Origin of the sequence: Xanthomonas sp. XNM01 (genome assembly GCF_014851915.1) — a bacterium.
In the GTDB taxonomy this organism is placed as follows: domain Bacteria; phylum Pseudomonadota; class Gammaproteobacteria; order Xanthomonadales; family Xanthomonadaceae; genus Pseudoxanthomonas.
On sequence record NZ_JACVAP010000005.1, the window covers coordinates 57,672 to 113,815 of the forward strand.

The 56,144-nt window shown below is 69.3% G+C and carries 52 protein-coding genes and 1 pseudogene; 31 read left to right on the top strand and 22 right to left on the bottom strand.

Features of this window, described 5'->3' with window-relative positions; genetic code table 11:
• The first annotated feature begins 13 nt into the window (after positions 1 to 13).
• The 5 genes from IB242_RS16935 to IB242_RS16955 all read left to right on the top strand — a co-directional run bounded on the left by IB242_RS16935 (position 14) and on the right by IB242_RS16955 (position 6,719).
• Positions 14 to 3,637: an exodeoxyribonuclease V subunit beta gene (locus IB242_RS16935; RefSeq protein WP_192282350.1), complete on the top strand. Its 3,624-nt coding sequence runs from the start codon at positions 14 to 16 to the stop codon at positions 3,635 to 3,637.
• A gap of 143 nt (positions 3,638 to 3,780) precedes the next feature.
• On the top strand, positions 3,781 to 4,047 hold the full coding sequence (locus IB242_RS16940; protein ID WP_192282352.1) for a hypothetical protein: 267 nt from the start codon (positions 3,781 to 3,783) through the stop codon (positions 4,045 to 4,047).
• The gene (gene recD / locus IB242_RS16945; protein ID WP_192282354.1) at positions 4,044 to 6,026 is read left to right on the top strand and encodes an exodeoxyribonuclease V subunit alpha; all 1,983 of its coding nucleotides are present in this window, start codon (positions 4,044 to 4,046) and stop codon (positions 6,024 to 6,026) included. The genes IB242_RS16940 and recD overlap by 4 nt, the downstream gene beginning before the upstream one ends.
• Before the next feature lie 103 nt (positions 6,027 to 6,129).
• On the top strand, positions 6,130 to 6,411 hold the full coding sequence (locus IB242_RS16950; RefSeq protein ID WP_192282356.1) for a type II toxin-antitoxin system RelE/ParE family toxin: 282 nt from the start codon (positions 6,130 to 6,132) through the stop codon (positions 6,409 to 6,411).
• Positions 6,412 to 6,428: 17 nt separating this feature from the next.
• Complete coding sequence (locus tag IB242_RS16955) at positions 6,429 to 6,719, top strand: HigA family addiction module antitoxin (RefSeq protein ID WP_192282358.1); 291 nt, start codon at positions 6,429 to 6,431, stop codon at positions 6,717 to 6,719.
• 144 nt (positions 6,720 to 6,863) lie between these two features.
• On the opposite strand, the gene IB242_RS16960 is transcribed toward IB242_RS16955, so the two are convergent.
• Complete coding sequence (locus tag IB242_RS16960) at positions 6,864 to 7,106, bottom strand: hypothetical protein (RefSeq protein ID WP_192282360.1); 243 nt, start codon at positions 7,104 to 7,106, stop codon at positions 6,864 to 6,866.
• A 141-nt stretch (positions 7,107 to 7,247) separates the two neighbouring features.
• Positions 7,248 to 7,445 carry a hypothetical protein gene (locus IB242_RS20870; protein ID WP_343237166.1) on the bottom strand — a complete coding sequence of 66 codons (198 nt, stop codon included), beginning with the start codon at positions 7,443 to 7,445 and terminating at the stop codon, positions 7,248 to 7,250.
• A gap of 306 nt (positions 7,446 to 7,751) precedes the next feature.
• Between IB242_RS20870 and IB242_RS16965 the strand changes: the two genes are divergently transcribed.
• A complete protein-coding gene (locus tag IB242_RS16965; RefSeq protein ID WP_192282362.1) occupies positions 7,752 to 8,183 on the top strand; it encodes a hypothetical protein in 432 nt (143 codons plus the stop codon).
• A 267-nt stretch (positions 8,184 to 8,450) separates the two neighbouring features.
• Here the strand turns inward: IB242_RS16965 and IB242_RS16970 are convergent, their stop codons facing one another.
• Positions 8,451 to 8,999 (bottom strand): hypothetical protein, encoded by a 549-nt coding sequence (locus IB242_RS16970; RefSeq protein WP_192282364.1) that lies wholly within the window; start codon positions 8,997 to 8,999, stop codon positions 8,451 to 8,453.
• Positions 9,000 to 9,156: 157 nt separating this feature from the next.
• Between IB242_RS16970 and IB242_RS16975 the strand changes: the two genes are divergently transcribed.
• Positions 9,157 to 9,375, top strand: coding sequence for a polyprenyl synthetase (locus tag IB242_RS16975; protein WP_192282366.1), 219 nt, complete (start codon positions 9,157 to 9,159; stop codon positions 9,373 to 9,375).
• A gap of 57 nt (positions 9,376 to 9,432) precedes the next feature.
• Here IB242_RS16975 and IB242_RS16980 read toward each other — a convergent pair whose 3' ends face one another.
• The 3 genes from IB242_RS16980 to IB242_RS16990 form a co-directional block, all read right to left on the bottom strand.
• Positions 9,433 to 9,930 (bottom strand): DUF1801 domain-containing protein, encoded by a 498-nt coding sequence (locus IB242_RS16980; RefSeq protein ID WP_192282368.1) that lies wholly within the window; start codon positions 9,928 to 9,930, stop codon positions 9,433 to 9,435.
• Positions 9,927 to 10,160: a hypothetical protein gene (locus IB242_RS16985; protein ID WP_192282370.1), complete on the bottom strand. Its 234-nt coding sequence runs from the start codon at positions 10,158 to 10,160 to the stop codon at positions 9,927 to 9,929. Before IB242_RS16985 ends, IB242_RS16980 begins: the two co-directional genes overlap by 4 nt.
• Positions 10,161 to 10,264: 104 nt before the next feature.
• Positions 10,265 to 11,578 carry an alpha/beta hydrolase gene (locus tag IB242_RS16990; protein WP_225540801.1) on the bottom strand — a complete coding sequence of 438 codons (1,314 nt, stop codon included), beginning with the start codon at positions 11,576 to 11,578 and terminating at the stop codon, positions 10,265 to 10,267.
• A gap of 80 nt (positions 11,579 to 11,658) precedes the next feature.
• Between IB242_RS16990 and IB242_RS16995 the strand changes: the two genes are divergently transcribed.
• The 3 genes from IB242_RS16995 (at position 11,659) to IB242_RS17005 (ending at position 14,216) form a co-directional block, all read left to right on the top strand.
• A complete protein-coding gene (locus IB242_RS16995) occupies positions 11,659 to 12,150 on the top strand; it encodes a MarR family winged helix-turn-helix transcriptional regulator (RefSeq protein WP_192282371.1) in 492 nt (163 codons plus the stop codon).
• Positions 12,151 to 12,241: 91 nt separating this feature from the next.
• On the top strand, positions 12,242 to 13,195 hold the full coding sequence (locus tag IB242_RS17000; protein ID WP_192282373.1) for an RluA family pseudouridine synthase: 954 nt from the start codon (positions 12,242 to 12,244) through the stop codon (positions 13,193 to 13,195).
• Positions 13,196 to 13,208: 13 nt separating this feature from the next.
• Positions 13,209 to 14,216, top strand: coding sequence for a sel1 repeat family protein (locus IB242_RS17005; protein ID WP_192282375.1), 1,008 nt, complete (start codon positions 13,209 to 13,211; stop codon positions 14,214 to 14,216).
• A gap of 153 nt (positions 14,217 to 14,369) precedes the next feature.
• On the opposite strand, the gene egtD is transcribed toward IB242_RS17005, so the two are convergent.
• The 3 genes from egtD to IB242_RS17015 form a co-directional block, all read right to left on the bottom strand.
• Positions 14,370 to 15,335, bottom strand: a complete 966-nt coding sequence (egtD, locus tag IB242_RS17010; protein WP_225540802.1) for an L-histidine N(alpha)-methyltransferase — start codon at positions 15,333 to 15,335, stop codon at positions 14,370 to 14,372.
• Positions 15,332 to 16,615: an ergothioneine biosynthesis protein EgtB gene (egtB, locus tag IB242_RS20540; RefSeq protein WP_225540803.1), complete on the bottom strand. Its 1,284-nt coding sequence runs from the start codon at positions 16,613 to 16,615 to the stop codon at positions 15,332 to 15,334. The genes egtD and egtB overlap by 4 nt, the downstream gene beginning before the upstream one ends.
• Before the next feature lie 141 nt (positions 16,616 to 16,756).
• Positions 16,757 to 17,146 carry a nuclear transport factor 2 family protein gene (locus tag IB242_RS17015; RefSeq protein ID WP_192282379.1) on the bottom strand — a complete coding sequence of 130 codons (390 nt, stop codon included), beginning with the start codon at positions 17,144 to 17,146 and terminating at the stop codon, positions 16,757 to 16,759.
• Between the two features lie 247 nt (positions 17,147 to 17,393).
• On the opposite strand from IB242_RS17015, the gene IB242_RS17020 reads away from it, so the two are divergent.
• Entirely contained in the window at positions 17,394 to 18,218 is an 825-nt protein-coding gene (locus IB242_RS17020; protein ID WP_343237167.1) for an aminoglycoside adenylyltransferase family protein, read from the top strand.
• A 194-nt stretch (positions 18,219 to 18,412) separates the two neighbouring features.
• Here the strand turns inward: IB242_RS17020 and IB242_RS17025 are convergent, their stop codons facing one another.
• Positions 18,413 to 19,417 carry a type VI immunity family protein gene (locus IB242_RS17025; protein WP_192282383.1) on the bottom strand — a complete coding sequence of 335 codons (1,005 nt, stop codon included), beginning with the start codon at positions 19,415 to 19,417 and terminating at the stop codon, positions 18,413 to 18,415.
• A gap of 431 nt (positions 19,418 to 19,848) precedes the next feature.
• On the opposite strand from IB242_RS17025, the gene IB242_RS17030 reads away from it, so the two are divergent.
• The 3 genes from IB242_RS17030 to IB242_RS17040 all read left to right on the top strand — a co-directional run bounded on the left by IB242_RS17030 (position 19,849) and on the right by IB242_RS17040 (position 21,566).
• Positions 19,849 to 20,493 (top strand): DUF5671 domain-containing protein, encoded by a 645-nt coding sequence (locus IB242_RS17030; protein WP_192282385.1) that lies wholly within the window; start codon positions 19,849 to 19,851, stop codon positions 20,491 to 20,493.
• Positions 20,490 to 20,936: a hypothetical protein gene (locus IB242_RS17035; protein WP_192282387.1), complete on the top strand. Its 447-nt coding sequence runs from the start codon at positions 20,490 to 20,492 to the stop codon at positions 20,934 to 20,936. The genes IB242_RS17030 and IB242_RS17035 overlap by 4 nt, the downstream gene beginning before the upstream one ends.
• Positions 20,937 to 21,116: 180 nt before the next feature.
• Positions 21,117 to 21,566, top strand: coding sequence for a hypothetical protein (locus IB242_RS17040; RefSeq protein ID WP_192282389.1), 450 nt, complete (start codon positions 21,117 to 21,119; stop codon positions 21,564 to 21,566).
• 360 nt (positions 21,567 to 21,926) lie between these two features.
• Here the strand turns inward: IB242_RS17040 and IB242_RS17045 are convergent, their stop codons facing one another.
• Positions 21,927 to 22,793 carry a type II toxin-antitoxin system RelE/ParE family toxin gene (locus IB242_RS17045; RefSeq protein WP_192282391.1) on the bottom strand — a complete coding sequence of 289 codons (867 nt, stop codon included), beginning with the start codon at positions 22,791 to 22,793 and terminating at the stop codon, positions 21,927 to 21,929.
• Positions 22,794 to 22,998: 205 nt separating this feature from the next.
• On the opposite strand from IB242_RS17045, the gene IB242_RS17050 reads away from it, so the two are divergent.
• Complete coding sequence (locus tag IB242_RS17050; protein WP_192282393.1) at positions 22,999 to 23,517, top strand: hypothetical protein; 519 nt, start codon at positions 22,999 to 23,001, stop codon at positions 23,515 to 23,517.
• A 403-nt stretch (positions 23,518 to 23,920) separates the two neighbouring features.
• Here IB242_RS17050 and IB242_RS17055 read toward each other — a convergent pair whose 3' ends face one another.
• The 4 genes from IB242_RS17055 to IB242_RS17070 all read right to left on the bottom strand — a co-directional run bounded on the left by IB242_RS17055 (position 23,921) and on the right by IB242_RS17070 (position 28,937).
• Entirely contained in the window at positions 23,921 to 25,186 is a 1,266-nt protein-coding gene (locus tag IB242_RS17055) for a phospholipase D-like domain-containing protein (protein ID WP_192282395.1), read from the bottom strand.
• A 1,362-nt stretch (positions 25,187 to 26,548) separates the two neighbouring features.
• The gene (locus IB242_RS17060) at positions 26,549 to 27,040 is read right to left on the bottom strand and encodes a nuclear transport factor 2 family protein (RefSeq protein ID WP_192282397.1); all 492 of its coding nucleotides are present in this window, start codon (positions 27,038 to 27,040) and stop codon (positions 26,549 to 26,551) included.
• 388 nt (positions 27,041 to 27,428) lie between these two features.
• The gene (locus IB242_RS17065; RefSeq protein ID WP_192282399.1) at positions 27,429 to 28,163 is read right to left on the bottom strand and encodes an SDR family oxidoreductase; all 735 of its coding nucleotides are present in this window, start codon (positions 28,161 to 28,163) and stop codon (positions 27,429 to 27,431) included.
• Between the two features lie 402 nt (positions 28,164 to 28,565).
• Positions 28,566 to 28,937 (bottom strand): Atu4866 domain-containing protein, encoded by a 372-nt coding sequence (locus tag IB242_RS17070; RefSeq protein ID WP_192282401.1) that lies wholly within the window; start codon positions 28,935 to 28,937, stop codon positions 28,566 to 28,568.
• A 121-nt stretch (positions 28,938 to 29,058) separates the two neighbouring features.
• On the opposite strand from IB242_RS17070, the gene IB242_RS17075 reads away from it, so the two are divergent.
• The 3 genes from IB242_RS17075 (at position 29,059) to IB242_RS17085 (ending at position 33,841) form a co-directional block, all read left to right on the top strand.
• Positions 29,059 to 29,964, top strand: coding sequence for a LysR family transcriptional regulator (locus IB242_RS17075; protein WP_192282403.1), 906 nt, complete (start codon positions 29,059 to 29,061; stop codon positions 29,962 to 29,964).
• Positions 29,965 to 30,380: 416 nt separating this feature from the next.
• Positions 30,381 to 32,495 (top strand): M13-type metalloendopeptidase, encoded by a 2,115-nt coding sequence (locus IB242_RS17080; protein ID WP_225540804.1) that lies wholly within the window; start codon positions 30,381 to 30,383, stop codon positions 32,493 to 32,495.
• An 86-nt stretch (positions 32,496 to 32,581) separates the two neighbouring features.
• Positions 32,582 to 33,841, top strand: coding sequence for an amidohydrolase family protein (locus IB242_RS17085; protein WP_225540805.1), 1,260 nt, complete (start codon positions 32,582 to 32,584; stop codon positions 33,839 to 33,841).
• A 211-nt stretch (positions 33,842 to 34,052) separates the two neighbouring features.
• Here IB242_RS17085 and IB242_RS17090 read toward each other — a convergent pair.
• Both IB242_RS17090 and IB242_RS17095 read right to left on the bottom strand, forming a co-directional pair.
• Positions 34,053 to 36,350 (bottom strand): annotated as a pseudogene (locus IB242_RS17090) (AAA family ATPase).
• A 73-nt stretch (positions 36,351 to 36,423) separates the two neighbouring features.
• Positions 36,424 to 37,266: a restriction endonuclease gene (locus IB242_RS17095; RefSeq protein ID WP_192282407.1), complete on the bottom strand. Its 843-nt coding sequence runs from the start codon at positions 37,264 to 37,266 to the stop codon at positions 36,424 to 36,426.
• A 424-nt stretch (positions 37,267 to 37,690) separates the two neighbouring features.
• Between IB242_RS17095 and IB242_RS17100 the strand changes: the two genes are divergently transcribed.
• Positions 37,691 to 38,656 (top strand): hypothetical protein, encoded by a 966-nt coding sequence (locus IB242_RS17100; protein ID WP_192282409.1) that lies wholly within the window; start codon positions 37,691 to 37,693, stop codon positions 38,654 to 38,656.
• A gap of 199 nt (positions 38,657 to 38,855) precedes the next feature.
• Positions 38,856 to 39,281 (top strand): lysozyme inhibitor LprI family protein, encoded by a 426-nt coding sequence (locus IB242_RS17105; RefSeq protein ID WP_192282411.1) that lies wholly within the window; start codon positions 38,856 to 38,858, stop codon positions 39,279 to 39,281.
• A gap of 153 nt (positions 39,282 to 39,434) precedes the next feature.
• On the opposite strand, the gene IB242_RS17110 is transcribed toward IB242_RS17105, so the two are convergent.
• Entirely contained in the window at positions 39,435 to 40,577 is a 1,143-nt protein-coding gene (locus tag IB242_RS17110; protein WP_225540806.1) for a serine hydrolase domain-containing protein, read from the bottom strand.
• 35 nt (positions 40,578 to 40,612) lie between these two features.
• Here IB242_RS17110 and IB242_RS17115 point away from each other — a divergent pair, with 35 nt between their 5' ends.
• Complete coding sequence (locus IB242_RS17115; protein ID WP_225540807.1) at positions 40,613 to 41,221, top strand: carboxypeptidase-like regulatory domain-containing protein; 609 nt, start codon at positions 40,613 to 40,615, stop codon at positions 41,219 to 41,221.
• A 78-nt stretch (positions 41,222 to 41,299) separates the two neighbouring features.
• Positions 41,300 to 41,653, top strand: a complete 354-nt coding sequence (locus IB242_RS17120) for a ribonuclease E inhibitor RraB (RefSeq protein WP_192282421.1) — start codon at positions 41,300 to 41,302, stop codon at positions 41,651 to 41,653.
• Positions 41,654 to 41,702: 49 nt separating this feature from the next.
• Here IB242_RS17120 and IB242_RS17125 read toward each other — a convergent pair whose 3' ends face one another.
• Both IB242_RS17125 and IB242_RS17130 read right to left on the bottom strand, forming a co-directional pair.
• Entirely contained in the window at positions 41,703 to 42,224 is a 522-nt protein-coding gene (locus IB242_RS17125) for a hypothetical protein (protein WP_192282423.1), read from the bottom strand.
• A gap of 80 nt (positions 42,225 to 42,304) precedes the next feature.
• Complete coding sequence (locus IB242_RS17130; RefSeq protein ID WP_192282431.1) at positions 42,305 to 43,759, bottom strand: amidohydrolase family protein; 1,455 nt, start codon at positions 43,757 to 43,759, stop codon at positions 42,305 to 42,307.
• A 156-nt stretch (positions 43,760 to 43,915) separates the two neighbouring features.
• Here IB242_RS17130 and IB242_RS17135 point away from each other — a divergent pair, with 156 nt between their 5' ends.
• The 3 genes from IB242_RS17135 (at position 43,916) to IB242_RS17145 (ending at position 45,528) form a co-directional block, all read left to right on the top strand.
• Positions 43,916 to 44,404 carry an RNA polymerase sigma factor gene (locus IB242_RS17135; protein ID WP_192282433.1) on the top strand — a complete coding sequence of 163 codons (489 nt, stop codon included), beginning with the start codon at positions 43,916 to 43,918 and terminating at the stop codon, positions 44,402 to 44,404.
• On the top strand, positions 44,401 to 44,961 hold the full coding sequence (locus IB242_RS17140) for a hypothetical protein (protein ID WP_192282435.1): 561 nt from the start codon (positions 44,401 to 44,403) through the stop codon (positions 44,959 to 44,961). Before IB242_RS17135 ends, IB242_RS17140 begins: the two co-directional genes overlap by 4 nt.
• Positions 44,962 to 45,051: 90 nt before the next feature.
• Entirely contained in the window at positions 45,052 to 45,528 is a 477-nt protein-coding gene (locus IB242_RS17145; protein WP_192282438.1) for a hypothetical protein, read from the top strand.
• 42 nt (positions 45,529 to 45,570) lie between these two features.
• On the opposite strand, the gene IB242_RS17150 is transcribed toward IB242_RS17145, so the two are convergent.
• Positions 45,571 to 46,041 carry a GNAT family N-acetyltransferase gene (locus IB242_RS17150; RefSeq protein WP_192282440.1) on the bottom strand — a complete coding sequence of 157 codons (471 nt, stop codon included), beginning with the start codon at positions 46,039 to 46,041 and terminating at the stop codon, positions 45,571 to 45,573.
• 636 nt (positions 46,042 to 46,677) lie between these two features.
• Here IB242_RS17150 and IB242_RS17155 point away from each other — a divergent pair.
• Positions 46,678 to 47,226 carry a YdeI/OmpD-associated family protein gene (locus tag IB242_RS17155; protein ID WP_192282442.1) on the top strand — a complete coding sequence of 183 codons (549 nt, stop codon included), beginning with the start codon at positions 46,678 to 46,680 and terminating at the stop codon, positions 47,224 to 47,226.
• 129 nt (positions 47,227 to 47,355) lie between these two features.
• Complete coding sequence (locus IB242_RS17160) at positions 47,356 to 48,252, top strand: hypothetical protein (protein ID WP_192282443.1); 897 nt, start codon at positions 47,356 to 47,358, stop codon at positions 48,250 to 48,252.
• Positions 48,253 to 48,407: 155 nt separating this feature from the next.
• Here the strand turns inward: IB242_RS17160 and IB242_RS17165 are convergent, their stop codons facing one another.
• Entirely contained in the window at positions 48,408 to 48,794 is a 387-nt protein-coding gene (locus IB242_RS17165) for a hypothetical protein (protein ID WP_192282445.1), read from the bottom strand.
• A 329-nt stretch (positions 48,795 to 49,123) separates the two neighbouring features.
• On the opposite strand from IB242_RS17165, the gene IB242_RS17170 reads away from it, so the two are divergent.
• The 4 genes from IB242_RS17170 (at position 49,124) to IB242_RS17185 (ending at position 56,113) form a co-directional block, all read left to right on the top strand.
• Entirely contained in the window at positions 49,124 to 51,181 is a 2,058-nt protein-coding gene (locus IB242_RS17170; protein ID WP_192282447.1) for a LysM domain-containing protein, read from the top strand.
• Positions 51,182 to 51,294: 113 nt separating this feature from the next.
• Complete coding sequence (locus IB242_RS17175) at positions 51,295 to 52,209, top strand: hypothetical protein (protein ID WP_192282449.1); 915 nt, start codon at positions 51,295 to 51,297, stop codon at positions 52,207 to 52,209.
• 162 nt (positions 52,210 to 52,371) lie between these two features.
• Entirely contained in the window at positions 52,372 to 53,388 is a 1,017-nt protein-coding gene (locus tag IB242_RS17180; RefSeq protein ID WP_192282451.1) for a PTS sugar transporter subunit IIC, read from the top strand.
• A gap of 382 nt (positions 53,389 to 53,770) precedes the next feature.
• Positions 53,771 to 56,113 carry a TonB-dependent receptor gene (locus tag IB242_RS17185; protein WP_192282453.1) on the top strand — a complete coding sequence of 781 codons (2,343 nt, stop codon included), beginning with the start codon at positions 53,771 to 53,773 and terminating at the stop codon, positions 56,111 to 56,113.
• Positions 56,114 to 56,144: the final 31 nt, after the last annotated feature.

Genomic DNA, 56,144 nt, shown 5'->3' on the forward strand with positions numbered 1-56,144 from the left:
CCGGAAGGGCCGCATGACCGTCGCCGATCCCTTCCTCACCCTGCCGCTCACCGGCACGCAGCTGATCGAAGCCAGTGCCGGCACCGGCAAGACCTTCACCCTGGCCACGCTCGTCACCCGGCTGGTGGTCGAGCAGCGCCTGCGCATCGGCCAGGTCCTCGCGGTCACCTTCACCGAAGCGGCGACGCAGGAACTGCGCAAGCGCATCCGCGAGCGCCTCGCGCTGGCCGCGCGTCTGGTCGACACGCCGCCGGCCGACGGCGAAGCGCCCGACACCATCCTCAGCCGGGCGCTGATCGCCGCGCACCTCGATGCCAGTGGCGAATCCCCGGCGCAGCTGCGGCAGCGCCTGCAGCTGGCCGCCGACGAGATCGACCTGGCCGCCATCTTCACCATCCACGGTTTCTGCGCGCGCGTGCTGCGCGAACATGCGCTGGAAAGCGGCCAGGCCTTCGCGGCTCCTGAACTGCTGGCCAGCGACCGCGCGCTGCGCGACGAACTCGCCTCCGACCTGTGGCGCGTGCAGGCGGCCGATGCCGAGACCGCGCCACTGCTCGCCACGCTGTGGAAGGGCGGCCCGGACGCGCTGGCCGCCGATCTGGTCGAGCTGATCCGCCAGCCGGTGCTGCTGCCGGAACCGGGCGAACTGCCGGCCGATCCACGCCCCGCGCTGGCCGCCGCCGCGCAGGCGCTCGCCCAGGCCGTCGGCGCGCATCTGCCGGTCGCGCGCGATGCCATCGTCGCCGCGTTCGACAACAAGGTCTTCGACGGCCGCCGCGCGCGCCGTCCCAGTTTCGAGAAGGCGTTCCAGACCCTGCAGGCCGGGCGCGTGTCGTCGGCGTGGGTGTTCGACGACAAGAACCACCTCGACAAGCTGCTGCCCGCGCGCCTGCTGGAGTTCTGCAAGGACGGCGAGCAGGGCAAGGTGCCGTGCTCGCCGGTGTTCGATGCGCTGCAGGCCTGGGCCGATGCGGCGCAGGCGATGGAGGCCTGGCAGGAGCAGGCGAAGACCGCCCTGCTGCACCGCATCCGCGATGACGCCCGCGTGCGCCTGGCGCTGCGCAAGCAGCAGCTGCGCGTGCAGACCTACGACGACCTGATCGACGGCGTCGCCGATGCGCTGGCCGGCCCGCAGGCCGAGGCGCTGGTGCAGCGCCTGCGCGCGCAGTACGCCATCGCCCTGGTCGACGAATTCCAGGACACCGACGCGCGCCAGTGGAGCATCTTCCACACCGTGTTCGGCGACTCGCCGCAGGTGCGCGAGGCCGGGCTGACGCCCGCACTGTTCCTGATCGGCGACCCCAAGCAGGCGATCTACGGCTTCCGCGGCGGCGACGTGCAGACCTATCTGCTGGCCGCCGATGTCGCCGCGCGCGCGCCCACGCTGGACCACAACTTCCGCTCGCGTCCGTCGCTGCTGGCCGCGATCGAAGCGCTGTACACCCAGGCGGGCGCGCGCGCCTTCGTCGACCCGCGCATCCGCTTCCACCCGGTGTCGCCCGGCACGAAGCGGCACGATGCCGACTACGCGCGCGATGGCGGTGCCGCGCCCGCACTGACGCTGTGGCAGGCGCCAGCGCCGCCCGTGGACGACAAGGGCAAACGCAGACCGCACAGCGCCGGCCGCGCGCGCGAACTGGCCACCGAGGCCTGCGTTGCCGCGATCCACGCCGTGCTCAGCGATGCACGCGCCGGCACCGCCACGCTCGACGGCAGGCCGGTCCAGCCCGGCGACATCGCGGTGCTGGTGCGCAAGCACGGCGAGGCCACGCGCATCCAGCAGGCGCTGGCGGCGGTCGGCATTCCCGCGGTCGCCGCAGGCAAGCAGAGCCTGTTCGCCACGCCCGAGGCGCACGAGCTGCTGACCCTGCTGCTGGCCCTGCTGCACACCGCCGACGACGGCCGCCTGCGCGCGGCGCTGGCCACCGTGCTGCTGGGCGTGGATGCCACCGGCATCGCCGCGCTGGAAGACGACGGCGCCGGCCACCGTGCCTGGCAGCTGAAGGCGCTGGCCTGGCGCGAGCGCTGGCAGCGCGGCGGCCCGCTGGCGCTGGTCGGCGACCTGTGCGCGGACAACGCCGAGCGCCTGCTCGGCCTGCTCGACGGCGAGCGCCGCCTCACCAACTACCTGCAGCTGGGCGAGCTGCTGCAGCAGGCCGATGCGCGCGCGCTGGGCCTGCAGGGCCTGGTTGACTGGCTGGGCCAGCAGATCGCCGGCGCCGACCCCAACGACGAGGCCCAGCTGCTGCGGCTGGAATCCGATGCCCGCCGCGTGCAGATCGTCACCCTGCACAAGAGCAAGGGCCTGGAGTACCCGCTGGTGTTCCTGCCCTTCGTCGGCATCGGCGGCAAGGCGCCGGACCCGGGCAATGCCTGTGTCGTGCCGACCGACGACGGCCGCCGCGCGCTGCACTGGAAACTGCAGGCCGACACCTCCGGCTGGGGCGCCGCCCGTGCGGCGTGGATCGAGGCCCAGCGTGCCGAGGACGCGCGCCTGCTGTACGTCGGCCTGACCCGCGCCGAGCATGCGCTGTGGATCGCCACCGGCGACTTCTACAACGCCGGCCAGACCGCGCTGGCGCCCATGCTCGACGGCCTGCCCGACGCGCCCGGCATCGTTCGCGATGCCAGCCTGCCGCCGGCGACGCTGCCGTGGTTGCCGCCTGTCGATGAAGGCGTGCCGCCGGCCGCGCGTCCGGTGCGGCGCCACATCGCGCCGGACTGGTGGGTCTACAGTTTCACCCAGCTGGCCAATGCCGACAGTGGCCAGCAGGACGCATCCACCCGCGCCACCGTCGCCACCGCCGGCGGCAACGACGAGCCCGATGCCGACCCCGCACAGGACGCGCCGCAGCCGGTCGACACCTACGATCCGCGCTTCGCCGGCAACCGCTTCGGCGTGGTCCTGCACGAGGCGCTGGAGAACGGCGACTTCGCCGCCTGGCAGGGCTGGCGCAGCGGCGATTCCGCGCCCACCGGCGAGGTCGAGGTGATCGAGAAGGCGCTGCGCAGTGGTGGCTACTCGGCCGAGGACATCGCCGACGGTGTCGCCGTGCTGACCGACCTGATCGGCCGCACCCTCACCGTGCCCCTGCCCGAAGGCCTGCGCCTGTGCGCGCTGCCGGCGCAGGCGCGGCGCGCCGAGATCGAGTTCCAGTTCGCGCTGCAGCCAACCGCGGTCGAGGCGCTGCTCACCCTGTTGCACCGCCACGGCGTGGTCGCCGACCGCCAGGCGTTCGGCCTGCGCCGCACCCTGGAAGGCCTGATGACCGGCCTGATCGACCTCACCTACACCCACGATGGCCGCTGGTACGTGCTCGACTACAAATCCAACCGGCTGCCCGGCTACGACGCCAGCGCGCTGCAGCGGGCGATGGCCCACAGCGAGTACGACCTGCAGGCGTTGATCTATACCCTGGCGCTGCACCGCTGGCTGCGTTTCCGCCTCGGCGACGCCTACGACTACGCGCGCGATTTCGGCGGCATCCGTTACCTGTTCTGCCGCGGGCTGGAGCCCGATGCCGACCCTGCGCCCGATGCCAGCGCCCCCGGCGTGTTCGCGCATCGCCATGCGCCCGAACTGATCGACGCGCTGGACGCGCTGTTCGCCGGCGCCACGCTGGAGGCTGCCGCATGATGCCGCCCCGCATGCACCGCCCAGTCGCACCAGTACATGCCTCCGTTCGCAGGTGCGGCCGGCATCCGGTGCGAAAGCAGGGTCGCGTAGGCGGCTGCCCGACGATTGCAGCCGGCATGCGTCCCCGCTTTCCAGCCCGACCGATGGCTGCCGATGCCGGCATCGGCAGAAGGCAGGGGCCCCATCGCATCGCCTGGTGTGACCGCCTCGACACCATTCGTTCTCCATGCAGCGAGCCGCGGTTCGCTGCACGCTCACCGATGTCGCGTGCGATCGCCGGCCATCGTCTGGTCGAAGCGGATGCGTATCGCGGCAGCAAGCCCGGTGCTTCTGCCCATCGCGACATTGCGTGGTTGAGCGAACCGGTTCACGCGCCGTCCGCCGGCGTCACGCAGGAGGCTGGCGCATGAGCCTGCTCGCCGATCTGCAGCGCCAGGGCGCGCTGCGCACCCTGGACCACGCCTTCGCCCAGAGCCTGCGCCGGTTGCAGCCGGACACGCCCGATGCCGTGCTCGCCGCCGCCGCGCTGGCATCGCTCGCCGTCGCCAATGGCCACGCCGGCTTCGACCCCGCGCGCCCGCGCCTGCTGGTCGATGCCGACCTGGCCTGGCCCGATGCCGACAGCTGGGTGCAGCAGCTGCGCGCTTCGCCCTGGGTGGCGAGGCCCGACGATGCGCTCGCCGCATCGGCCGAGGACGCGCCCCTGGTGTTCGAATCCGTCGCTGGCGACGCCGGCCTGCTGTACCTGCGGCGCTACCGCGAGTACGAAGCGCGCCTGGCGCACGGCCTCAAGCGCATCGCGGCGCACCCGCTGAGCAGCGGCGACATCGCTGCCGTCGGCGATGTGTTCGCGATGCTCTTTCCGGGTGACGCCTTCCCGATTTCGGGTGAGGAGGCGGGTGCCCGAAGGGCGGAAGACGGGGGACTGGGCGAAGACCGCCAGGCCCGCGCCGCCGCGCTCGCCCTGCGCCGCGCGCTGCTGCTGGTCACCGGCGGCCCGGGCACCGGCAAGACCACCACCATCACCCGCCTGCTGGTACTGCGCATCGCGCAGGCGCTGCGTGCCGGTCTTCCACCGCCGCGCATCGCCCTGGCCGCACCGACCGGCCGCGCTGCCGAGCGCATGGCCGAAAGCCTGCGCCGCGCGGTGCAGGCCATGGTCGCCAGCGGTGTCGAACCGGCGCTGTGCGCCGCGCTGCCGGACACCGCCAGCACCGTGCACCGCCTGCTCGGCACGATTCCTGATTCACCGACGTTCCGTCACCACGCCTACAACCCGCTGCCGCTGGACGTGCTGGTGGTCGACGAAGCCTCGATGGTCGACCTGCCGCTGATGTGCAAGCTGGTCGACGCCGTCGCCGATGGCACCCAGCTGATCCTGCTCGGCGATGCCGACCAGTTGCCCTCGGTGGAAGCCGGTGACGTGCTGGCCGCCATCCTCGGCGCCGCCGGCCCCGGTCACGCCCTGCAGGCCGATGACGCCCACGCGTTGCAGCCGCTGCTTGGCGCTGCCATACCGGTCGATGCCGATACAAGCGGCCTGCGCGGCCACCGCGTGCAGCTGCTGCGCGGCTACCGCCAGGACGCCGACTTCGATCTCGCCCCGCTGGCCGAAGCCGCCCGCGAAGGCGATGCGGACACCGCGCTGTCCCTGCTGCGCGGCGGCCGGCTGCGCGGCGTGACATTCCACGAAGACGTGCTGGATCCGTTCGAGGTCCGCCGCGATGCCCTGCTCGCGCATTGGCGCAGCCTGGCCGACGCGCCGGATCCCGCCACCGCCCTGGGCATGGCCCAGCGCCTGCGCCTGCTCACCGCCGTGCGCGCGGGACCACAGGGTGCGCGCGGGCTCAACGCCCGCATCGAGGAACTGCTGTCCGGTCGCCGCACCGGCCCGGCGCCGGCGTACTTCCACGGCCGCCTGCTGCTCATCACCGAGAACAGCTACCGTCACCGCCTGTTCAACGGCGACATCGGCATCTGCCTCACCGACGCGCATGGCGTGCTGATGGCCTGGTTCCCCGGCGACACCCCGGGGGAGGTCCGCGCCTTCCACCCGGCCGCGCTGCCGCAGCACGAAAGCGCCTTTGCGATGACCGTGCACAAGGCCCAGGGCAGCGAGTTCGACGAGGTCTGGCTGCAGCTGCCGCGCACCCCCAGCCGCGTGCTCTCCCGCGAACTGGTCTACACCGCCATCACCCGCGCCCGCACCCGCCTGCACGTGGCCGGCAGCGCCCAGGTGCTGCGCGAGGCGCTGGCCCGGCACGCGGTGCGGATGTCGGGGCTGGGCTGGCGGCTGGGAAGGGACGAAGAGCCTGCCGTCCTCGCACCAGCTGCGGAGTCCTTGCGTGGCGAAGGCACGGGCCAGCCGCTGCAAGGTGCCTTGTTCTGACCAACGGCCCTTCGTCCGGGAATTGCCACCCCAAGACACATTGCAGCTGAATGGCTGCCCATGACGGGTTGCGTCATATAACGAATCCCGTTATGGTTCGTGCGTGATCAGGAACTTCATCGACAAGGAAGCCGAGAAGATCTGGTTGGGCGAGCGCTCCCGCCGGTTGCCGGCCGACATCCAGCCGGTCGCGCGCCGCAAGCTGCGCATGCTCAATGCCGCGGCTCATCTGGACGATCTGCGCATCCCGCCCGCGAACCGGCTGGAAGCGCTGAGAGGCAACCGCCGCGGCCAGTACAGCATCCGGATCAACGACCAGTGGCGCATCTGCTTCCGATGGACGGAAGGCGACGTCACCGATCTCGAAATCGTCGATTACCACTGAGCATGAGGCATCCGTCGATGGCACCCCTGCCCAACATCCATCCCGGCGAAGTGCTGCTCGAGGAATTCCTCGAGCCGATGGGCATCAGCCAGAACGCGCTGGCCCGCGCCACCAGCGTGCCGCCGCGCCGCATCAACGAAATCGTACTGGGCAAGCGCGGCATCACCGCCGACACCGCCGTACGCCTGGCCGCGGCGCTCGGCACGACCGAACGCTTCTGGCTCGGCCTGCAGGCCGACTACGAACTGGAAGAAGCGCATCGGGCGTTGGGCGATCTACCTGCACGCATCGAGCGGCTGGTGGCGTGATGGCCGCGCTCCGTGCGGGACGGCCTTTCGCCGGCTGATGCGGAGAGGGGGCGACCCTGAACCCACCATTCGGAAACTCCGAGCAGTTCAAATCGTGCTGCGACCCACCCGGACCATTCTGCCGACGCCGGGAGAATGGTGGGCTCAGCTCCTGGCCGTCGCCTTCTCCGCCAGCTCCTTCAGCTTGAGCACGCGCGCATGCTCGGCCTTGCGCAGGCCTTCGCGCGCTTCCTTGATCACTTCCTGGGCGAGGCTGTGGCTGGTGTGGTGTCGCTTCATGTCGATCGCCGCATCCAGGCGCTGGCGTGCCGATGCCACGCCCTTGTCGACGCGGAACAGCGGGTCGTGCGGGTTGGTGGCCAGCGGTGGATCGTAGGTCTTCTTCATCGGAGGCCTTCATGAGCAGGGCGGAACGATAGCCGGACCGCGCCGGTGGCGCACCTGCGCCTGCCCCGGTGGCAGCCCCGGACCGGAACTCACCGCATCGGCCGGGACACACGCCCCGGCCCTTGCGGCAGGCCGGGCCGCTTACCTGTTGGCCTTCTTCTCCTGCTTGGCCGCGCGCTTCTCCTTCAGCGTCCTGGCAGGTTCCTTCTTCTGGTTCTTCTTCTGGTCCATCCCCTTGCTCATGACACCCTCGCAGTTGGCTCGATCGCGCCGGAAGCGCCACGGATGTGGCGTGCGTGACCACTCTACGCCTGGCTCGGGAGCGGCGTCAGCGGCCATCCATTCGGCGGATCGCGTGACGGGCGGTCCGCGGCCCCGGAAGTCCGCGATGCCGGTGCGATGACCACGCCGGCTCCCCGCGCACCGGCGGCTCCTGGCGGGAGATCCCTCCGGTCGCGTGCCGATCGGGCGTCCTCGAATGTGCGCCGCATCACATGAATTCGCATGGCGAGGCGGCAGGAAATCTCCAGACCGCCGCGGCCGCAAAAGGCGGTGATAGCCTTCCCGCCGCGAGCTCACCGTGGGGTGATCGCCAAGGGTGCGCCGTCACCGGCGCAGGTGCCATTTCTGCTCAGGGAACAATCGATGAACTTCCGTACCATGACCGCCGCCGTGGCCGTCGCCATTGCGTCCGTCGCCGCCATCAACACCGCTGCTGCCGCCACCTGCGAAGAGAACTTCGTCGTCGAAGGCTCGTTCTTCAAGGGCAAGCAGTTCAAGACCTGGGCCGAGCACACCGGCAGCAACTACGACACCGCGTTCCGCAAGGTCGCCCAGGAAGTGGCGGCCGGCGGTTTCGGCGCGGTCAACAGCAGCAAGGACACCGGCGTGATCACCGCCGGCCAGGCCGTGACCATGGGCAACGGCTCGGTGGCGCCGGTCACCGCGATCGTCAGCGAGCGCGATGGCGGCGTGATCCGCGTGGAAACCAGCTTCAGCATCGCCGGCATGCAGACCACGTCGCAGGACACGGTCAAGACCGGCCTGTGCAAGATCGCCAACGCACCGGGCAACTGAGGGACAGGCGGCTGCGGCCCAGGCTGCAGCCGCCTCACGGCACAGGTCTTTCCTGGCTTGACCCGCTGCATTGCCGGGCGGGTCATCGTGGCGGCCGCGCACAGACACGTGGCCGCTTGCTCCGCCGCCGCCGCATCCACATCCGCCCGCGACAGGCGCGCCATGCATCGAAGTCCGGCAGCCCGATGGCGATGCCGCGGCACACGTGCCCTGAATCAGCGGGCGAACCGGTCGCCGCCGCCCGCGGCGGACACACCCCACGGCGCATCAGCGTCCGGCGGGCCGCGCATCGATCCCTAGCGCCGGGGCGAGTACGCGCACGGCTTCGTTGTCGCTGGTCAGCGTCATCCAGCCGGCGAACGCGTCGCTGCCGGTCTCCCAGGTCCACAGCGTGTAGCCGTCCAGGCGCAGCTGGTCGTAGGCCGTTTCGAGCAGTTCGCTGGCCGTCGTGCCGGCGAGGAAGGCTTCGTCGGTCGGGTCTTCCACGTCCCAGTCGATGTCCAGGTTGAAGCGGGCGGCGAGCTGGGTGAGGCAGTCGATCAGCGTGCCGGTCTCGGTTTCCTCGACATGGAAGCCCGACTTCCAGTCGGTCACGTCCCGCAGCAGCGCCACCACGTCTGCTTCCTCGGGGTCACCACCGCCCAGCGCCTCCTGAAACGCGCCGAACTGCTGCAGCGCCGCGTCCTCGTCGCCCGGATTGATCGCCAGCAGCAGCTGCCAGACCAGCACCTCCACCCCGGCATCGTTGTCGACTTCGGCGGCTTCGGCATCGTCGGTGTAGTTGTCGTCGGGGTCGAACTCGTCGGGGAAGGTCATTGCGTGCGTCTCTGCAGGGGGGCGTGTGGGGAAAGTGTGCCGCAAGCACGGGGCAGCGGCACGGCGGCGATCATGCGCCGACCGGCTGAGGCGACGAAAGTGAACCTGCGCCCCGAGCAGTGCACAATGCGACGCCCCAAAGAGATCTGGATGCGTCATGGATATCGAAGCCATTCTGGATGCCGCGCTGCGTGAAGCGGGCTATGACGCGGACACCATCGGCTCGGCGATGCCGCGAATCCTGCGCATTCTTGAAGCCGAGGACGTGCGCATCGAAATCGGCCGCCGCCTGTCGCGCAAGGAACGCGAGTACGTCCGCCTCCAGCTCGAGCTGGGCCTGAGCGTGTCGGAAGTGGTGGCCGGCTTGAGGAAGTGACCCAGCCCATCGCGACAGCGGCACAAAAGAAAACTGTCCCCGGCACCTTTCTGTTTGTCACATTCTTTCGCCAGGCAGTCTGCTGGCTTGTATCACCCAGTCGACGAACCTGCCCTCGTCCAACGTATCGCCTTCATGGATGTCGAGATAGCGCACATCATTCTGCGTGGAGCTACCGGGCGGCTCAGGATCGAGTGCCATGCCGCGAAAGAAGGCGACCTTTACGTAGCGCGTGAGGCAGTGGAACCCAAGAAACCAGATGCCCTTCTCCAAGCCATACAGCGGAGAGTTCCATTTCACGGCTTTCTCTACGTCCGGAACAGCCTTCACGATCAGCCGGTCGAGTCGCTTCCCGACCTCGCTTTTCCATCCGGGCATCGCGGCGATGTACTTCTGGACGTGGCCATCCCCATACCCCTTCGCGATGCGAGGATTGCCGCCCGACAACAGGACGACACCCTCTTCCGGGACGGACCGTACGCCGGCCTCAGGCTTGAGCATGTTTGACGGCTCTTTCCTGCGTCGACCAGAAGGCCTGTCCTTACGTCCGGTCATGGCCCGGCTCCGTCGCGTCCGGGTTCTTGTGCGGACCTCTTTCGCAGCCAAGGCTGGAAGAACATGTAGAGCCCGCTTGGGACCAGCAGCGACAACGGAACGAGCGGCAGCATGTAAAGCCACTCCACCTGCCGGCCACTGGCTACGGCGATGATGTTCGCGACCACCGTTACTGTGAACGCCATCGACAACCAGCGATGGGCCCACCTGACGAACTCGCTCCAGCGCATCGATCGATCCTCCCGCATGTGTTTGAACGTCATCCCGGTAAAGGGCCCTTCGAGCCTGGTGTCGCTCGGTGCATGGCCGCATGGCATCCGTCGTGCCGCAGGAATCAGTTCGGAGTGCCGTCTTCATCGGTGTTCTTGATGAACTCCACCATCGCCTGCAGATATCCCTCGGGTTGACGGGTCGACACCCGCTCACCATCCGCATCGGCTTCGAACTCGTACATGCCATGGTCCGCCAGCGGAAACACGAGGGTGGCGACAGGACGCCCGGCATGCTCGAGCGCCTCCAGCCTGCGCAGCGTTTCAAAGGGGGGCGCGTCGCGATCCTGTCCACCGAGGATCCACAACTGCGGCACGTCGAGGCTGGAAAGCACCGGCATCGGATCGTAGTGCGCGGGCACGCCTTCAAGCAGCGCGGGAAAGTCCCTGCGGGCTACTTCCTCCGGAGTGGACAGCAGGTACGAAGTGAAGTTGCCGCGCACGAACCGGAACCACGGTTCCTTCCCGTACCGTTCCTTCACCGCATCGAGCCGGTCGAACCCGTCGGTGAAGTCGCTTTCGATGATGGCGGCCGTGGCATCGGCCACTTCCGCGGCCTTGCGCTGCACGTCCGGGCCGAAACCGGCGCGCTCCATGTCGAAAGCAATCGCTTCACGGTCCTCTTCGATCGGCGACACCGCAAGACCGAAGCTCACGATCACGAAGTCCACAGGCTCGATGCGTGCGGCCAATGGCGCCACCCATCCTCCCTGGCTGCCGCCCTGGTACCCGATGCGTCCCGCACGCGCACCCGCGAGACGCCGCGCTTCGCGCATGGCATGGATGGCATCGGTGGCCAGGGTCAGATAGTTCTGCGTATACCGCCCCGCCGAGCGCCCCGTGCCGCGCTTGTCGTAGGCGAATACACCGATTCCCTGGCCCGCGAACTCACGCTGGAGGGAATACGCGTCCACCGCCGAGGAACGTTCCGCGCCATGCACGAGCACGACAATCGGTACCGGGGCCTCGCCTGGCGGCAGCGTCAATCTCCCGTTCAACGCTACGCCGCTTCCCTGGAAGCGCGTGTCCACCTGCACGAACGTCTGTCGCGTTCCCACGACATCGTCGAAGCGGATCCGGCCCGACGCGCAGTCCGCCGGGCTCAACTGATGGCCATCGGGGCGCCCGGTCCAACCCAGCGTGCTGACCCAAGTACCGTCGTCCTGGTGAGTCAGTGCGCCGGTTCGGCCATCGGGACGCCGCCAACGAAGCGCACCCGGCACCCCTGGCCCGATGTCCAGCAACTCGCCGTCCGTCATGCGATAGCTGCCTGTAAGGCAGGACGGGGCCTGCGGCTGCGATGCATCCGGCTCGTTCGCCCTTGCCGCGGGCTGGAGCACGGCCATCGCGAAGAGCATGGCGAACGGCAGACTGTGCATGTGCACCTCAATTAGGTTAATGTTTACGTAAACAATGACGCTTCTGGCCGGAGGCGTCAATCCCGAAAGGAACAGGCGACATGACAGACTTCATTCAGCAGCAGGGTCCCGCGTTTCTCGCGCACCTCCTGCGCCGGCTCGCAGACGAACTGGTGCATGGCGCAGCCGACTGGTATCCGACCGTTGGCGTCACCGCGCCGCCACGCACGATATCCACGCTTCTCGCTCTGGACGCGCACGGTCCGCTGGGAGTGACCGAGCTGGCGGGGCTACTGCGGCAGTCGCATCCGCTGGTGATCGTCTGGATCAGGGAATTGACCAGGCTGTCGCTGGTGAAATCGAGCGACGATCCGGCCGACCGGCGCAGGACCCTGGTGGCCCTGACGAAGAAAGGGCGGAACGAGCTGGTACACATCCGCGAAGCGCTTGTAGTCATGGAGCAGGCATCCAGCGAACTGCTGGATACGGCTGGAGAGGACTCGCTTCGGATGCTGTGGGCGCTGGAGCGCAGCTGTCGCGAGCTGCCGTTCCTGGAGCGGCTTCAGAGAACGAACCAAAAGCCCGCGCCATAGCACTCTGGAATGGAGCCAGCTTCGGCCTGCCTCTCGTCCGGCAACCTCAGGCTACGTACGATGGCGGCTGTCCATTGAGGTATCCAGCCAGATGACCGTTGAACGTGCCATCCGCGATGGCATCGTCGCGAGCCGTCTGCAGCTCCCGCCGGGGCCATGGAAGACGGTCTTTGACGCGTTGCGCGCCCGCTTCCCGGAAGTGGACGCCGCCACGTGGCAGAACCGCTTCGCGCGCGGCTGCGTGCTGGATGCCGACGGCCAGCCGCTCGATGCATCTGCGCCATATCGCATCGGTGCCGAAATCCAGTATTTCCGCGAGGTCCCGGACGAGCCCGTCATCCCCTTCACCGAAACGGTGGTGCATGCCGACGCGCATCTGGTCGTCGCCTGCAAGCCGCACTTCCTGCCGGTGGCACCGACTGGCGCGTACGTGCGCGAGACCCTGCTGACCCGGCTGGTGCGGCGCTTCGGCAATCCGGATCTGGTGCCGCTGCACCGCATCGACCGCGACACCGCCGGGCTGGTGCTGTTCTCGGCCTGCAGGGAGACGCGCGGCATCTACCAGGCGCTGTTCCGCGAGCGGCGCATCCGCAAGCATTACCTGGCGGTGGCGGCGCCGCTGCCGGGGCTGAGGTTTCCGTATGTGCATCGCAGCCGGCTGGAGCCGGGCGAGCCGTTCTTCCGGATGCGCGAAGGCGCGGGCGCGCCGAACAGCGAGACGGTGATCGACGTGGTCGCACGCGGTGCGGAGATGTGGACCTACCGGCTGGAGCCGGTCACCGGGCGCAAGCACCAGCTACGCGTGCACATGGCGGCGCTGGGCGCGCCGATCCTGCACGACCGGTTCTATCCCGACCTGGAAGACGAACGGCCGGACGATCCGGAACGGCCGCTGCAGCTGCTGGCCGAAACGCTGGCATTCGACGATCCGCGCGATGGTGAGCCGCGTTGCTTCACGGCCCGCTCGCGTCTGTCCGCCGCCTGGTCTCCACCCGGAAGCGCGCAGATGCAACAAGGCGCGGAGCACGGACCGCACGATCCGTGACCTGCCTGCGTCAGTGTCGTCCGGTCTTCCGTTAGGATCGCGACAGCCGCGACGCGCGTTGCGGATGAGGGAGCACTCGATGCGATCCATGGAAGAACCGGCAGCCACGTGCACAGCGCGACTGCGTCCCGGGCAGACACCGGCGACGTCGGCGAAGGCGGGGACGCCACGGAGCGCCGGCACACGGCTGGCGCTGGCCACGCGGCGGCTCACGGCGATGCTTGCGATCGCGTTGTTGCCAGGTCTCGCGTTGGCCTGCGCCCCGACCCAGGGACTGGACGGCGCATTGACGATTCCGCAGTGCGCTGCGGCATCGCCCGCGGAGGACTGCACGGCCGGATCGCAGGCCTTGTTCCTGGCGCTGAACGCCTTCGAGATCCCGCAGGTGTTCACCATCGGCGTGCAGAGCAGCCCGTGGCGGATGTACGACGGTGAGGGCCGGATCCTGACGGTGGACGAGGTGGCTGCCGCGGTCCGGGCAGGGCGGCCGGAGAGTGACCGGCGCGTGCGCCTGGTCGGCTCATGGACGTCGGCGCGTCCCGATGGCGGCACCGATACCCTGGCGCGGCGTCTGTCCGCAGCGCTCGACGGTCTGCCGGTCGACGGCAGCGATGGTTTTCTGTGGTTGAGCCAGGACGGCAGTGCGATACGCAGCACGCGCCAGGCGGCGTCGATCAGGACCTCCGGCCAGTACCTGGTGCCCGCGGGCGAGGACGTGATGATGGCGCTGGTGCACGGCGTGCTGGTCGACGAGGAAGACCAGTTTGTGGAGCAGGGCAATGCCGACGGGGTGCTGCACGCCGGGATCGGGCACGACGTGTTCCTGCTGTGCCCCGAGCGTGCGCTGGCTGCCTTCAAGCAGGCCGCGGAACTGGGCAGCGCGATTGGTGCGTACAACGCCGGGCTGATGCATGCCGATGCGGGCGAGCAGGGAGATGCCGAGGTCTGGCTGAAGCGGGCCGTGGCGCTGGGCGAGCCGAAGGCTGCCGCGGCACTGGACCGGTTGGGCGGTCGCCGGTAAGCGCACTCCAGCACAGGACGGACAGAGGCCCAGGCCGCCTGCCGAGCTGACACCGGCGCCGACCGCTGACGGCCTCACGCGGACAGGCGCAGCCTGCCGTCATCGAACGGGGCGTCGCCGGTGCGGCGTGCCGTGCCGGTTCGCTTCAGTGCCTCAGCGCGCCAGCAGCCGCAGCCCGAAGCCTTCGCGTTCGCCGCCCCAGCCGTCGATCACGCGCAGCCCGGCCTGCGCGGCGAGGGCGGCGAAGCGCGCGTCGCGGTACTTGTGGCTGTACTCGACCAGCATCGCCTCGCCGTCGGCGAACGCGATCCGCTGGCCGGCGACGGTCACGGTCTGTGCGCGGCGGCTGACGATGTGGGTCTCGATGCGCTCGCGCAGCGGCACGTAGCGGGCACGGTGCGCGAAGGCGTCCAGGTCGAAGTCGGCGCCGAGCTCGCGGTTGAGCCGCGTCAGCAGGTTCAGGGTGAACGCGGCGGTGACGCCGGCGGCATCGTTGTAGGCGGCCTCGATCCGCGCCGGGTCCTTGACCAGGTCGATGCCGACCAGCGCCATGCCATGCGTGCCGCCTTTCCCGGCAATCGTGGCGGCCATCGCCTTGAGGATCGCCACCGCCTCGGCATCGGCGAAGTTGCCCAGGGTGGAACCGGGGAAGAACACCAGCACGCGGCCGTCGCCGGTGGCCGGCGGCAGCGCCAGCGGGCGGGTGAAGTCGGCGCACAGCGGGCGCATCGCCACGGCCGGGAAGCGCGCGTGCAGGCGCGCGACGCTGGCGTCCAGTGCGCTGGGCGAGATCTCCACCGGGGTGTAGGCGCGCGGGGCATCCAGGCCGTCCAGCAGGGTTTCGGTCTTGAGCCCGCTGCCGCTGCCGTACTCGACCACGTGCGCGCCGGCGCCGACGCGCGCGGCGATCGCCGGCATGCTGCGCGCCAGCAGCTCCAGCTCGGTGCGGGTCAGGTAGTACTCGGGCTGCCGGGTGATGGCGTCGAACAGGGCCGAGCCGCGCGCGTCGTAGAAGTACTTCGACGGCAGCCGCTTCGGCGTGGCGCTCAGGCCGGCCAGCGCGTCCTCGCGCAGGGTGGCGGCGGGATCGGGCAGGCGGATCGGGGCGACGGCATTCATGCGGGGTTCCTTGCCAGACGAAGGCCGGCGAACTGCCAGCGCGTAGCCGGCGGGAAGAAATTGCGGTAGCTGGCGCGCACGTGGCCTGCCGGGGTCGCGCAGCTGCCGCCGCGCAGCACCCACTGGCTGCACATGAACTTGCCGTTGTATTCGCCGGTGTCGTCGTTCCACGGGCGATAGCCGGGATAGGCGGTGTAGGCGCTGGACGTCCATTCCCAGACATCGCCGTACAGCTGCAGCAGGCCGTCGCCGGGCTGCGCGGCCTGCGGTTCCAGCAGGCCGTCATCCGCGAAATGTCCCTGCACCGGCTGCTGTGCGGCGGCGCGTTCCCACTCGGCCTCGGTCGGCAGGCGCGCACCGGCCCAGCGCGCGTAGGCATCGGCTTCGTAGTAGCTGAGGTGGCAGACCGGCGCATGCGGGTCCAGCGCCCGCACCCCACCGAGGCTGAAGGCGTGGGCCAGGTCCGGCTGCCAGTACAGCGGCCGCTCCCAGCCCTGTGCCTGCACCGCGGCCCAGCCGTCGCTGAGCCACAGCGTGGAAGTGCGGTAGCCGCCGTCCTCAATGAAGGCGCGGTACTCGGCGTTGCTGACCGGGCGGTTGGCCAGCGCATGGGCAGGGACGAGCACGCGGTGCCGCGGCGACTCGTTGTCGTAGGCGAAATCCGGCGCGTGCTCGGGCCAGCGCGGCGCACCGATGGAGATGATCGATTCCTCCGCATCGACCCAGCGCAGCGGCACCGCGCGACCGGCGCGCTGCTGCAGGTCGTCGCGGTAGGCCGGCTGCAGCGGGTTGCAGCCCAGCGCGTGCTTGATGTCGGTCAGCAGCAGCTCCTGGTGCTGCTGCTCGTGCTGCAGGCCCAGCAGCAGGCGCCGGCGCAGCGTGTCGTCGAAGCGGCCGGCAGCCAGGCCGTCGTCGATGCGGGTATCGACCTCGGCGCGGTACAGGCGCACCTCGTCCAGCGTCGGTCGCGACAGCAGGCCGCGCCGGGGCCGCGGATGGCGCGGGCCGGCGCTGTCGTAATAGCTGTTGAGCAGGTACTGCCAGTCCGGCCGCGCCGGCGCATCGCCGGCGGCCTGCAGCACGAAGTGGTCGAAGAACCAGGTGGTGTGCGCCAGGTGCCATTTGGCCGGGCTGGCGTCGTCCATGCTCTGCACCATCGCGTCCTCGGCCGAGAGCGGCGCGGCCAGGCGCCTGCTGGCCGCACGCACGTGGGCGAAGCGCAATGCCAGGGGATCGGTGGCGGCCGGCGGCGCGGCCGGCGGGACAGGAATCGCGTGCATGGCCGGCACCGTAGCGACGGGGGCATGAGCGTCACGTCATCGATGGGTGAATGCGGGCGTGAAGCCAGGAGCCCATTCCCGTAGGCCGCCATGCGGCCGTGGTCCGGTGATGCCCCGCGCTCGCTGGTCGTGCACGGCGTCCTATCGGGGACGCCCGGCCTTCTCCGGCGTCTCGGTATGCGCACAGGCCAGCCAGCGGCCGTTCTTCCGCACCCAGGTCGTCGTGTCGTACACCACCATGTCGTGGTGTTCGCCGTTCACGGTGAACGCCTGCATGGCCCCGTACGCGGCGACGGCGACATCCGGTGCAGGAAAGATGACCTGTTCATCGAAGAACGCGAAGGCGGTGATCCGCCCGTTGCCGGACTGCGCCATCGCACGGTACTGGTCGGGTGCGAAGCGGACGACGCCGCGCGCGGCGACCGTGATCGAAGGCGAATCCAGCAGCGACACCGCCGTCTCCATGTCCATGTCCTGCATCGCCTGCCAGAACTGGCGTTCCAGCGTCATGATGTCTGCGTGCGTCGTCATCGGGCATCCCGCACGGTAGTGGATACACGAACGGTCGCATGTTGCCCGCGGTGGCGATGTGCGGGCGCGCCGCCTCCGCATCGGTGCATGAGCGGCGGCGTCCGGTCCGTAGCGCCGCTGCGCATCGCAGTGGCGCTCGCCTGCAGCGCAGACAGCCCGGGATCCGCTTTCGAGAATGGAGCGGTCGCCAGCATCGTCGACCACCGCTGGCGGCAGGGCATGCGCACGGCGCTGCTACGATGCGCGCGTGCACCGGCATGTTCCTTCATCGCTCTTACCGCAGCTGGCGCAGGTCCGCGGCATCGTCCGGTGCCACCTTGGCGATACGGTCGTCGCGGTCCATCTGTTCGGTTCCGCGGTGCAGGGCGGGCTGAAACCATCGAGCGACATCGACCTGCTGGTGATCGTGCGCGCTGCGCCGGACGCGTCCGTGCGCCACGCGTTGCTGGTCGATCTGCTGTCCGCCTCGGCGCCGCCCGGCACCTGCGCGACGCTGCGGCCGCTGGAACTGACGGTGGTCGCGCACGACCGTATCGTTCCATGGCGTCATCCGGCGCGCCGCGAGCTGCAGTTCGGCGAGTGGCTGCGCGCCGACATCGCAACGGGCCGGTTCGAGCCGCCGATGCCCGATCACGATCTGGCGATCCTGCTGCGGCAGGTCCGCGAGCATGGCATCGCGCTGGTCGGGCCCGGTCCCGTCGATCTGGTCGCACCCGTGCCCGACGCGGACATCGCCCGCGCGCTGCAGGACACGATCGCGCAATGGAACACGCCGGACGACTGGGCCGGCGACGAACGCAACATCGTGCTGGCGCTCGCCCGGATCCGATACACCGCCGCGACCGGCCGCATCGCCTCCAAGGACGTCGCCGCGGACTGGCTGCTGCCCTTGCTGGATGCGCGGCACCGGCCGGTCCTGGCGACGGCGAGGGCGGCGTACCTGGGGCGGGGTGGCGACACGCTCGCCTCGCATCCCGACGCCGTCGCCGCCTACATCGCGCATGTGCGCACCGAGGTCGCGCACATGCTGGATGCGGGCATCGGTGCCCTGGCGCGGCCGCAACAGGGATAGCGCAGGCGCACGCACGGCCCCAGGCACCGCGGTCGCGCATCCGGCATGGCATCGGGCGGTGGGCGCGCCACCGGCACGCGGCTGCGCGAGGCCGGCGGGTCGTGCCGGGTCGTACGCCCGTCGCGCACGCAGCCGGGGCGACCCGCATGCCGGTCAGCCCTCCCGCATGCGAGCAGGCATGTACGAGCGGCCTTTTACCGGAACCGGCCGCCCGCCTCCTCGTCGAAACGCCGCGTCCACCAGTCGGTGAACGCCATCTCGTCCACGTCATGGGGCACGCGCAGGTAGGGGCGCTCCCAGTGCGCGAGGCGCAGCGGCCGGAGGAAGGCATTGACCGCGCGGTACGCGGCCGGGGCGCCGCCGTTGTCGAGGTCGCCGAGCACCGGCATCGCGCCGGCCTGGAACACGACGCCACCATCGTAGGGATGCAGGACGACCGCATCGCCGAGCGCGGCACGTGCGGCATCGAGGCCGCCGACGCGGGCGAGCAGGGCATCGTCGATCGCGGTCAGCCAGTTCACGTCGCGGATCGCGTCGGTGCGGTGGCGGATCTCCATGCCGAAGTGGGTGCCGTCCTCGTACAGCAGGCCGGGAAAGCGGCACAGGACCGGATGCGCCCGCTCCGGTGCGCTGCTGGCGTAGGTGGCGAACAGCAGCGACAGGCCGGACACCGCGTAGAACACCCGCAGCTCCCGGCAGGCATCGACGAAGAAGCGCACCACGCCGGCCGGGTCGCGTGCCAGCTCGGCCAGCCGGGTCTGGTACAGCAGCCGTCCATTGCCGCCGCGGTAGCCGGTGCAGGGCAGCAGGGTGGTGAAGTAGTCGTGCACCGGTTCGCCCGAGCGCAGCGCGCCCTTCGGCCGGTGCCGGAGGTAGAAGCCGGCGGTATTCGACGCGTCGAGGTACGCCGGCTGGTCGAAGTAGTCCACCAGCACCTGCTTCGTGCCCAGCCGCTTGGAACCACCGTCGAAGGCCAGCACGTTGGTGTTGCCCTCGGCCAGGTCGTAATAGCGCAGTGCCAGCCCGCGCATCGCCTCGCGCGTGCGGCGCGCATCGCCGTCGGCGAAGTACAGACCGGCGGCCAGGCCGTACAGCCAGCGGATCGATTTGTCCGCGGGCAGGCCGATCTCGTCGAGCCGTACGAGCGCGTCGTTCGCTGCGTGGGCGGCCATCGTGTCCAGCAGTGCATGCATCTCCATGCGGGCACCCTAGCAGCCTGCGATGCGCCGCGACGTCGTCCGCGTGGCCCCCGGCCCTCCATCTTCCGGCACCACGCGGGTGATTTCGCAGGATGGTCCGGTGGTCGCGGGCACGTGGCCGGCCTGTGCCCGACGTGTCCGGGCAACAGTCTGGCCGTGCGCGGCAGCGGTCGCATGCACGGCCGGAGTCGGCTGCGTCCATGTGCGGCTTCACGATCGCCCGGCATGGCCGCTCCTGCCATCGCGGGGTGCGATGGCCGCCGCAGCGTCTGTCATTCGCCTTCCGGCAGCCCTGCTGCAGGGCGGCGTACCCGGCGTGCGCGATCCGCGCCGCCACGGACGCTGTCCGGCCGCGCCGCCTTTAACGCGGCCGGAACGCCGGCTGCCGGGAGATGCGCTAGGCTCCGCGCCATTCTTGGCAGGAGCCGGTGATGGCCGCAGCAACACAGGATCTGGAGCGCTTCGTCCGCGACGCGCTGACGCAGGGGCAGTCGCGGACGCGGATCGAGGCGGTGCTGGCGCAGGCCGGCTGGCCGCCCGAGCAGGTGCGCAGCGTGCTGTCGGTGTATGCCGATGTCGCCTTTCCCGTGCCGGTGCCGCGCCCGCGGCCGTATCTGTCGGCGCGCGAGGCGTTCTTCTACCTGGTGCTGTTCGCCACGCTGTACCTGTGGGCGTTCCACGTGGGCAGCCTGCTGTTCGACCTGATCAACCACGCGTACCCGGATCCGGGCGTGCAGTACAGCTACTGGGCGCGGGGGCACAAATCGATGCGCTGGTCGGTGGCCTGGGTGCTGATCGCCTATCCGGTGTTCCTGCTGGTCGCGCGGATGCTGGCGCGCGAGCTGGCCAGCAATCCGGTCAAGCGGCTGTCGGCCGTGCGGCGCTGGTTGACCTATCTCACCCTGTTCATCGCCGCGACCACGCTGCTGGTCGACATGGCCGTGCTGGTCTTCAACGTGCTGGGCGGCGAGCTGAGCGTGCGCTTCCTGCTCAAGGTGCTGGTGGTGGCACTGCTGGCCGGCGGCATCTTCGGCTACTACCTGCTCGACCTGCGCCGCGAGGAGGTGGAGGCATGAACGCACAGACCCTGGGCCGTGTGCTGCTCGTCGCCGCCACGGTGGTGGTGATCGGCACGGTGGCCGCCGCGATCGTGGTGATGGGTACGCCCGCGCAGCAGCGCGCCCTGCGCTTGGACGAGCGCCGCGTGTCCGACCTGCAGCGCATCGTCGACGCCGCGCGTCAGCACGCCGACCGCAACGGTGCGCTGGCGCCGGACCTGACCACGCTGGCCAGCCGGCCCGGCCTGCGCCTGTCCATCACCGACCCGGACACGGCGCTGCCCTATGTGTACGAAGTGCGGCAGGCGAAGACGTTCCGGGTGTGCGCGACCTTCGCCACCGATACCGCGGTCGACGAGCCCGACCAGCGCCGCCTCGACGAGGACGACTGGCTGCATCCGGTGGGGCGGCACTGCTTCGACCGCAGCTGGACGCCGACGCCTGCCTCGGACGCAGGCTGAGCCAGGCGCGGCAGCGACCACATGGAGATGGCATCGAACGCGATCTCCTGCGGCGCGACGGCATCGACCTGCCACCGCTACCGGCCGAATGCCGGCACCAGCGCTGCGCGACGGGTTGCAGCGCGCCATCGAAGACCAGTCACCGGGTGAGGACACATGCGCGGGACCCTCGTTGCGACCATGTTGGGATTGGGCCTGTGCGGTCCGCTGCATGCGGCCGGACCCACCGGCCAGGCGCCGCCGGAGAATGCGTTCGGCATGGCCGGGCTGTGGATCGGCCAGCCACTGGAGGAGGCGCGCCGCGCGATGCCGTCGCTGCGCTGCGAGGCCGCGTGCACGGCCGACGACGGCCGCTACCTGGAGCAGCCGGGCCGCTTGTGGGTCGGCCAGCGTGACGGCCGGATCGACCAGCTCGGGTTCCGCTTCGTCCCGACGCTGGAAGGCGATGCCCGGGCCGCGGCCCGCGCCCGCATCGTGGACGCGCACGGCCCGCCGACGACCCATCTGGGCCTGGACGGCTGCGACGAGTGGACGCTGGAGAGCGGTTACCTCGCGGTCTGCCTGACCGACGGGTTGTCGCATGTGACGTGGAACAGGATGTCGCGACGCGACGTCAACGCCGCGCGCTGAGCGCGGCGCGCGGCCGGTGCCAGTGCGATGGCGGCCGCGGCGACCAGTGACGGCATTCGACACGGCTGTGATCGAGGCAGGGCGGTCGGCCTCCAGCGGCCTCCTACAGGCGTGTGGTGCTGCGTTGGCGGGATGTTTCGTAGGGGGGCGGCGGCCGCCGCGACTGCCCTGTGACCGCATTCGACACGGCTGCGATCGAGGCAGGGCGGTCGGCCTCGAGCGGCCTCCTACAGGCGTGTGGTGCTGCGTTGGCGGGACGTTTTGTAGGAGCGGCGGCCGCCGCGACTGCCCTGTGACCGCATTCGACGCGGTTGCGATCCAAGACCGGCTGCCGGGCAGACGCAGCCATCGGCGAAACACTCAGCGATACGGGCCCGGCCCACGCCAGACCTGCTGGCCCTGTTTGTAGACCGAGACGATGGTGATGACCTCGCGGGCGTCGCCGATGGCCTTCATCTCCGGCGACGAGGGGTGCAGCAGGCGGCACTTGCTGGAGCCGCGCTCCAGCGCGACCTGCAGCGGGCAGACCATGTAGTACTCGGTTCCGGGCAACGGCAGCGACAGCTCGGTCATGCCGCCGGCCATCCATTCGCGCACCTGGTTCTCGCCGCGCAGGTCGTAATAGACCTGGTAGCCACCGATCTCCATGCTGCCGTCGGTGCCGGCCATGTCGTTGCGGTTGCCGCGGCTGACCATCGGGCTGCGCGACAGGCCGGCGTTCTCCGGCGCGGTGTCCTCCTCGATCAGGCCCGGCGGCCGCCCGGTCCAGCGTTCGGGATGGCGCTGCGGCTCCACCGTCGGTGGCGGCGAGGAGGCCGCGGTCCGCTCCGGTGGCGAAGGCTCGGGCTCCTGCACGCTGGGTGGCTCGACCGGTGCCGGCGGCGCTTCGGGCGGCACCGGGTTTTCCGCCTGCAGCACCAGCGTCGAGCGGGTCGGCGCGGCGGTGGGGCGTGGCCGCACCGGCCGCGGTGCCTCGGACGGGCGCGGGCTCGGTGGCGCCGTGGTCTGCAGTTCGGGCTGGCTGGTCTCGCCGACGAAGTCCACCCGCATCCGGGCGCCGCCGCCGGCCGCGCCTTCGGGCGAACTCACCACGGGCGGCGACGCCCACTGCAGGAGCAGCACCATCAGCACATGCAGCAGCGCGCTCAGCAGCGCGGCCAGCCATGGCTGGAGGCGGTCGATCCTGGGGGTTGTCCCGGTCTGCGCGCGGGTCGACGCCTCGCTCATGCCGGCGGAGGCGCGTCGTGGGGGCGGGACGTCATGCAGCTTCGGGGGAAGGGGCAGGGGAGCCCCGCATCGTAACGCGGACCGGCGACCGGCCCGTGACCTGCGGGTGGCGATGACGGATGGAGGTTCAGAAAGTGACAACCGGCACCTGATCCGGCGCGCCGCCGGGCGCAGGCTGTCCACACACCCACCAAGGACGTCCGCCATGCCCGCTCCCGCCGCCGCCGCACCGCTGATTCCCTACCTGTCGATGGCGGCCGTGGGCTTCCTGGTCTATCGGCGCGCACGCAGATCCTTCGGCGTCCAGGTGTGGAAGCCGGGCGCCGCGGTCGCGCGTTTCACCCTGCTGGCGCTGGTGATGGCCTCGCTGGCGTTCGCCGCCTACGGCCTGGCCGGGGTGGCACCGGGTATCGGGCTGGGCACCCTGGCCGGCACCGCGCTGGCGGTGCTGTCGCTGCGGCTGACCGACACGCAGTGGCGCGACGGCCAGGGCGTCTACACGCCCAACGCCTGGATCGGTGGTGCGTTGATGATGCTGCTGGTCGGCCGCCTGGCCTGGCGCTGGGCCGATGGCGCCTTCGGCGGCGGCAGCGCCGGCGCGTTCCAGGCCAGCCCGCTGACGATGGGCATCGCCGCCACCGTGGTCATGTACTCGCTGGTGCAGGTGGCCGGGCTGTGGTGGCGGATGCGCCGGCTGCGGCAGGCATCGGGCACGGCGGTCTGAGGCGGGGGCGCATGCCGGCCGGCATGTGCCTGCTTGAACGGGCGGTCCTCGCCCGGACCTGCCGGCCGCCAGCAGCGGAGATCCTGCAGCTCACGTTCGAGTTCGCCCATGCCATCCGGCCCGGCTTCGGTCGGGAACGGCCCCGACAGCAGACGCCGTGCGCGCGGCCTTGCCGAGAAGTCGTGCACGCCCACGAACGAGGCCAGCGCGGTGTCGAACAACGGAGTGTCCGTGTCCGCCGATGCGGCAGCGGGCCGGTCCAGCGACACCGCCACCTCCGCGAGCAGGCGCAGTGCTTCGACCGCGTGCTCGCGCCGGTGGCTCGCATCATCCGATCCGCGATTCATCTCGCCGCCCCTGACGGCGGCCGCGCATCATCGCGGCAGTGCCGGTCCCGGCCGACTCACACCTGCGAGCGGATCGGAATGATGAGCTTCTCGGCCAGCTTCTCGCGCAGCGGACGGGCCAGCCAGCGTTCCAGCGTGTAGCGCTGCGCCTGCTGCAGGTCGCGCTCGAAGATGCCGGTCATGCAGGCAGCCAGATCGCGGTCGTAGACGTTGAGGCTGGCCTCGTCGTTGAGCCGGAACGAACGGATGTCGAAGTTGGTCGAGCCCACCGACACCAGCAGGTCGTCGATGATCAGCAGCTTGGTGTGCAGCATCGTCGGCTGGTACTCGTGGATCTCGATGCCGGCGCGCAGCAGCGGGCCCCAGCTGGCGCGCGAGGCCAGCCGCACCGACAGCGCGTCGATGTGCGGGCCGGGCAGCAGCACGCGGATGCGCACGCCGCGTTCGCGGGCTTCCAGCAGCGAGCGGGTGATCAGCGCATCGGGCACGAAGTAGGCGGCGGCCAGGTCGATGCAGCGCTCGGCCGCGGCGATGGCCATCAGGTACATCAGGTGCATGCTCTCGCTGCCGCCGGCGGGCGAGGCCACGAACAGCTGCGCATCGCTGTCGCCGGCCGCGTCCAGCTTCGGGAAGTAGTCCGCGCCGTTGAGCACGCGCCCGGTGGTCTTGATCCAGTTGTCGTTGAACGCCGCCTGCACCTGCGCCACCACCGGGCCTTCGATGCGGTAATGCGTGTCGCGCCAGTGCTCCGGGTCCTGCGCGTCGCCCATCCACTGGTCGGCCACGCCGACGCCCCCGGTGAAGCCGATGCGCCCGTCGACGACCAGCAGCTTGCGGTGGGTGCGGTTGTTGGTCCGGTGCAGGGTGTACCAGGCCAGCGGGCGGTAGCGGTGCACCTCCACGCCGGCATCGGTCATGCGCCTGACCAGCGCCGGGTCCATCTTGAGGCTGCCGCCCCAGTCGATGGTCACCCGCACCTCGACGCCGGCGGTGGCGCGCGCGGCCAGCGCCTCGCTGAATTCCCTGCCGATCTCGCCGGACCAGTAGATGTAGGTCTCGAAGGTGATGCTGCGCTGCGCGCCGCGGATCGCCTCCAGCATCGCCGGGAAGATCTCGTCGCCGTTGTTGAGGACCTGCACCCGGTTGCCGGGCAGGATGGTCGGGCCCAGCAGCACCGACATCTCGCGCTTGAACAGCGGATCGTGCACGCCGTAGCAGTGCGCCGGGATGTGCTGCAGCTTCTTTTCCGGGGTCGCGAAGTTCAGGGCGATCAGCCCGCCCAGGAGCGTGGCGACGACCGCCGCCACGATGATCCACGCCATGTCGCCGACTCCCGGGTTCCGTGCAGGCCTGCTCCTGCGAGCGCGCATTCTGGTGCGGGCGCCGGCAAAGGCGTGGTGAAGATCGTGCGACAGCGGATGGAGGGGAGGCCGGCGTTCGGTCGACGCTCCCCTCGCACCTACTCCGACCCCGACGAGCGTGGGCCACGCTCCGTCGCAGATGGCGGTCGCCGCTGGGGCGGCTCCTACAGGGGCGGTGCGCGATCCGCAGGGTCGGTCGCGATGTTGGGCGTAGGAGCGGGCTGGACCGCGACCGCCATCGTTCGGTCGACGCTCCCCTCGCGCGGGCTCCGAGCTGGTGGCCGACGAGCGTGGGCCCACGGCCCGTCACACATGGCGGTCGCCGCTGGGGCGGCTCCTACAGGGGCGGTGCGCGATCCGCAGGGTCGGTCGCGATGTTGGGCGTAGGAGCGGGCTGGACCGCGACCGCCATCGTTCGGTCGACGCTCCCCTCGCGCGGGCTCCGAGCTGGTGGCCGACGAGCGTGGGCCCACGGCCCGTCACACATGGCGGTCGCCGCTGGGGCGGCTCCTACAGGGGCGGTGCGCGATCCGCAGGGTCGGTCGCGATGTTGGGCGTAGGAGCGGGCTGGACCGCGACCGCCATCGTTCGGTCGGCACTCCCCTCCGCACCGGCTCCGCGCTGGCGGCCGGCGAGCGTGGGCCACGCTCCGTCACACATGGCGGTCGCCGCTGGGGCGGCTCCTACAAGGGCAACGCGCGATCCGCAGGGTCGGTTGCGATGTTGGTCGTAGGAGCGGGCTGGACCGCGACCGCCATCGTTCGGTCGACGCTCCCCTCGCACGGGCTCCGAGCTGGTGGCCGACGAGCGTGGGCCACGCTCCGTCGCAGATGGCGGTCGCCGCTGCGGCGGCTCCTACAGGGGCGGCGCGCGATCCGCAGGATCGGTCGCGATGTTGGTTGTAGGAGCGGGCTCGACCGCGACCGCCATCGTTCGGTCGACGCTCCCCTCCGCACCTACTCCGACCCGGCGGCCGACGAGCGTGGGCCACGCTCCGTCACACATGGCGGTCGCCGCTGGGGCAGCTCCTACAGGGGCAACGCGCGATCCGCAGACGCGGCACCATGTTGGTTGTAGGAGCGGGCTCGACCGCGACCGCCATCGTTCGGTCGACGTCCCCTCGCACGGGCTCCGAGCTGGTGGCCGACGAGCGTGGGCCACGCTCCGTCACAGATGGCGGTCGCCGCTGGGGCGGCTCCTACAGGGGCGGCGCGCGATCCGCAGGCGCGGCACGATGTTGGTCGAATGCGCCATCCGCAGGGTCGGTCAGGCTAGGGCGGCTCCTGCAAGGGCGGCGCTGCGATCCGCGCCTCCTTCGGGGTGCTACTCCATCAGTTCGGCCAGCGCCCAGGTGTCGAGGAAGGCCACCACCCGCACGATGTGGCCGCCCTCGAGCTGCATGTGCCAGGCGTAGTGGTTGCGGTAGGTGCCGCCATCGCGGGCGGTGGCCGTTCCCTGCCAGAGCACCACCACCGCATCGCCCTGGGCGACCACGTGCTGCACCTCCGGCACGATCGGCGTGGCCAGGCGTGCGGTGATCGGTGCCACCGCCTGGTCCAGGAAGGCCTGCCGCGAACGGTAGACGCCGGAGACCGGGCTGGTCCCGGCGACGGTCCACTCCACGTCGTCGGCGAGCAGGTCGAACACGCTGCCGCGTCCGTCGCGCCAGGCGTCGAATGCGGCCCGCACGATGGCGGCGTTGTCGTGCGCCGATGGCGATGCAGGCGAAGCGGCCATCGCGATGGATGGCAGTAGGGCGGCCAGGCCCAGCAGGGCGATGGCGGCGCTGCGATGGATCGGGGACGTAGAACGCATGACGATCTCCTGTCGAAGAAGGGAATGAAGCGAGGGAGCCTGGTCGCCAGCCAGCCAGCCAGCCGTGCCAGGCGCGACGTGCAGCTGCAACGCGGTGCCGGCGGTCCGGCCCGCAAGGGTGCTCACGGGCCGGACGGCGACGCTGCCTGTGGTCCAGGCGCCTGCCATGCAGCCGTCGGAGCACAGCTGCCGCGCCGTTGGTCGCCAGCGCCTGCCGCATCGCACCACCTGCCGGGTCCACCCCGCCGGTTTGCGGCGGAACGCCGGCATGCGCCAGCGACCGCACGCTCCTGGCCGCGCCGATCGCACCGCAGGCGATGGAGCGCCGGTGCGCGCCCTGCGGGGCCTCGCGCCAGCGCCGGCCAGGCCATCGCCGTGCGGTGCCGGCTCAGGCCGGATGCGCGACCGGACGCACCACGATGTCGGTGGTGTCCACGTCGGCCGGCTGGGCGATGGCATGCGCGATGGCGTTGGCGATCGCCTCCGGCTTCAGCGCCACTTTGCGGAAGCCGGCGATCGCCTCGGCCGTGGCCGGGTCGGTGATGGTGTCGGCCAGTTCGGACTCGACCACGCCCGGGTAGACGCAGGTCACGCGCAGGGTGTCGTTCTCCTGGCGCAGGCCGTCGGAGATCGCCCGCACCGCGAACTTGGTCGCGCAGTACACCGCCGCGCTGGGCATCACGTACAGCCCGCCGATCGAGGCGACGCTGATGATGTGGCCGCTGCGCTGGGCCTGCATCGTCGGCAGCACCGCGGCGATGCCGTGCAGCACGCCCTTGATGTTGACGTCGATCATGCGGTCCCACTCGTCGACCTTCAGCGCGGCCATCGGCGCCAGCGGCATGATGCCGGCGTTGTTGACGATCACGTCGATGCGGCCGAAGCGGTCGAGCGCGTGGTCGGCGAAGGCCTGCACGTCGGCGCGGTCGGTGACGTCCAGCCGGCGCGCGATGGCGGTGCCGCCCGCGGCGGTGATGGTGTCGACCAGCTGGCGCAGCCGCTCGGTGCGGCGTGCGCCCAGCACCACGCGTGCGCCATGCGCGGCCAGCACCGTGGCGACGGCTTCGCCGATGCCGCTGCTGGCGCCGGTGATCAGGACGACCTTGTTCTGGATGGTGTTCATGCGGTGGTTCCTCGTGTGGTGAAGGACTGGAATGCGGGGGAACGACGCGCTGCGGGATGCGTCCGGTCGAAAGGCGTCGGCGCGGCAGCGAGCGCGACGACGTACCAGGTGGATGCAGCAGGTGGTGCGGGACGGTGGGGTACTGCCGGTCCGCGGGTGCGTCGGCGGCCGTTGTCGCGTTTCGATCACCAATGCCGGCATGCTTCGCATGCGCGTCGCGGAGGCGATTCCGCGATTCCGCGATGTCGGCATGCGGCGGTGGCGCCGCCCGTTCGTGCTGTACGCCGACGGTGCGTGGCGCGGGATCACCTTCCTGCGCGGCGACGCCTCTCCCGCGACGCATGCGGCGCGTGTCCCGAGGGCGACGCGCTGCGGATGTGGTGGCGTCTGCGTCCGGCAGGCTCAGTTGCGCGGCGGTGGTGATGCGGTGGCCGGCCGCTCCCGCCGCAGCACCATGCCGCCGTGGTACAGCACGTCGTTGACGAACTTGCCATCGGCGGTGAACCCCGTGTCGTCCACGTAATCGATGTGGTCGCCGCTGATCACGTAGCGGCCCTGGTAGGCGCTGCGCGTCCGGCCGCGGGCTTCGTCGTAGCGGCCGTCGGGCAGCAGTTCGTGGCGGATGTAGCCATCGTCGGTCACCCACATGCCGAGGTAGCGCTGCGGGTCGGTGGGCGGCGCGGGGTCGGCGGCGACGGCCGCGCCGGCCAGCAGCGCCGAGGCGAGGACCGCGCCCGGGGCGCGGCGCGGAAGACGGGAGCTGGACTGCGGCATGGCGGTGTCTCCTGTGCGGTGGGCGTGTGGACACGGTAGGCAGTGCGCGCTGTCGAGAGAATCCCGTCACTGCTGGACGCATTGGTTAGACTTTCTAACCAATGCAGCCGGATGCGACCGCATGGACCTCGATCTCAACCTGCTCCGCGTGTTCCAGGCCGTGGCCGAGGGCCACAACTTCCGCGCCGCCGCCGACCGCCTCGGCGTGACCCGCTCGGCGGTCAGCCAGGGCATCCGCCGGCTGGAGGACGGCCTGGGCATCGCCCTGGTGCAGCGTTCCACCCGCAGCGTGCGGCTCACCGAGGCCGGCGAGCGGCTGTTCCGCCAGGTCGCGCAGCCGCTGGCCACGCTCGGTACCGCCCTGGACGAGGCGGTCGACGACGGCCCGCCGCGCGGCCTGCTGCGGGTCACCGCCACCTCCATCGCCGAACGCTTCCTGTCCGGCCCGCTGATCGCCGGGTTCATTGCCGCCCACCCGGGCATCACCCTGGACGTGACGGTGAACGACGAGGAGTTCGACATCGTCGCCGCCGGCTTCGACGCCGGCGTGCGCCTGGGCGAGGTGATCGAGCAGGATATGGTCGCGGTCCCGGTCACCGGCCCGCAGCGCGAACTGGCCGTGGCCTCGCCCGCCTACCTCGCCGCCCACGGCCGCCCCGGACACCCGCGCGAGCTGGTCGGCCACCGCTGCATCGGCTGGCGCATGACCCCGGCGATGGCGCCGCATCGCTGGGAGTTCGTGGAAGACGGGCGCGCGTTCGATGTGCAGGTCGAGCCGCAGGTCACCAGCAACGACATGTGGCTGATGGTCCGCACTGCCCTGGCCGGCGGCGGCATCACCTTCGGCATCGAGGAGACCTTCCGCCCCTGGCTGGACCGCGGCGAGCTGGTCCCGCTGCTGCAGGACTACCTGCCGCCCTTCCCCGGCTTCTTCCTGTACTTCCCCAACCGCCACCACCAGCCGCCCAAGCTGCGCGCGCTGGTCGAGCACGTGCGTCAGTACCGCGAACGGACCGAACCGCGCTGACCGCTGCCGAGTCCCGCCACCTGCCGTCGCTCCTGCAACGTCGGTGCGATCGCCACGCGCCACGCCCCACCCCCGTAGGAGCGGGCTTGACCGCGACCGCCATCCGTCCGGCCCCGGCCAACGCCTCCCCACGCACGGCTGTCGCGGCTGCGGCCGCTCCTACACAAGCGATCAGCGCCCCAGGCGAGGTCAAGCCCTGCCCCGTAGGAGCGGGCTGGACCGCGACCGCCATCCTTCCGGCCCCGGCCAACGCCTCCCCACGCATGGCTGTCGCGGCTGCGGCCGCTCCTACAGAGGCGGCAGCGCTCCACACCCGGGCAATCCCCGCCCCAACCAATGGCACCCGCCCCTGGTCTCCGCTGCAACTATCCTGTCCGGTCATGTCGGCCACCGTGCCGCCGCTTCCGGAGACGACCTTGAAGAAGACCCTGCTGACCGCCGCCACGCTGCTGGCCCTCGGTATCGCCGCCCAGGCCACCGCCCACGAGCGCCATGCCTGCGCCGACGACACCTGCAGCCAGCAGTGGCTGTTCGAGGCCGGTGAGGCCGCTGGCGGTGGCGACACCATCGCCGCCACCCGCTATGGCACCTGGGGCATCGACACCGCCGGCATGGACCGCACCGTCTCGCCGGGCGCCGATTTCTTCGCCTACGCCAACGGCACCTGGGCCAGGAACACCCCGATCCCGGCCGACCAGTCCAGCTACGGCTCGTTCCGCGTGCTGCGCGACCTGTCCGAAGCCCGCGTGCATGCGCTGGTGGAAGGCTATGCGCTGGGCAACCCGGCCACCGACGGCGACAGCGCCAAGGTGGCTGCGATCTACCGCGGCTTCCTGGACGAGGCGGCCATCGACAAGCTCGGTGCCGCGCCGCTGAAGGCCCCGCTGGCCCGCATCAAGCAGGCCGACAGCCACGCCACGCAGGCCCAGCTGATGGCCGCGCGCGACACCTTCGGCGTCACCCTGTTCGGCCTGGGCGTGTCCGACGACCAGCGCGACCCGGACCGCTACACCCTGTACATGAACCAGTCCGGCCTGGGCCTGGGCGACCGCGAGATGTACCTGCGCGAGAACTTCGCCCCGCAGCGCGAGCGCTACCTGGCCTACATCGCGCAGATGCTGGAGCTGGGCGGCTGGAGCGACCCCAAGGGCAGCGCTGAGGCCGTGCTGGCCTTCGAGACGCGCGTGGCCGAGGCGCACTGGACCCGCGCCGAGAGCCGCGACCGCGACAAGACCTACAACCCGGTGACCTTCGCCGAGTTCGACGGCTACGCGCCGGGCTTCCCGTGGGCCAGCTACTTCACCGCCGCCGGCGTCGACCATGGCGACCGCGCCGTGGTCCGCCAGCGCACCGCCATCCCGAAGCTGGCCGCGATCTTCGCCGACACCGACGTCGCCACCCTGCAGGCCTGGCAGGCCTTCCACGCCATCGACGACGCCGCGCCGCTGCTGTCGAGCGATTTCGTCACCGCCCACTTCGAGTTCCGCGACAAGTTCCTGTCCGGCCAGCTGGAGCAGCGCGAGCGCTGGAAGCGCGGCGTCGAACTGGTCGAGCGCAGCATGGGCGAGGCCATCGGCCGCGACTACGTCGGCCTGTACTTCCCGGCCGACGCCAAGGCCAAGATGGACGCGCTGGTGGCCAACGTGAAGGCGGCCATGGGCGCGCGCCTGGACACGCTGGACTGGATGAGCCCGGCCACCAAGGCCGAGGCCCACGCCAAGCTGGCCGGCTTCGGCCTGAAGATCGGCCACCCCGACACCTGGCGCGACTACAGCGCGCTGCGCATCGCCAACGACGACGTGGTCGGCAACGCCCTGCGCGCCAGCGTGTTCGAGTGGGATTACCGCCGCGCCCGCCTGGGCAAGCAGGTCGACAAGGCCGAGTGGGGCATGACCCCGCAGACCGTCAACGCGTACTACAACTCGGTCAAGAACGAGATCGTGTTCCCGGCCGCGATCCTGCAGCCGCCGTTCTTCGACCCCGATGCCGACCCGGCGGTGAACTACGGCGGCATCGGCGGCGTGATCGGCCACGAGATCATCCACGGCTTCGACGACCAGGGCCGCAAGTCCGACGGCAAGGGCGTGCTGCGCGACTGGTGGACCGCCGACGATGCGGCCAAGTTCGAGGTGCAGGCCGCCAAGCTGGGCGCCCAGTACGAGGCCTACACCTTCCCGCAGCTGCCGGGCATGCACATCAACGGCCGCACCGCGATGGGCGAGAACATCGGCGACCTCGGCGGCCTGACCATCTCGCTGGAAGCCTACCGCCGCTCGCTGGGCGGCAAGCCGGCGCCGGTGATCGACGGCTTCAGCGGCGAACAGCGCCTGTTCCTGGGCTGGGCGCAGGTGTGGCGCACCCTGTGGCGCGACGACGCGCTGCGCCAGCAGCTGGTCAACGGCACACACTCGCCGGGCCACATCCGCGCCTTCGCCCCGCTGCGCAACATCGATGCCTGGTACGACGCCTTCGGCATCAAGCAGGGCGACCCGCTGTACATCGCCCCGGAAGACCGGGTGCGGATCTGGTGATATAAGGCACTGCACAGGAACCCCGCTTCGGCGGGGTTCCTGCTGTCTGGATGTTCACTCTGGAATCGCAACGAGGGGAGTGCGTGATGAAGCACTGGACGTACGCATCGGCGATGGCCGCCTGCCTGTCGGCCGTCATGGCGTTGCCGCAGGCCGCATCGGCCCAGGACCTGGCGATCACCGGCGCGCGCGTGATCGCCGCACCCGACGCCGCGCCCATCGAAAACGGCACCGTGCTGGTGCGCGATGGCCGCATCGCCGCGGTCGGTACGCGCGCCGAGGTGCGCGTGCCCGAGGGCGTGCCCGTCATCGATGGCAGCGGCGGCACCCTGGTGGCCGGCTTCTGGAACAGCCACGTCCATTTCCTCACCCCTGAAACCCGCACCCCGGCGACCACCCCGGCGGACGTGCTGGAAGACGCGCTGCAGCAGATGCTGACGCGCTGGGGCTTCACCACCGTGTTCGATATCGGTTCCTTCGATGGCGTCGCCGCCGGGCTGCGCACGCGCATCGCCGCCGGCGAGGTGCGCGGGCCGGACATCCTCTCGGTCGGCCTGCCGTACTTCCCCGAGAACGGCACCCCGTACTACGTCGCCGAGCTGTTCGAATCGCTCGGGGTGCGCAGCGCCGAGGTGGCCGATGTGCCCGCGGCGAAAGCGCGCGCGGCCCGTGAGCTGGCCGACGGTGCCGATGGCGTGAAGCTGTTCGCTGGCGCGATCGTCGGTGGCCCCGTCGACGTGCTGCCGATGCGCGTGGACATCGCCACCGCCCTGGTCGAACAGGCGCATGCGGTCGGCAAACCCGCGTTCGCGCACCCGACCAACCGCGAAGGGCTGGAGGTGTCGCTGGCCAGCGGCGTCGACGTGCTCGCCCACAGCGCCCCGCAGGCCGGCGCCTGGGATGCGGCGCTGGTGCAGCGGCTGCGCGCCGCGGACATGGCGCTGATCCCGACCCTGGCCCTGTTCGACGTCGAGATGCGCCGCGAAGGCGCACCCGAAACCGCCATCGACCGCGTCGTCGGCCAGGCCGTACAGCAGGTCCAGGCGCTGCACGCAGCCGGTGGCGAGATCCTGTTCGGCACCGACATCGGCTACATGCATGAAGCCGACACCACGCGCGAGATCGCACTGCTGGCGCAGGCCGGCCTGGACTGGCGCGCGATCCTGACCAGCCTGACCACCGCCCCGGCCACGCGCTTCGGCCAGGCCGACCGCAAGGGCCGCATCGCCCCCGGCCTGCAGGCCGATCTGGTGCTGCTGGATGGCGACCCGACGACGGATGTGGTCGCCTACAGCAACGTCCGCCAGACCTTCCGTGCGGGTGTGGCGGTTTACCGGAAGCCCTGAGGGGGCTGGACGCCCAGCCGACCAAGCAGACCAGCAGGCGCCAAGCCTCTGTATGCCCATCTCCCACCCACGGGAGATGGGTTTGCGGGGTGGATGTCCCGAATGGGACGATGAATGCGGATCAGAGTAGGACCCCGGGCACGCAGCGTGATCTTGGGCCATGCCTGATGCAGCTGCCTCCCGTTTTCCGCCTTCAGTAAGCCAGGCGGCGTTACTGGTCCGATACGACCTGAATCATCTCGTCGTAGTGTTTCTTGTCCACTTCTTCCATCCATTTGAAGATGTCACTGATAACGCTGTGACCTTCTCCGGCAAGGTTCTCCGATGACTCATCCGTTATTTCGATGACATCGCCATGAGAATATTTGTTGATGAAGCGATAGATCTTCTCTTTTGTTTCCGGGGTCGTGACAACGCAACCTTTCACACCATCATCCATCAATTGGCTGATGTTCCCCCGGCGCTTAGGGAACTTAAATGTAAAGAAGGACTCAACAAGCTTCCTAGATAAGTTGGCTGTTAAAAAGGCCTCATCTCTATCAAGGCTGGCGTATGTCTTATATTCATAGAGTTTCTTGAATATGTAGTGATACTCGGAGCCATAGTTTTTCAGTGAGTCATTGGCGTCAACAAGTTTGGAACTACGAGGCAAACTGGACGAAGCTTCGAGTTGATAGAAAAAGCTAACATCCGGCTTATCTTTTCCCTTGTTCTTTCCGGAAAACCAATCCCTTACTAGTTTGAAGTAGGTGAAATTGTGAGTCAGCACGAACAACTGCTTCGCGTCTTGGCACTGAGTTCGCAAGAAAGAGTAAGCATGGAAAAGATGATTGGAGTCGAAACTTGATACGGGGTCGTCTACAACGACTATGGTGTCTGAGATCTTATTTCCGTTCTCACGAAGCTTGGTAATGAAGTAGACAAACGCGATTGCAGTCTTTTCGCCCTCACTCAAGTTTCCGTCATGCTCGCCGATGCCGTTCCGGATGATTTCGTATCCTTTCTTGATCTTATTAAATCTGAGTCGAAGCTCAGACCGCCCGATAAATCGATGCAAAGTATCATTGAACTCGTCCGCTCCGATCGTCTCATTGGAGAGCGAAGCTTCGATTGTTCCGATATCCTGCCTCAATTTTGCGATATCTTCGCCGGCTGCCTTCGCCTCCACCTCCAATTCTTGAGACTTCAATTCGTTTGCAGAGTAGTCAAACTCTTGGACCTCCGCGGCAGCGTAGTGAAGCTCCAGCGCTCGCTTGCTCTTTGTCGTCTCGGCCTTGAAGTTGTTAGTTTTGTTATTGTGCTTCCCAATAACCGAAACGATCGATGCCAACACGGAGTTGAACTGCAAAAGGTCGACATCTGAGACGTCAGTAACGGCTATATCCGTCTTCTTGGGATCTTCTATTTTGGATGCAAGCGCTCCTCACCATGCCGCGACTTGCGTATTAATCTTCTCCACAACAGCTTCGTACTGGCCTCTCAAAACATCAAAATCCGCGGAGAACTCCTTGTAGAAATCAGAAGCTGCGGGCAGTTGATTGGAGGGCGCACCTTGCGACTCGATCCAAGTTGCAGCGCTCTCTAGCCTGCCTTGAAACTCCGTAAACTCTTTACTGAAGTGAGCAGCAAGGGCTTCAGCACGAGCTGCTGTGAACGGAGAGGAGCAGAATTCACACTTTTCTGATCCGTGGATCTTATGAATCTCCAAGCCCACCTGCACCCAATCTCGAATGTCAGGGTTATCTGCGAGTCTTTGAATTGCTTGGTTCTCGGCGGTTGTTCCGATCAAGTTCCTGATCCGTTCCGCTGCCTTCTTAAAGTAAGTTAAATCAATTACATTTGACGCGAATACTATTGCGGCCAATTGATCAGGCTTGGCTGCATTTGTGAGATCTATGACCTGGGCCTCATCAAGGACTGACTTGGCATCAAGTACATCAGCCTGATGATCTTTAATAAAGGACGCGAGCTTGCGGCGATCATAGTTCAAGTAATAGCTGTCACTGGTATCAATAGACTGAAGCCCAAGTTTCATTTTCTTTGCAGAATTCGTCATGAACTTTTCAAGCGCATCACGAATCTTCGCAGCTTCACCACTTTTCTCGCCATGGAACTTGCTTTTCTGCGCAAGCTCAGCCTTTAAATTGTCAAGCTTTCGAACATCCTCGATCTTCTCTTTTGCGATGAGGAGAATGCTCTTTACCGCCTTGTCCCATTCAATGTTCTGATGAATGAAACTTTGATTGAAGGTTTGAATGTTTAGTGACGTTCCAGAGACGTTTTTATCCGTAATCATGGATCCGTCTTCGAGAGACAAAGAAAACTGCCCGCCCCCGAATCTTGGCAGAACTGCCCGTAGCTCAATGGAAGAGAATAGGTTAGACAGAGTAGATTTTCCCGTTCCGTTCCAGCCGTATATAAGGTTGTAACGCCCGAACCTTTTTATTTTGGTGCCATCGAAATCTCTGAAGATTCCAAAGTGCCTGAGATGATTGATGCCGACAATCATTTTTTAATTCCTTTCGTGAAATCGAATATCCCTAACTTCAGTGCCGTGGAAAACAGAAGAAAAAAAGCGAGGACTAATTCAGGTTCACTAATCCAGTCCCCCGGCACTTCGGAAACTGGCTGCATCCGAGAAAGCCTTCGCCGGTTCGGCGATTGATCCGCTGCACCAGCGCGCTACCGCAGCGTGGGCAGAAAAGTGCTGCGGTTGGCGCAGCCGTGACGGCCGCAGGCCCAACCACCGGTTCGATCCGCGCCTGCGATGAAGGCAACGTGCCGCCCTCCCGCTGCACCGCCCGGATCATCTCCAGCAACTGCTCCCCACCAACCAGCTCGATCGGCTTGCCTTGCGCAAACCGCTCGGCGTCGTGTGTGTAGGAGCCAACGCAGACGATCTTCACTGCATCAGCATGATGGTGCGCCAGCAATCCAGCCATCTCACGCACCACGCTGACGCCCACCTGCTGGCGCTTCCATTGCTTGCATTGGACGAGCGTGCGGCGGCCGTCCTTGCGCAGGATCAGATCGATGCCGCCGTCCGGGCCGCCCAGGCCGGTCTCTTCGACGCTGTAGCCCTGGCGGCGGAAGGCCTCGCCCACCAGTTGCTCGAACCGACGCCAGCCGCCTGCAGCCAGGCTCTCCAGCGTGGTGCGCGTGTCCAGGAAGCGCCGTTTGCGGCGTGCACCCAGCCATGAGAACAGCGCGGCCATCCAGCAGATGCCGAGTAGAAGCCACGCCAGTGGTGCGAATATCGATCCCGACTGCCGGGAAAATCCCTGCGCCAGCAATCCGCCCTGATCGGACAGCCACCAGACGACGCCGTAGCGCACCGCGATGAAGCCGGCGATGCCGGCAATGACACCCACCGGCCACGGCATCGCGGCCAGCGCGTCGAATCCGCTTCCCTTCCTGCGTCCCATGCAAGAACCCCCGTTCCGACCTGCAACATAGCGCCGGGGCAGGGATTTGTCAGTATGTATCCAGCGGCGAATGTCCGGAGCGCGTGTCAGGGACAGTGCCTTCAAGAATTGGACATGCCATCGCTTTCTCCAGCACCCGAACGGTTTCGCCAAAGCGCGGCTTCTAGAACGTGAAAAGGACCTTCTCCTGCTCCTGACTCCCGACCAAGGCTAGACTGCCTCCACCATGTGATCGTGTGCGCGGGCCATGTTTGCGCGCATAACAGCAGAAGGAGCCGTCGTAATGGGCTGCGTCCCACGTGTCCCGCATCTCATCGCTGCTCCATTGGTACTGGCAGCGCTTGTGGCAGCGTGCAAACCGGCCGCATCGCAGGACACTGCGCCCACCGCAACTGCACCGGCACCTCAGGCACACGCATCAGCGGTGACTTCGACTGCGACGGCTGAAGAGTTCGCCTCGTTGCCACAGCCTCCTGCAACGTCGCCGCAGCCGTGGGTCCCCTACGTGGTGGAGAAGGCGATGGGCGCGCAGTGGTGCCCGGAAGATCCCAACGACAGCACGATGCCCAGCGAGCGCGCGCGCAGCACAGGCCTGATGCACAAACCTTGCCTTGGGCTATTGCCACGACACCTCGCCCAGGTGCTGCTTGCCATCCCCGACGAAGACATTTTCATTCCAGCCGCGGAGCGCGTAGCACTGGTTCTTGAGCCGCAAGGCTATTTGGCCATACCGGGAAGCGGTACCCGGCCCGACTTCCTGGGCACCGTGGATCTCCTCGAAGGCATTACCCTGCGCTCATTTGAAGGCAAGACCGCCGCGGATACGGTCTACCTTGTCCTGGGGCCTTTCCGCTGCATCGATGACACCCCTGATATCGCAGCCGAAGGCTCCTACCAGCTTGATGCAGCAGCTTGCAGGTCGGCCTTGGCTGATATCCGCCTTTACGCGTGGTCCGGCAGCGGCACGCTGACCGATGTCACTGCGCACTACCTGCCTGCTCCGCAGTTGACACTTTCCGAGCGTGCCGCAGCCGAACCTGGATCATTGCAGCTCGACCTCAGCCACATGAGCCAGGTACCGGCACTGCGCTGGACGGCGCTGCTCAGGAACCGCAATCCGGGCAGTGGCCATGACGACTACGACCCCATTGCCATGCCGACAGACGTCCCTGCCGACCGGCGCCTGGGCGACGCCCTGCATTTCGGCTTTGTCATCTGGGACGGCAAGGCCTTCCAGTATCACCAGCGGGTGCCGCGTGCGCAGTGGCCCACGCCGCATTGTGGTGCAGCACGGCCGGACCCTGGCTGCGATGCGGATGCGAAGGAAGCTGGCCGCTACGCGGACCCTTTTGTTGATGAGCAAGCCATGCCGGCGAGGAGCGGATCATGACCAGGTATCGGGGGTCAGTTTTAGTTTCCCTGCTTGCGTGACATATCGGCGGCACGGCACTCACACCGTGCGAGTGCGCGCACCCTCGGTCACGACGACCACAGTCGGTGCGCGTCCGACATGGGCAAGGCCACGGGCATCATGGATACTCGCCGCGCCGCGCCCGGTGCGGCCCATCACCTTCAGCGAACGGATACACATGAAGACAGCACTCCTGGCCATCGCGCTTGCCGCATCCATTCCCAGCGCATTCGCCGCCGAGCCCTTCTGCGACACGGGCAAGCCGCATCCGATCGATCTCCAGCTGCGGCGCGATCTCGATCAGTCCGGTGGCGTCACCGTCGACATCCGCGAGGCGCAGGGCACGGCCTATCAGGGCTGGGACAGGGAACTGAACCGCGAGTACCGCGAACTGATGGCGCTGCTGTCCGAGGCCGACAAGCCGCGCCTGCGCGACGCGCAGCGTGCCTGGCTGGCGTTCCAGGAACAGGAGAAGGCGCTGTGGTGGTCGGAGATTTCCGGCGATGGCGGCACGCTGCAGCCCATCGTCGTGTCCGATATCGGCCTGGGGTTCCTCCGCGAACGCGTCTGCCGCCTGGCGCGCTACAAGGCGGCGCTGCAGTGAGCTGATCGCGCCTTCGCGGATGCCTGGCGATCGGCAGGCGGGGCCGGAGGTTGCCGGCGGCGTGGGATCGCGCCGTCGTTCAGCCGAAGGTGGCCGGCTCGCGCCTGAACACGCGGCACGAACCGGCACGGCATTCCGGGATCGCATCCCGCATCACAGCGGTTCGGGCCGCGTCGCCAGCACGGCCCTCTCGGCGCGTTCGGCGATGGCCTTCGGATCGATTTCCCCGGCGCGGTTGACCAGCACCACCGTGGTCCGCTGCGCAGGTGCGTCGTGGCGCAGGTAGGCGGTGAAGCCGGCCGTGCCGCCGCCGTGGCCGACGATGCCGCGTGCCGCGTCGACGACTTCCCAGCCCGCGCTCCAGCCCGCGGTGCCGCCGCCGCGCAGAGGGGTGTCGGTCCACATGGCGCGCAGGCTGTCGGCACGCAGGATGCGTCCGCCCTGCAGGCCCACCGCCAGGCGTTCCATGTCGCGCAGGCTGGCCAGCAGGCTGCCGGCCGCCCAGCCGGACCCGGCGCCCATCGGCGGCGGCCGCAGCCAGTGTCCGTTCAACAGCAGGTGGCCGTCGGCGATGGGACGTGCATCGGATGCCGTGCGCGGTCCGGCGTCGTCCATGCCGAGTGGTGCCAGCAGCCGGCTGGCGAGGCACTGCCAGTACGGCATGCCGGCGGCGTTTTCGATCGCCAGTGCGGCCAGGATGTAGTTGGTGTTGGAGTAGGCGTGCCGGGTGCCGGGCGCGAAGTCGAGCGGCCGCTCCGACACCATCGCCAGCAGCGTGCGTGGCGTCGGGCTGGTGGGCATCAGGCCGATGAAGTTGCCGGCGTCCAGGTAGTTCGGGATACCGGAGGTGTGGCTGAGCAGCTGGCGCAGCGTCACCACGCGCCAGGCCGGCGGCAGATCCGCGACATGGCGCGCGAGCGGGTCATCCAGCGCCAGCCGGCCGGCGTCGCGCAGCTGGAAGACCAGCATCGCGGTCAGGACTTTGGTGACCGAGCCGAGTTCGAACACGGTCCGTTCGCCCACCGCCACCCGGCGTTCCGTATCGGCATGGCCGGCGACCGCACGGGCGATCACGGTCGCGTGTTCCACGACGACGGCGGCGATGCCTGGCTGCCGTTCCGCCTGCAGCGCCTCCCGCAGCTGCACGCTGGCGTCGACCACCTGCGCGGCCCGGGCAGGCCGGCAGACCAGCGGTGCCGCGCCCAGCACCAGCAGGCCGGTCAGGCACCGGCGACGGGAGAGACTGGGAGGAGCGCGGTTCGGCATCGGGGTGGGCGGCTTCGACGTGTCGGGCATCGTAGCGTGCGTGCCGCGCCCTGGAGGAAGCGTCGATGGTCATGGTGTCCATCGGAGAGCCCCAACGCGGCGTGGCATCGCACCTGCGGACCGCGCCTCTGAAGACCGGTGATGGCCCGCGGTGCTTGGCGACCGCACACACCCGCGCGCATCATGCGCGCAGTTCCACGGATGGCATCCCGGCCCGCATGTCCCGCACCGCATCGAAATGCTTCTCCGTCGTCGCATCCGTGGTCGCCTCGACGCTGCTCGCTGGCTGCGTGCCGTATCCGGTCTACAAGACGCTGCAGCCCGAGGCGCAGGTGACGGTGCTGGCGCCGTCCGGACAGCCGATCGCCGGTGCGGAGGTGCAGCTGATCGCCAGCGCTTACCCGTACGGGCGCGAGCGCAGCCGTGAGACGGCCACGACCGGCACGGACGGCCGCGCGTGGTTTCCGGCCAGGCGCGAATGGCGCACCGAGGCGCTGGCCCTGCACGGGGCCGAGGTCTATTTCTGGAACTGGTGCATCCGCGCGCCGGGATACCGCACGCGCGAGACCACGCACGGCAGCGCCGCGGAATTCGAGGGCACGCTGGTCGCGCGGATGGACACCGGCGAGAGCACGCCCTGCCAGGCTGCGGTGGAGCCGGGTCGGGCGCCGTGACACGGTAGGCAGCCCGCGGCCGATGGCCGATACTCGGCGCTGCGCCACCTCCGGCGCCAGAGCGGAATGTGCGACTCCATGATCACCCTCGAGATGCTGCAGACGTTCTTCGCCGACACGCGCGAGAAGAACACCACCGCCAACGGCACGCCCTGGAGCATCGACGACGTCTGCCGCTGGTCGTTCTTCTTCGTCGACGAGGATGGCGATGCGCTGCTGCCGGTGGCCCGGCACATGGAGTCGCTGGGCTACGAGTTCATCGGCATCGCCGAGCCGGACGATGACGACGAGGATCCGTTCTTCTACCTGCAGGTGGACAAGGTCGAGCAGCACACGCCGGAATCGCTGCAGGCGCGGGTGGAAGCGCTGTACGCCATCGCCGAACAGTTCGGGATCGCCGACTACGACGGCATGGACGTGACCGCGGCCTGAGGCAGTGCGGGCGGCATCGGGCGTGTTCCGATGCCGCCCCGCCCGCCGCTCAGGGCAGCAGGTCCGCCGGCAATGGCCCGTCGGCGGTTTCGATGATCCCGACGTTGGACACGATCCACCAACGTTCGCCGTCGTTGAGCAGCTGGAAGTGGTTGAGGCCGCGCATCAGCGGCTCGGGATCGGCCAGGCGCAGGCGCACTTCGAAGCTGCTCATCACCGAGGCCATCAGGCCGTGCTGCTCGACCCGGGTGGCCAGCGGGATCTCGTGGAAGCCGGTGGCGGCGTAGGCGGCATCGGTCTGGGCGATCAGCTCTTCGGTGTCCATGCCCATGATGCCGGCGCCGATGCGCGAATCCATCGCCACCGACATGCGCGCGCCGTCCAGGAACAGGGCGCGGAAGCGGTCCCAGTCGCGGGTGGCGCCGGCGTCGGCGGAAATCGTTTCGTACAGCGCGTCGACGATGGCCTTCGGCGATTCCCAGTCCTTCGGGCCAGCGTGGGCGGTGCCGGCCAGGCCGAAGGCGAGCGCGGCGGCGAGCAGGCGGGGAAAGCGGCGGGTGGTGCGGGTCATCTCGATTCTCCTTTCGGGGCGATGGGCATGCAGGACCGCGGGCGCTTGCGCCGGGCTGCGTGCGGGGAACGACGGCACGCTCACTGGGGTTCGCCCTTGAGGCGCGCGAGTGCGGCGTGGTCCAGGACGCGGCCGTCGAGGACGACCGCGTGGATGGCGCGGGTGTGGGCGATGTCGGTGAGCGGGTCGGCATCGAGCAGCAGCAGGTCGGCCTCATGGCCGGGCGCGATGCGGCCCAGGCGCTGGCCGGCACCGAGCGCGTCGGCGGCGTTGCGGGTGGCGGCCTGCAGCAGATGCGCGGCCGGCACGCCGGCATCGGCCAGCAGCTGCAGTTCGCGGTGCAGGCTGATGCCGGGCGCGACCCAGGGGTTGCTCATGTCGGTGCCGACGGTCATGCGCGCATCGGTGGCATGCAGGCGCACGGCCATGCGCTGCACCTTCGGCCACACCGCGCGGGCGCGTTCGAAATCCGCCGCCTCCCAACCGATGGCGAAGGTGAACCAGTCGTTCCAGTGGGCGAGCAGACGCGGGTGCGCGTAGCGGCGTGCATCGTCCTTGTAGGCGTTGTCCTGGTCCTGCACGAACGCGGCATGGAAGGCGACCAGGGTGGCGTCGAACACCGGGCGATGGCGCTGGTAGGCGGCGACCACGCGGTCGGCATGCGCGCCGTCCGGGTCGAAGTGCTCCCACCACTCGAAGAACGCATAGGTGCCGGCGCGCGCGCTGGACTGCCATGCGCCGCGCTGTTCGGGCGTCAGCAGGTCCGGGCTCAGCGGCATCAGGTGGACGAGGCCGTCCAGGCCCATCTCCAGCGCGTCGGTCCAGGCGATGCCGTCCAGGTGCGCGACCGCTGGCCGGCCGTTGCGATGCGCCGCGTCGATGCCGGCCTTCAGCAGGTCCGGCGACAGGCCGGTGTAGAGCTTGATCCAGTCCGCGCCGGCGGCCACCTGCGCATCGACCACGCGGGCGATGTCGGCCGGGCTGCGCGCCGCTTCGGCCAGGCCGGGCAGCTCGGCGGTGTTGATCACCGGGCCGGCGTCGAAGCTTTCCGGGCCGGTCAGTTCGCCGGCGGCGCGGCGTGCCTTGTAGCGGGCCGCGGCGGCGAGGTCGCCGCCGGGGTTGCGGATCGTGGTCACGCCGAACGCGACCAGGCGCGCGGCGTTGTGCACGGCGATGGCGTCGTCGGGCAGGGCCTGCATCACTGCGCGGCCGCGTTCGCGCTTGAGCTCCATCGGCCCCAGCGTCAGGTGCGCATGCATGTCGATCAGGCCGGGCATCAGGTAGCGGCCCGGCAGCTCCATCACCTTGGCACCGCGCAGGCAGGCGGCATCGCCGGGGTCGCTCACCCGGGCGATGCGGGCGCCTTCGATGCGCACGCAGCGCGGTGCGGTCGTGCGGTTGTGCTCGGCCTCGACCACGTGCACCTTGTCGAGTGCCAGCACCGTGTCGGTCGGGCTGGCCGCTGCCGGTGCGGACACCAGCAGGCAGGCGAGGGCGGAGGACAGCAGCGGGGGCGTGCGGCGGGCGAGTGGCATCGGGGTCTCGTTGCGAGGGAGATGCCAGACAAGTCACCGGCGGCAGCGGATTCCTTACGCAGCAAAAAATCTGTCCGACGCTGTAAGAAATCCGCATCGGCCCGCGACTTGGTAAAGAGATGACGGGCCGTTCCCGGCCGCCGGACACGGACACGCATGCATTCACTCTGGCCCCAGGTCCAGGCCTTCCACCCACAGCTGTGGCGCGCGGTGTGCGGCTATGAACTCAACCCCGCCGTGCGCGAGGAGCTGCTGCAGGAGGTGCTGCTCGCGATCTGGGAGAGCCTGCCGCGGCTGCGGGATCCGGCGACGCTGCTGGCCTTCGTGCTGCGCATCGCGCACAACCTGGGCGCCAGCCACGTGCGCTCGGAAACGCGCCGGCCGGCGCCGGTGCCGTTCGACCCGGCGCTGCATGACGTGGCCGACCCGGACGCCGGCGCAGGCTGCGCGCGTACCGAATGGCTGTTCGAGGCGCTGGCCACGCTGCCCACCCACCTGCGGCAGGTGCTGATGCTGCAGCTGGAAGGATTCGACTACCAGGACATCGGCGACATGCTCGGCATCAGCGCCGAGAACGTCGGCGTGCGCCTGCACCGCGCCCGCGCCCGCCTGAAGGCGCTGTCCAGAGAAGAGACCGACGCATGAACTTCGACGATCTGCTGAAGGATGCCTGGCAGGGCCAGGCCCGTTCCGCGCCACTGCCGGATCTGACCCGGCGCGTGCACCGCCGGCGCTGGCGCATGCGGCTGCTGCGCGGCGTCGAGATCGGCCTGACCGTGCTTGCGGTACTGATCTTCGGCCGGGCGCTCGCGGGTGGTGCGCCCGGTCCCGAGCACTGGCTGCTGCTGCCGTTCTACGCGGTGTTCCTGCCCGCCGTGTGGCTGATCACACTGCGTGCGCCGCGGTGCCGCGGCGGGGACGCCAGCGAGCGCATCGACATCTATGCGCGCCTGCGCCTGGCCCAGCTTCGTACCGGCCTGCGCGATCTGTGGCTGGCGCGCATCGTCGCCTGGTGCCTGCTGGGGTATGCAGCGCTGGTGGTGCTGGGTACCTGGTGGCTGACGGATGCGAGCTGGCGCAGCGTGGCGCTGCTGCTGGCGGGCTATGCGGTGGCGTGGCTGGGTGCCACGTTCTGGGTGAGCCACCGCCTGCGCCGTCGCTGGCTGCGCGAGTACCGCGTGGTGCGGCAGCTGGTCGCATGAGCGGACGGCCGGGCCTGGAACGCAGGAGGCACCTTGCGCCGCATCGGCACGGCTCCTACTGTCGACGTCCGTGCCGCTCCAGGAGTTGAAGTGAAACCCGCATTCGCGTGTCTCGTGTTCTCCATCGGCATCCTCGGTTGTGCGGGGGTGCCGCGCGCCACCGTTGCGTCGCAGGCAGGCGATGCCTTCGACGGGACGTGGTCGGTGGCCTGGTGCGACCGCAGCCGGCCCCAGCTGGACTGCGGCGGGTTCTCGGTCACGCTGGTGCAGGACGGCGACCGGATCTGCGGCGAGTTCGGTGGCGCGCTGGTGAACCTGCGGCAGTTGGACGACGGCACGGTCGTGGGCCATGTGGACGGCGACACGGCACGGCTGGATGTGACCAGCGGACGCAACGACGAAGTGGTCCGCGTGCATGCCCGACGGATCGACGGACAGCTGCACTGGCGCCAGGCGGAGGAACTGCGGCGCGGCAATGGCGACGTCAGCGTGATGGCGATCGACGAGGTGCTGGCGCCGGCGGCCGGCCCGTCGGTGCCGGTGGTGTGCGACATGCCGGTGGACTGAGCGGGCGCACGGCGCGGCACGCCGGTGGCGGCGATGCAGCCGTCAGTCGAGCCGCATCCGCGCCCGCGGCAGCAGCATCACCAGTTCGGCGTCCTCTTCCTCGTTCCTGTCCACCGGCTTGAAACCCAGCCGCTCGTACAGGTCGCGCGCCGGATTGCCCTTCAGCACGTTGAGGGTGACGTCCTCGCCGGCGGCGTGGGCGTCGCGGATGAAGTCCATCAGCAGCCTGCGGCCCAGGCCGCGGCCCTGCAGCGCCGGCGCCAGCTGGATCTGGATGACCTTCCATGGCGAACACGTGCGGTCGCTCTTGAACAGGCCGACGATGCGGCCGTCCTCGACCAGCACCTCGGCCTTGTCGAAGGCGCGGCGCACCTTGTCCATCTGGTGGGCGTCGGAGGTATCCACGCCCGCGGCACGCATGTGGTCTTCCATCGTCTGCCGGCGCAACGCGAGCAGCGCGGGAATGTCGGCCTCGGTGGCGGGGCGGCGCTGCAGGGTGTCGGGCAGAGGCATGGCGGTGGCATCGCGGATGTGGAGCGCGAGCATGTGCGCGGCGGCGTGGTGGCCGTGTCGTGAGTCGTACATCTCCAAGTGGAGTGATCCGCGCGGAGGAGGAGCTTCATCACGCCGCCTTTACTTTGCGATGCATGCGTTCATCTGCGAACCGCGTCCGCACTGCCGTGCAATCCATGGAGGCTGTGGCTAGGTTCGGTGGACTGTCGATCCAGGGACCCGGTCATGGTGCGTGCGCCCGCAGGACTTGCTTTCGCGACATCGATGGCCATCAGTGGCTGGACGGCATCGCCGCAGAGCATGGCGACACCCGCGACATCGGCAGCGTCCACCGGGAACCGGTCGGTGGAACGGTGCGACCACCGCCGGCCGGATCTTGAATGCAGTGGCTTCCCGGTCAGCCTGCTGCAGTCCGGTGATCGTGTCAGCGGCGGCAGCCCGGACTGGACCGGCGGAGCGCCCGCGCACAGATGGGCGGCGCGCAGGCGCACCAACGTTCCGAATTCCCGCGATGCCGGCGCCGGCAGGTGAGACTGCGCGGATTGCCCGTGTGCGGTGAATCGAAGTCCACTCCGCGGAGTGGCGCAAGTGCGGCGTACGCTGCCCTGCATGTGTCGTGGTGCTATCGTCGCGCCCATGGTCAAGGCCGGCACCAGCATCCGTTTCCGGAAAACACTGCGGCGTCCTGCAACACCAGAGGATGCCGACTGGTGTTTCGTGGTACTGCCGCAGGCGGCCAGCGACAGGCTGCCCACGCGGGCGATGGTCAGTGTCGACGGCACGCTGGCCGGCCATCCGTTCCAGGCAACGCTGGAGCCGGACGGAAAGGGGGGGCACTGGCTGAAAGTGACTGCCGAGCTGTGTGGGGCTGCCGGTGTCGCACCTGGCGACAGCGTGGCGTTCGCGATGATGCCGGTCGTCGAAGAACCCGAACCGGTCCTACCCGACGATCTACGCGATGCGCTGGCCGACGTGCCCGCCGCACGCGCCACCTGGGACGACATCACCGCGGTGGCACGCCGCGACTGGATCTTCTGGATTGGCTCGGGCCGGAAGGCGGAAACACGGATCAAACGCATCGCCACTGCCTGCGACATGCTGGCCAAGGGCAAGCGCCGTGCCTGCTGCTTCGATCGCTCCGGCCTCTACAGCAAGGCATTCTCGGCGCCGGTGGCGGCGGAATGAGCGTTGCTCATCCGGAAGGCGCCCGCACGCAGGCCGGATCTCTGGAGCACTGCATCACGCCGGCCCAACCGCATCGGCACCGCGATGACTGAGCATGGGCAGACGGCGGGCGACGCCGCTTCGCCGTCGATGGCCCGCAAGCCACCCGCCACCCGGCTGTACGCGCTGCTGGCACGCGATGCACGTATCGGCGTGGTGTTCCGGCGCGGGCCGAGCCGGCAGGTGCAGCTGATCCGCTGGGACCTGCGCGACGACAGGTTCGAGCACGGCCAGTGGTTCAAGGGCCGCATCTACGAGCGTCGCTGCGATCTGTCGCCCTCCGGCCGGCTGCTGGCGTATTTCGCGGCGACCAACCGTGCGCCGCATCTCAGCTGGACCGCGCTGTCGCGGCCGCCGTACTTCAGCGCGCTGGCGCTATGGCCCAAGGGCGATGCCTGGGGCGGCGGCGCCGTGTTCGAGGACGAGCGCACGCTGCTGCTCAACCACCGCTTCGGTGGCGAGCGCGCCGAGTCGGTGCTGGCCTCGCAGTTCCACCTGCCGCACGACATGCAGGTCAGGCCGTTCGGCCTTCACTCGGGCGGTGGCGAGGACGAGCCGATCAATGGCGTGCTGCGCCAGCGCGACGGTTGGCGCCTCGTCGATGAAGGCGAGGGTGAACGTGGTGGGTACCGCAGCGGCGTGCTGTACCGCTTCACGCGCCCGCAGCTGAGCGAAAAAGCGGGAAAGAACGGCCTGCGCCTGCAGGCGCTGCTGCACACCGTCGGTGCGCGCAACGCCGCGTGGTACGGCATCGACCATCGCGTGCTCGATCGCGATGGGCAGCTGCTGCTGGACCTGCCCGGCAGCGACTGGGCCGACTGGGACGGCGCCGACCTGGTGTTCGCACGTGATGGTGGCCTGCATCGCGTGCGCCGCAGTGCGCTGGTGGCCGGTGCTGTCGCCGCCGATGCGGTCCAGCTGCTGCACGACTTCCGCGATGCGCGCTTCAGCGTGCTCGCGCCGCCGGCAGAGGCGATGAAGTACTGAGATTCCGCCTTGTCTCCAGTGGCGGCTGCCAGCTGGCGTGGGACGAGAGCGACTTCGTGAGTGCCCAGGCCGCCGCGTGGCCGGCACTCCACCGCGATCATCCGCCGATGCCCGCGGCCGACGCTGCGCAGATGATCAAACGGCGCCAGCCGGGCTCAGCCGCCGAACCACCAGACCACCAGCGCGACCGCCAGCAGGACCAGCACCACCCACATCCAGGAGTCGCTCGCGGTATCGCGCTGCACGGTCGGGCCGTGGCGCGGACCGGCCGATGCGGACGCCGGCCGCACCGTCTGTGCCGCGGGAGCCGCGCCATCCGTCGTCTGCGCGCTCCCCTCCAGCCGCGCATCCACCCAGGCTTTGGCCTGGCGCAGATCCATGTCGGTGACCTTGTGCAGCAGCTGGATCACCTGCAGCTTCTCGCCTTCCTGCAGCAGGCGGTCGATCATTGCCAGCGATGCCTGGCTGTGATGCGGCTCTGCCGGCAGCGCCGGAGCCGCGGGATGCGGCAGCGTCTGGATGCCCACCGTGTAGGCTTCCACCGCATCCCTGGCTTCGCGTAGGCCGATCCCGTTGTCCTCGCGGACGTACTTGATCGCCTCGACCTTGCGGCCGCGCCGGATCGCGTCGATGGCCTTGGCCGAGAAGTGCAGGTCATCCGATGACAGGGTGCAGGTTCCAGTGGCGGGAGCGGCGTGGGGTACCGCATGCTAAACGTGGCTGCGCACAGGCGTCGAGGCATGCCTGCTGAAGCGGAAAAGGCGTTCGATGCGCGTGAAAAGGTGGTGACGGAATTGCATTCCATGACGTCGTTCACGGCTTCACGCACCTGCTGATTGAACGCGCCCGCCATCCGTTGGATGGTCGCCTGATGGACACGCCTACGCCGCCGCAGCGCCGGCCATCGCACTACACCCTCCGCGACACCGATACGCTGGCCACTGTCGCCGAACGCCATGACGTGACGCTGCAGATGCTCGACGCGGCCAACCCGGAGCAGCAGCTTTCGGTGCGGCGGATCGACGCCGGCCAGACCCTGGTGATTCCGCCCGCGCCGATGAGCGCCACCGAGGCGCTGCCCGGCCGGAACGCCACGGCCGGCAGCGTGGGATCCAATGCCGCCTTCATCACGCCGAGCACCGCTTTCAGCGTGCGCTCCGAGGTCGGTGGGCAGAGCCGGACCTGGGAATGGAATCCGGGCGCCGGCAGCGTCAAGGGCGCCGCCGAAAGCGGAGCACCGCTGCCCGGCCTGCGCGATCCCCGCGTGCAGGGCGTTGCCGGCGGCAGCCTGGAACACGCGGTGGCGCAGGGGCCGGATGGCCGCTTCACGGTGAAGCTGACCTCGCAGGCCGATGCCGGTGTCACCGCCGAAGACAGGCGCAATGGCCTCGAGGTGGAGGCCGGCGCGCGCGCGGGCACGCGCGTGCAGTACGCGGTCGCGCTGCCGGCAGACGGGCTGGACCGCGCGACCGCAGCACAGGCGGCGGCACGTGTGGACCCGTTCAATCCCTCGACGCTGCCGGTCGGCGGCACCGTGACGATGAACGGGCAGGATTTCAGCGAGACCTCGCTGCAGGCCTCGTTCAAGCGCGCCGGCACCGGTCTCGGGCCGATGACGCGCAGCACGGTGCTCGATGCGCAGGGCACCGGTTATGCGATCACCCGCACCGACGGGAATTCGGTGCAGGTGGTGGTCGGGCCGAACCGGGCGATCGAGGCCTACAACGGCATCGGCATCACCTCCAGCGTCGCCACCGCAATGGCGGGACGGCAGGACACGCTGGGCAGCGCGGAGCTGCAGACCGCGCGCTTCGATGTGTCCACGCCGGATGGTCAGGCGGCCTTCACCCGGTTCCTCCGCGACGGCGAGATCCAGCCGGACGCACCGGGCGTGTCCGGCATGAGCCGGATCGAGCGGGTCGACTTCTCGTCGTCCTCGCGCCTGGATCTGGGTCTGGGACCCGAGCAGCTGCGCCTGCAGGCGCAGCTGGCGGGGCCGGAGAACAGCGGCAGCAGCATCCGCACGACCTACCCCGACGGTTCGTCCAGCCTGCTCTCGAACCTGCAGTACGGCGGCGGCGTGCCGCTGCGCGTGGAACAGCGCTTCGACGCCGGCGGCAACGAACTTGGCCACCTGCGCAGCTACCAGTTCGAGGTCGATACCCGTCGCCCCGAGTACGGGTTCGTGGAACGCTGGCTCGGGCGCGACGGCGAGGCCGAATCGCGCAACATGGCCGGCAACCTCAATGCGGCGCTGCGTGGCGACGCCGGCGCGCAGAACGGTCCTGTGGCGGCGGGCGACAAGGTGACGCTGGCCTTCGACGAACGCCAGATGCGCACGCTGATGGCCCAGACCCGCGCCGGCGACGACGCGCGCCAGGGCGCTGGCGGCTGGGACTGGCTGCAGACCCGCGAGGCCAATGGCCAGCCGGTGGACACCATGGAGTTCGCGGTCGCGATGGCGCGGCGGATGGACGGTGATCCTTACCGGTTCGCGCAAAGCCTGTACGAAACCGCCGACCGTGCGGATGGCCGTCAAGCGGACGGCAACGTGGTGCCGCTGGATGCCCGCGTGCTCGGCGCGGATGGCCGTGTGCTGCACGCACCGGCCCGCGCGGCGATGCCGGAGGACGCAGGGGCCGCCGGGCCGGCACCGCTCCGCGACGGCGGCGATGCGTCGGCCATCGTCGAGCGGCTGCGGGTCGGGGCGCAGGACGGGCCGGACGCGTTCCGGCAGGCGCTGGAGGACATCCGCGCGACCGGGCTGGGGCGCCAGTTCGAGGAGCGCGCGCAGGCGCGTGCGCAGGAGGAACGACGCGCCGAGGACGCGCGTTCGCAGGACCAGGAGCAGGCACGCGAAGAACGGTCCGCCCGGCAGCCACAGGAGCCTGTCCGCGCGCCTGTCCAGGACGCGATGGCGCGCGGCTGAGCGGGACGTCGCGCCGGTCCGGCGTCGCCCGGCGCGGTGCCTGGAACCATCGATACGCAGCGGGGCGCGGCATGTTGCTGCATGCGCAGCGCGGCGTGGGAAAGGAAGCATAGGTGACGAGACGATTGCTGGAGGACATGTCGGTCGTGGCGGCGTCGGTCCGCTATCGCGACCTGGCGTATCTGGTGTTGAGCGACGACGGCATCGACCCCGGCATCGGGCATTCGCACATCTTCTCGTGGGATCTGCAGGACGACCCGGACGATCCGTGGGGATATGCCGGAGCGACCTACTGGACGACGGTGGACATGGCGATCAGCCGCCATCCGTTGCAGCAGATGATCGCGATATCCCCGCACGGCGAGGCCAGGCTGTTCGGCAGCCACGACGAGCGCGACGAGCGGATCGTGGCGGCGGACGGCGACCCGCGCGCGCGCGGCCACCTGCGTGCCGTCCGCACCATCGGCGAACACACCTTCGTGGCCGGCATGGGCCGCCAGGTCTACCGGCGTGACGCCGTCGACCGGTGGGTCTGCCTGGACCGGACGATCCGCCCCGCGGTCGGCGAGACCAAGGGCTTCGAAGGCATCGACGGCGTCCACGAGGAGGACGTGTACGCGGTGGGCTGGGACGGCGAGATCTGGCATTGGGACGGGGCGGCCTGGCGGCAGCAGCCGGGCCCGACCACGCACGTGCTGACGGGGGTGCGCTGCGGCAGCGACGGGCAGGTCCATGCGTGGGGGCGGCGAGGCCTGATCGTCACCGGCCGCGGCGCCGACTGGCGCCTGCTCCCGCAGGATCCGCTGGTCGGCGACATCCGGGACATGGCCTGGCACGACGGCGACCTGTACGTGGCCACCGGCAGCGCCCTGTACACGCTGGTGGACGGGATGCTGCAGCCGGTCGGCTTCGGCGACGACGTACCGACCGGCTTCGGACGGCTCAGCGTCTCCGACGGCATGCTGTGGTCGATCGGCCCGAAGGACATCATGGCGCACGAAGACGGCCGCTGGCGCCGGATCGCGTAGTCCTGGCCCGCCCGCCGGGAGACGCATGCGGCGGCCGCCGACAGGCCTGAGGCCGCGCTCGGATCCGCGCGCGGCGACGCGCAGCCGCTATGCTTGCGCGCTGCCCCGATCCGCGCGGTCCGCCCCGGCCGTTCCTGTTCCATCGCTGTTCCGGACACGGCCATGTCCCTGAAGACCTTCCTGCAGTCACGCGACATCGAGTTCTCGCTGCGCCGCTACGGCATCGACGCGCTCAACTACATGACCCTGGGCCTGTTCGGCTCGCTGGTGATCGGCCTGATCCTGAAGACCGTCGGCGGCTGGACCGGGCAGGACTGGCTGGTCGAGACCGGCACGATGGCGCAGCAGACGATGGGCGCGGCGATCGGCGTCGGCGTCGCCTACGGGCTGAAGGGCCCGCCGATCGTGATATTCGCCAGCGCGGCGATCGGCATGCTCGGCGCGAAGCTGGGCGGGCCGGTCGGCTGCTTCGTCGCCGTCGCGGTGGCGACCGAGGCCGGCAAGCTGGTCCACCGGACCACGCCGATCGACATCATCGTGACCCCGGCCACCGCGCTGGTCGCCGGCTTCCTCACCGCGCACGCACTGGCGCCGCTGATCGGCAACGTGCTGGCGGTGACCGGGCAGACCATCGAGTGGGCGATGACGCTGCAGCCGCTGCTGATGAGCGTGCTGCTGGCGGTGGCGATGGGCATGATCCTGACCGGCCCGACCTCGAGCGCGGCGCTGGCGATCTCGTTGAACCTCGGCGGCCTGGCCGGCGGTGCGGCCACGGTCGGCTGCGCGGCGCAGATGGTCGGCTTCGCGGTGATGGGCTGGCGCGAGAACCGCTGGTCCGGCCTGCTCGGCCAGGGCCTGGGCACCAGCATGCTGCAGCTGCCCAACATCGTGCGCAATCCGCGCATCTGGATTCCGCCGACGCTGGCCGGCGCGGTGCTTGGACCCATCGCCACGCTGGGCTTCGGCATGCAGAACGTGCCGACCGGCTCGGGCATGGGCACCAGCGGCCTGGTCGGCCAGGTCGGCACGCTGGCGGCGATGGGCGACGGCGCCAGCGTGTGGTGGTCGATCGGCCTGCTGCACTTCCTGCTGCCGGCGCTGCTGACCCTGCTGTTCGCCTGGCCGCTGCGGCGGCTCGGCTGGATCAGGGCCGGCGACCTGAAGGTCGACAAGGGCTGACACGGGATCGCCGGTCCCCGTCCGGAGACCTGCACCCGCAGCCCGGGTCCCGGCCCACCGTGCTCCACCGATGCACCCAGGACGGCGATGACGCTGGCGCCGGGAAACGCATGGGCGCGGACCGGACGGGCGCAATGGAATGCGTGCGCCTTCCGCCGGTGCGCCGTGTCAGGGCCGGCATCGCCCGATGCGCCGGCGGAAGCGGTGCGGATCGGCAACGGTGCGGACCATCGACGCACGCCGGCGCACTGTCCGCCGTGCGTGCCATCGCCCTGCAACATCGATTTCTTAACGTGCGTGCGCCGCGGAGCAGACCGCGACCGCACCGCCGGCCACGGGCTGCCGCACGGAACCGCATCCCTGTGCCCGGAAAGGATTTCCCATGCCGTACCCCGAGTTTCCGCGTTCCCGTCCCGCGACCGCCCTGCCGCGCCGTCATGCGCTGGCGGTGGCCTGTTCCGGCCTGCTGCTGGCGTCGCTGGCCGGCGCCGCCTCCGCGCAGGATGCCGCCGCGCGCGCCGACACCGTCGCCTCGCTCGACACCATCACCGTGACCGCCGAGCGCCGCGAGCAGAACCTGCAGGACGTGCCGGTGTCGGTCGGCGTGGTCCAGGGCGAGGCGATGCGCGACTACACCGCCGGCGGCGACGACACCCTGCTGGCGCTGTCCGGCCGCGTGCCGGGCTTCTACGCCGAGACCACCACCGGCCGCATCTTCCCGCGCTTCTACATCCGCGGTCTGGGCAACATCGACTTCTACCTCGGCGCGTCGCAGCCGGTGTCGATCATCCAGGACGACGTCGTGCTCGAGCACGTGGTGCTGAAGTCCAACCCGGTCTACGACGTCGACCAGGTGGAAGTGCTGCGCGGCCCGCAGGGCACGCTGTTCGGCCGCAACACCACCGCCGGCATCGTCAAGTTCGACAGCATCAAGCCCAGCCAGGACAGCAGCGGCCGGGTCAGCGCCAGCTACGGCAGCCACGGCACCGTGGCGATCGACGGCGGCTTCGGCGCGGCGATCAACGATGTGGCCGCGTTCCGCGTCTCGGCCCTGTACCAGCACCGCGACGACTGGGTGGACAACACCTACGACGGTCCCAGCGCCGATGGCACCCGCACCCCGCGCAAGGACGCGATGGGCGGCTACGACGACCGCAACCTGCGCGTGCAGCTGCTGCTCGAGCCCAGCGACCGCTTCTCGCTGCTGGCCTCGGCGCATGCGCGCGACTACGACGGCACCTCGACCCTGTTCCTGCGCGAGGCGGTGACCAGGGGGAGCAACCGCGTCGACGTGCCGCGCGACCAGGTCGCCTACGACGAGGCCGGCGACAACCCGCAGGCCTACAAGACCCAGGGCGGCTCGCTGAAGGCGGTGTACGACTTCGGCAACGTCTCGCTGACCTCGATCACCGCGTTCGAGAGCACCAGGGGCTACAGCCGCGGCGACACCGACGGCGGTGCCGCGGCCGACTACCCGGTCAACGGCGTGCCCAATGGCTACGGCCAGTCGATGGGCCAGGTGCGCGACCTCGACCAGTTCACCCAGGAGCTGCGCCTGGCCTCGGAAACCGATGCCGCACTGCAGTGGCAGGTCGGCGCGTACTGGTTCGATGGCCGCGACACCACCGACTTCTACCAGCGGGCGTGGTTCCTGCAGGGCCCGGCGCGCAACCCGAACAACTGGGTGCGGCTGCGCAACACCAACACCTCGTGGGCGGTGTTCGGCCAGGCCAGCTGGCAGGTGAGCGACGCGCTGACCCTGACCGCCGGCCTGCGCCAGACCGACGACAGCAAGCGCACCCGCCTGCTGAAGACCGCCGACACCGCCGCCGGCGCGGTCACCTACCGCGGCCGTACCGATGTGTCGATGTCCGACAGCACGCCGAGCTGGGACCTGAGCGCGATGTACGCGCTCAGCGACGACGTCAGCCTGTACGCGCGCGTCGCCCGCGGCTTCCGCGGCCCGACCATCCAGGGCCGCTCGGCGGTGTTCAACTCGGACTTCACCACCGCCGACTCCGAGACCATCCTGTCGTGGGAGGCCGGCATCAAGAGCAGCCTGCTCGACAACCGCCTGCGCCTGAACGTCGCCGGCTTCACCTACACGGTCAACGACATCCAGCTCAACGGCAACGACTCCAACGGCAACGGCGTGCTGTTCAACGCCGACAAGGCCAGCGCCTACGGCATCGAGGCCGACCTGGACTGGCGCCCGATCCCGAACCTGTCGCTGAGCGCCGGCGCCAGCTGGCTGCGCAGCGAGATCAAGGACGAGCGTGTCTATGCGCAGGTCTGCGCGCTCAACGGCGTGGTCGTGTGCACGGTCAAGGACCCGACCATCCGCGTCGCCGGCCCGTTCGGCACCAACACCTTCGCGCAGATCGATGGCAACCCGCTGCCGAACGCGCCGGAGTACACCCTCAACCTGGCCGCCCGCTACGACATCCCGTTCGGCGACGATGGCGCGTTCTTCATCGCCACCGACTGGAACAGGCAGGGTTACACCAGCTTCGTGCTGTACGACTCGGTCGAGTTCAACGCCAACGGCAACGTCGAGGGTGGCCTGAAGATCGGCTACACCGGCGGCTACGGCGCCTGGGAAGTGGCGGCGTTCGCCCGCAACATCACCAACGAGAAGAACCTCAAGGGCGCGATCGAGAACTACATGGCCGCGGTGTACAACGAGCCGCGCATCGTCGGCGTCTCGGTCAACGTGAACTGGTGAGCCGATGACGGTGCGGCCGGGCTGCGATGAC

Coding starts and splice junctions, on each gene's coding strand:
- IB242_RS17110 (WP_225540806.1), bottom strand. CDS start 40,577: ATGCCCGACACGTCGAAGCCGCCCACCCCGATGCCGAACCGCGCTCCT.
- IB242_RS17150 (WP_192282440.1), bottom strand. CDS start 46,041: ATGCCTCTGCCCGACACCCTGCAGCGCCGCCCCGCCACCGAGGCCGAC.
- IB242_RS16940 (WP_192282352.1), top strand. CDS start 3,781: ATGGCTGCCGATGCCGGCATCGGCAGAAGGCAGGGGCCCCATCGCATC.
- IB242_RS17130 (WP_192282431.1), bottom strand. CDS start 43,759: ATGCCACTCGCCCGCCGCACGCCCCCGCTGCTGTCCTCCGCCCTCGCC.
- IB242_RS17135 (WP_192282433.1), top strand. CDS start 43,916: ATGCATTCACTCTGGCCCCAGGTCCAGGCCTTCCACCCACAGCTGTGG.
- IB242_RS17050 (WP_192282393.1), top strand. CDS start 22,999: ATGCCCGCTCCCGCCGCCGCCGCACCGCTGATTCCCTACCTGTCGATG.
- IB242_RS16990 (WP_225540801.1), bottom strand. CDS start 11,578: ATGCACAGTCTGCCGTTCGCCATGCTCTTCGCGATGGCCGTGCTCCAG.
- IB242_RS17140 (WP_192282435.1), top strand. CDS start 44,401: ATGAACTTCGACGATCTGCTGAAGGATGCCTGGCAGGGCCAGGCCCGT.
- IB242_RS17085 (WP_225540805.1), top strand. CDS start 32,582: ATGAAGCACTGGACGTACGCATCGGCGATGGCCGCCTGCCTGTCGGCC.
- IB242_RS16975 (WP_192282366.1), top strand. CDS start 9,157: ATGGATATCGAAGCCATTCTGGATGCCGCGCTGCGTGAAGCGGGCTAT.
- IB242_RS17025 (WP_192282383.1), bottom strand. CDS start 19,417: ATGGAGATGCATGCACTGCTGGACACGATGGCCGCCCACGCAGCGAAC.
- IB242_RS16985 (WP_192282370.1), bottom strand. CDS start 10,160: ATGCGCTGGAGCGAGTTCGTCAGGTGGGCCCATCGCTGGTTGTCGATG.
- IB242_RS17160 (WP_192282443.1), top strand. CDS start 47,356: ATGGCCCGCAAGCCACCCGCCACCCGGCTGTACGCGCTGCTGGCACGC.
- IB242_RS17125 (WP_192282423.1), bottom strand. CDS start 42,224: ATGACCCGCACCACCCGCCGCTTTCCCCGCCTGCTCGCCGCCGCGCTC.
- egtB (WP_225540803.1), bottom strand. CDS start 16,615: ATGCACGCGATTCCTGTCCCGCCGGCCGCGCCGCCGGCCGCCACCGAT.
- IB242_RS17075 (WP_192282403.1), top strand. CDS start 29,059: ATGGACCTCGATCTCAACCTGCTCCGCGTGTTCCAGGCCGTGGCCGAG.
- IB242_RS17045 (WP_192282391.1), bottom strand. CDS start 22,793: ATGAGCGAGGCGTCGACCCGCGCGCAGACCGGGACAACCCCCAGGATC.
- IB242_RS17055 (WP_192282395.1), bottom strand. CDS start 25,186: ATGGCGTGGATCATCGTGGCGGCGGTCGTCGCCACGCTCCTGGGCGGG.
- IB242_RS16980 (WP_192282368.1), bottom strand. CDS start 9,930: ATGACCGGACGTAAGGACAGGCCTTCTGGTCGACGCAGGAAAGAGCCG.
- IB242_RS17155 (WP_192282442.1), top strand. CDS start 46,678: ATGGTCAAGGCCGGCACCAGCATCCGTTTCCGGAAAACACTGCGGCGT.
- IB242_RS20870 (WP_343237166.1), bottom strand. CDS start 7,445: ATGGCCGCTGACGCCGCTCCCGAGCCAGGCGTAGAGTGGTCACGCACG.
- IB242_RS16955 (WP_192282358.1), top strand. CDS start 6,429: ATGGCACCCCTGCCCAACATCCATCCCGGCGAAGTGCTGCTCGAGGAA.
- IB242_RS17030 (WP_192282385.1), top strand. CDS start 19,849: ATGGCCGCAGCAACACAGGATCTGGAGCGCTTCGTCCGCGACGCGCTG.
- IB242_RS17070 (WP_192282401.1), bottom strand. CDS start 28,937: ATGCCGCAGTCCAGCTCCCGTCTTCCGCGCCGCGCCCCGGGCGCGGTC.
- IB242_RS16935 (WP_192282350.1), top strand. CDS start 14: ATGACCGTCGCCGATCCCTTCCTCACCCTGCCGCTCACCGGCACGCAG.
- IB242_RS17170 (WP_192282447.1), top strand. CDS start 49,124: ATGGACACGCCTACGCCGCCGCAGCGCCGGCCATCGCACTACACCCTC.
- egtD (WP_225540802.1), bottom strand. CDS start 15,335: ATGAATGCCGTCGCCCCGATCCGCCTGCCCGATCCCGCCGCCACCCTG.
- IB242_RS17015 (WP_192282379.1), bottom strand. CDS start 17,146: ATGACGACGCACGCAGACATCATGACGCTGGAACGCCAGTTCTGGCAG.
- IB242_RS17040 (WP_192282389.1), top strand. CDS start 21,117: ATGTTGGGATTGGGCCTGTGCGGTCCGCTGCATGCGGCCGGACCCACC.
- IB242_RS17095 (WP_192282407.1), bottom strand. CDS start 37,266: ATGGGACGCAGGAAGGGAAGCGGATTCGACGCGCTGGCCGCGATGCCG.
- IB242_RS16970 (WP_192282364.1), bottom strand. CDS start 8,999: ATGACCTTCCCCGACGAGTTCGACCCCGACGACAACTACACCGACGAT.
- IB242_RS17060 (WP_192282397.1), bottom strand. CDS start 27,040: ATGCGTTCTACGTCCCCGATCCATCGCAGCGCCGCCATCGCCCTGCTG.
- IB242_RS17035 (WP_192282387.1), top strand. CDS start 20,490: ATGAACGCACAGACCCTGGGCCGTGTGCTGCTCGTCGCCGCCACGGTG.
- IB242_RS16960 (WP_192282360.1), bottom strand. CDS start 7,106: ATGAAGAAGACCTACGATCCACCGCTGGCCACCAACCCGCACGACCCG.
- IB242_RS17115 (WP_225540807.1), top strand. CDS start 40,613: ATGGTCATGGTGTCCATCGGAGAGCCCCAACGCGGCGTGGCATCGCAC.
- recD (WP_192282354.1), top strand. CDS start 4,044: ATGAGCCTGCTCGCCGATCTGCAGCGCCAGGGCGCGCTGCGCACCCTG.
- IB242_RS17185 (WP_192282453.1), top strand. CDS start 53,771: ATGCCGTACCCCGAGTTTCCGCGTTCCCGTCCCGCGACCGCCCTGCCG.
- IB242_RS16965 (WP_192282362.1), top strand. CDS start 7,752: ATGAACTTCCGTACCATGACCGCCGCCGTGGCCGTCGCCATTGCGTCC.
- IB242_RS17120 (WP_192282421.1), top strand. CDS start 41,300: ATGATCACCCTCGAGATGCTGCAGACGTTCTTCGCCGACACGCGCGAG.
- IB242_RS17065 (WP_192282399.1), bottom strand. CDS start 28,163: ATGAACACCATCCAGAACAAGGTCGTCCTGATCACCGGCGCCAGCAGC.
- IB242_RS17000 (WP_192282373.1), top strand. CDS start 12,242: ATGACCGTTGAACGTGCCATCCGCGATGGCATCGTCGCGAGCCGTCTG.
- IB242_RS16995 (WP_192282371.1), top strand. CDS start 11,659: ATGACAGACTTCATTCAGCAGCAGGGTCCCGCGTTTCTCGCGCACCTC.
- IB242_RS17105 (WP_192282411.1), top strand. CDS start 38,856: ATGAAGACAGCACTCCTGGCCATCGCGCTTGCCGCATCCATTCCCAGC.
- IB242_RS17180 (WP_192282451.1), top strand. CDS start 52,372: ATGTCCCTGAAGACCTTCCTGCAGTCACGCGACATCGAGTTCTCGCTG.